This is a genomic window from Massilia litorea, assembly GCF_015101885.1.
In the GTDB taxonomy this organism is placed as follows: domain Bacteria; phylum Pseudomonadota; class Gammaproteobacteria; order Burkholderiales; family Burkholderiaceae_D; genus Telluria; species Telluria litorea.
On sequence record NZ_CP062941.1, the window covers coordinates 2677330 to 2734219 of the forward strand.

Annotated in this window: 51 protein-coding genes (1 of these 51 cut by a window edge); 34 read left to right on the plus strand and 17 right to left on the minus strand. The window is 64.9% G+C overall.

The window, feature by feature from the left end:
• Positions 1-29: 29 nt before the first annotated feature.
• Positions 30-335 (plus strand): hypothetical protein, encoded by a 306-nt coding sequence (locus LPB04_RS11930; protein ID WP_227496381.1) that lies wholly within the window; start codon positions 30-32, stop codon positions 333-335.
• Here LPB04_RS11930 and LPB04_RS11935 read toward each other — a convergent pair.
• Genes LPB04_RS11935 through LPB04_RS11945 form a run of 3 tightly spaced genes read right to left on the minus strand, consistent with a single transcriptional unit; the run spans position 332 to position 2256 of the window.
• A complete protein-coding gene (locus tag LPB04_RS11935) occupies positions 332-757 on the minus strand; it encodes an acyl-CoA thioesterase (protein ID WP_227496382.1) in 426 nt (141 codons plus the stop codon). The genes LPB04_RS11930 and LPB04_RS11935 overlap by 4 nt on opposite strands.
• Positions 758-771: 14 nt before the next feature.
• Positions 772-1728 (minus strand): Hsp33 family molecular chaperone HslO, encoded by a 957-nt coding sequence (hslO, locus tag LPB04_RS11940; protein WP_193684805.1) that lies wholly within the window; start codon positions 1726-1728, stop codon positions 772-774.
• Between the two features lie 3 nt (positions 1729-1731).
• Positions 1732-2256: a gamma carbonic anhydrase family protein gene (locus LPB04_RS11945; protein WP_193684806.1), complete on the minus strand. Its 525-nt coding sequence runs from the start codon at positions 2254-2256 to the stop codon at positions 1732-1734.
• 164 nt (positions 2257-2420) lie between these two features.
• Between LPB04_RS11945 and LPB04_RS11950 the strand changes: the two genes are divergently transcribed.
• Positions 2421-3299: an alpha/beta fold hydrolase gene (locus LPB04_RS11950; RefSeq protein ID WP_193684807.1), complete on the plus strand. Its 879-nt coding sequence runs from the start codon at positions 2421-2423 to the stop codon at positions 3297-3299.
• A 22-nt stretch (positions 3300-3321) separates the two neighbouring features.
• Here the strand turns inward: LPB04_RS11950 and LPB04_RS11955 are convergent, their stop codons facing one another.
• A complete protein-coding gene (locus LPB04_RS11955) occupies positions 3322-3840 on the minus strand; it encodes a GFA family protein (RefSeq protein WP_307727145.1) in 519 nt (172 codons plus the stop codon).
• Between LPB04_RS11955 and LPB04_RS11960 the strand changes: the two genes are divergently transcribed.
• The 7 genes from LPB04_RS11960 to bamC all read left to right on the plus strand — a co-directional run bounded on the left by LPB04_RS11960 (position 3839) and on the right by bamC (position 9876).
• The gene (locus tag LPB04_RS11960) at positions 3839-4672 is read left to right on the plus strand and encodes a 3',5'-nucleoside bisphosphate phosphatase (protein ID WP_193684808.1); all 834 of its coding nucleotides are present in this window, start codon (positions 3839-3841) and stop codon (positions 4670-4672) included. The genes LPB04_RS11955 and LPB04_RS11960 overlap by 2 nt on opposite strands.
• A gap of 217 nt (positions 4673-4889) precedes the next feature.
• Positions 4890-5783 carry a protease HtpX gene (gene htpX / locus LPB04_RS11965; RefSeq protein WP_193684809.1) on the plus strand — a complete coding sequence of 298 codons (894 nt, stop codon included), beginning with the start codon at positions 4890-4892 and terminating at the stop codon, positions 5781-5783.
• Positions 5780-6403: an L-threonylcarbamoyladenylate synthase gene (locus tag LPB04_RS11970; protein WP_193684810.1), complete on the plus strand. Its 624-nt coding sequence runs from the start codon at positions 5780-5782 to the stop codon at positions 6401-6403. Before htpX ends, LPB04_RS11970 begins: the two co-directional genes overlap by 4 nt.
• 68 nt (positions 6404-6471) lie before the next feature.
• Positions 6472-7125, plus strand: coding sequence for a site-2 protease family protein (locus LPB04_RS11975; RefSeq protein ID WP_193684811.1), 654 nt, complete (start codon positions 6472-6474; stop codon positions 7123-7125).
• The gene (locus LPB04_RS11980; protein WP_193684812.1) at positions 7125-7694 is read left to right on the plus strand and encodes a class I SAM-dependent methyltransferase; all 570 of its coding nucleotides are present in this window, start codon (positions 7125-7127) and stop codon (positions 7692-7694) included. The genes LPB04_RS11975 and LPB04_RS11980 overlap by 1 nt, the downstream gene beginning before the upstream one ends.
• A 60-nt stretch (positions 7695-7754) precedes the next feature.
• The gene (gene dapA / locus LPB04_RS11985; RefSeq protein WP_193684813.1) at positions 7755-8648 is read left to right on the plus strand and encodes a 4-hydroxy-tetrahydrodipicolinate synthase; all 894 of its coding nucleotides are present in this window, start codon (positions 7755-7757) and stop codon (positions 8646-8648) included.
• A 43-nt stretch (positions 8649-8691) separates the two neighbouring features.
• Entirely contained in the window at positions 8692-9876 is a 1185-nt protein-coding gene (gene bamC, locus LPB04_RS11990; protein ID WP_193684814.1) for an outer membrane protein assembly factor BamC, read from the plus strand.
• 319 nt (positions 9877-10195) lie between these two features.
• On the opposite strand, the gene LPB04_RS11995 is transcribed toward bamC, so the two are convergent.
• From LPB04_RS11995 to LPB04_RS12005, 3 genes are all read right to left on the minus strand, one after another.
• On the minus strand, positions 10196-10498 hold the full coding sequence (locus LPB04_RS11995; protein ID WP_193684815.1) for a hypothetical protein: 303 nt from the start codon (positions 10496-10498) through the stop codon (positions 10196-10198).
• Positions 10499-10764: 266 nt separating this feature from the next.
• Positions 10765-11244 (minus strand): DUF7931 domain-containing protein, encoded by a 480-nt coding sequence (locus LPB04_RS12000; protein ID WP_193684816.1) that lies wholly within the window; start codon positions 11242-11244, stop codon positions 10765-10767.
• A 3-nt stretch (positions 11245-11247) separates the two neighbouring features.
• A complete protein-coding gene (locus LPB04_RS12005) occupies positions 11248-12369 on the minus strand; it encodes a ribosomal protein uL16 3-hydroxylase (protein WP_193684817.1) in 1122 nt (373 codons plus the stop codon).
• A gap of 92 nt (positions 12370-12461) precedes the next feature.
• On the opposite strand from LPB04_RS12005, the gene LPB04_RS12010 reads away from it, so the two are divergent.
• Entirely contained in the window at positions 12462-13001 is a 540-nt protein-coding gene (locus LPB04_RS12010; RefSeq protein WP_193684818.1) for an FKBP-type peptidyl-prolyl cis-trans isomerase, read from the plus strand.
• Positions 13002-13060: 59 nt separating this feature from the next.
• On the opposite strand, the gene LPB04_RS12015 is transcribed toward LPB04_RS12010, so the two are convergent.
• From LPB04_RS12015 to LPB04_RS12025, 3 genes are all read right to left on the minus strand, one after another.
• On the minus strand, positions 13061-14014 hold the full coding sequence (locus LPB04_RS12015) for a hypothetical protein (RefSeq protein WP_193684819.1): 954 nt from the start codon (positions 14012-14014) through the stop codon (positions 13061-13063).
• A complete protein-coding gene (gene mutS / locus LPB04_RS12020) occupies positions 14014-16671 on the minus strand; it encodes a DNA mismatch repair protein MutS (protein WP_193684820.1) in 2658 nt (885 codons plus the stop codon). The genes LPB04_RS12015 and mutS overlap by 1 nt, the downstream gene beginning before the upstream one ends.
• A gap of 151 nt (positions 16672-16822) precedes the next feature.
• A complete protein-coding gene (locus LPB04_RS12025; protein ID WP_227496383.1) occupies positions 16823-17275 on the minus strand; it encodes a response regulator in 453 nt (150 codons plus the stop codon).
• A 382-nt stretch (positions 17276-17657) separates the two neighbouring features.
• Between LPB04_RS12025 and LPB04_RS12030 the strand changes: the two genes are divergently transcribed.
• From LPB04_RS12030 to LPB04_RS12040, 3 genes are all read left to right on the plus strand, one after another.
• Positions 17658-18038, plus strand: a complete 381-nt coding sequence (locus tag LPB04_RS12030; RefSeq protein WP_193684821.1) for a DNA-binding transcriptional response regulator — start codon at positions 17658-17660, stop codon at positions 18036-18038.
• Positions 18039-18210: 172 nt separating this feature from the next.
• Positions 18211-18555, plus strand: a complete 345-nt coding sequence (locus tag LPB04_RS12035) for a hypothetical protein (RefSeq protein ID WP_193684822.1) — start codon at positions 18211-18213, stop codon at positions 18553-18555.
• Between the two features lie 67 nt (positions 18556-18622).
• Positions 18623-19255, plus strand: a complete 633-nt coding sequence (locus LPB04_RS12040) for a PEP-CTERM sorting domain-containing protein (protein WP_193684823.1) — start codon at positions 18623-18625, stop codon at positions 19253-19255.
• A gap of 13 nt (positions 19256-19268) precedes the next feature.
• Here LPB04_RS12040 and LPB04_RS12045 read toward each other — a convergent pair whose 3' ends face one another.
• From LPB04_RS12045 to LPB04_RS12055, 3 genes are all read right to left on the minus strand, one after another.
• The gene (locus LPB04_RS12045) at positions 19269-19892 is read right to left on the minus strand and encodes a LysE family translocator (RefSeq protein ID WP_193684824.1); all 624 of its coding nucleotides are present in this window, start codon (positions 19890-19892) and stop codon (positions 19269-19271) included.
• Positions 19893-20029: 137 nt separating this feature from the next.
• On the minus strand, positions 20030-22615 hold the full coding sequence (gene cphA / locus LPB04_RS12050; RefSeq protein WP_193684825.1) for a cyanophycin synthetase: 2586 nt from the start codon (positions 22613-22615) through the stop codon (positions 20030-20032).
• Positions 22616-22704: 89 nt separating this feature from the next.
• The gene (locus tag LPB04_RS12055) at positions 22705-24876 is read right to left on the minus strand and encodes a cyanophycin synthetase (protein ID WP_193684826.1); all 2172 of its coding nucleotides are present in this window, start codon (positions 24874-24876) and stop codon (positions 22705-22707) included.
• Positions 24877-25160: 284 nt separating this feature from the next.
• Between LPB04_RS12055 and LPB04_RS12060 the strand changes: the two genes are divergently transcribed.
• From LPB04_RS12060 to LPB04_RS12120, 13 genes are all read left to right on the plus strand, one after another.
• The gene (locus LPB04_RS12060; protein ID WP_227496384.1) at positions 25161-27446 is read left to right on the plus strand and encodes a cyanophycin metabolism-associated ABC transporter; all 2286 of its coding nucleotides are present in this window, start codon (positions 25161-25163) and stop codon (positions 27444-27446) included.
• Position 27447: 1 nt separating this feature from the next.
• Entirely contained in the window at positions 27448-27915 is a 468-nt protein-coding gene (locus LPB04_RS12065; RefSeq protein WP_193684827.1) for a cyanophycin metabolism-associated DUF1854 family protein, read from the plus strand.
• A gap of 201 nt (positions 27916-28116) precedes the next feature.
• Positions 28117-28518: a GFA family protein gene (locus tag LPB04_RS12070; protein ID WP_193684828.1), complete on the plus strand. Its 402-nt coding sequence runs from the start codon at positions 28117-28119 to the stop codon at positions 28516-28518.
• Between the two features lie 105 nt (positions 28519-28623).
• On the plus strand, positions 28624-29160 hold the full coding sequence (locus LPB04_RS12075; RefSeq protein WP_193684829.1) for a pyridoxamine 5'-phosphate oxidase family protein: 537 nt from the start codon (positions 28624-28626) through the stop codon (positions 29158-29160).
• Positions 29161-29181: 21 nt separating this feature from the next.
• Entirely contained in the window at positions 29182-29568 is a 387-nt protein-coding gene (locus LPB04_RS12080; RefSeq protein ID WP_193684830.1) for a VOC family protein, read from the plus strand.
• Between the two features lie 99 nt (positions 29569-29667).
• Positions 29668-30735 (plus strand): SDR family oxidoreductase, encoded by a 1068-nt coding sequence (locus LPB04_RS12085; RefSeq protein ID WP_193684831.1) that lies wholly within the window; start codon positions 29668-29670, stop codon positions 30733-30735.
• Between the two features lie 11 nt (positions 30736-30746).
• On the plus strand, positions 30747-32021 hold the full coding sequence (locus LPB04_RS12090; protein WP_193684832.1) for a glycosyltransferase: 1275 nt from the start codon (positions 30747-30749) through the stop codon (positions 32019-32021).
• A gap of 216 nt (positions 32022-32237) precedes the next feature.
• Positions 32238-34814 carry an excinuclease ABC subunit UvrA gene (gene uvrA / locus LPB04_RS12095; RefSeq protein ID WP_193684833.1) on the plus strand — a complete coding sequence of 859 codons (2577 nt, stop codon included), beginning with the start codon at positions 32238-32240 and terminating at the stop codon, positions 34812-34814.
• 89 nt (positions 34815-34903) lie between these two features.
• Positions 34904-38380, plus strand: a complete 3477-nt coding sequence (locus tag LPB04_RS12100) for a response regulator (RefSeq protein WP_193684834.1) — start codon at positions 34904-34906, stop codon at positions 38378-38380.
• Positions 38380-39210: a CheR family methyltransferase gene (locus LPB04_RS12105; protein WP_193684835.1), complete on the plus strand. Its 831-nt coding sequence runs from the start codon at positions 38380-38382 to the stop codon at positions 39208-39210. The genes LPB04_RS12100 and LPB04_RS12105 overlap by 1 nt, the downstream gene beginning before the upstream one ends.
• Positions 39207-39815, plus strand: coding sequence for a chemotaxis protein CheB (locus LPB04_RS12110; RefSeq protein ID WP_193684836.1), 609 nt, complete (start codon positions 39207-39209; stop codon positions 39813-39815). The genes LPB04_RS12105 and LPB04_RS12110 overlap by 4 nt, the downstream gene beginning before the upstream one ends.
• On the plus strand, positions 39812-41026 hold the full coding sequence (locus tag LPB04_RS12115) for a hybrid sensor histidine kinase/response regulator (RefSeq protein WP_193684837.1): 1215 nt from the start codon (positions 39812-39814) through the stop codon (positions 41024-41026). Before LPB04_RS12110 ends, LPB04_RS12115 begins: the two co-directional genes overlap by 4 nt.
• Before the next feature lie 27 nt (positions 41027-41053).
• A complete protein-coding gene (locus LPB04_RS12120; protein WP_193684838.1) occupies positions 41054-43561 on the plus strand; it encodes a hybrid sensor histidine kinase/response regulator in 2508 nt (835 codons plus the stop codon).
• Between the two features lie 18 nt (positions 43562-43579).
• Here the strand turns inward: LPB04_RS12120 and LPB04_RS12125 are convergent, their stop codons facing one another.
• A complete protein-coding gene (locus tag LPB04_RS12125) occupies positions 43580-44008 on the minus strand; it encodes a response regulator (protein WP_227496385.1) in 429 nt (142 codons plus the stop codon).
• 295 nt (positions 44009-44303) lie between these two features.
• Between LPB04_RS12125 and ahpC the strand changes: the two genes are divergently transcribed.
• The 5 genes from ahpC (at position 44304) to LPB04_RS12150 (ending at position 51505) form a co-directional block, all read left to right on the plus strand.
• Complete coding sequence (ahpC, locus tag LPB04_RS12130; protein ID WP_193684839.1) at positions 44304-44867, plus strand: alkyl hydroperoxide reductase subunit C; 564 nt, start codon at positions 44304-44306, stop codon at positions 44865-44867.
• Between the two features lie 81 nt (positions 44868-44948).
• The gene (ahpF, locus tag LPB04_RS12135; protein ID WP_193684840.1) at positions 44949-46538 is read left to right on the plus strand and encodes an alkyl hydroperoxide reductase subunit F; all 1590 of its coding nucleotides are present in this window, start codon (positions 44949-44951) and stop codon (positions 46536-46538) included.
• Between the two features lie 551 nt (positions 46539-47089).
• Positions 47090-48796, plus strand: coding sequence for a RecQ family ATP-dependent DNA helicase (locus tag LPB04_RS12140; protein ID WP_193684841.1), 1707 nt, complete (start codon positions 47090-47092; stop codon positions 48794-48796).
• Positions 48797-48813: 17 nt separating this feature from the next.
• Positions 48814-49872, plus strand: a complete 1059-nt coding sequence (locus LPB04_RS12145; RefSeq protein ID WP_193684842.1) for a ligase-associated DNA damage response exonuclease — start codon at positions 48814-48816, stop codon at positions 49870-49872.
• On the plus strand, positions 49865-51505 hold the full coding sequence (locus LPB04_RS12150) for an ATP-dependent DNA ligase (protein WP_193684843.1): 1641 nt from the start codon (positions 49865-49867) through the stop codon (positions 51503-51505). Before LPB04_RS12145 ends, LPB04_RS12150 begins: the two co-directional genes overlap by 8 nt.
• Positions 51506-51512: 7 nt before the next feature.
• Here the strand turns inward: LPB04_RS12150 and LPB04_RS12155 are convergent, their stop codons facing one another.
• The 3 genes from LPB04_RS12155 to LPB04_RS12165 all read right to left on the minus strand — a co-directional run bounded on the left by LPB04_RS12155 (position 51513) and on the right by LPB04_RS12165 (position 53288).
• Complete coding sequence (locus LPB04_RS12155) at positions 51513-52586, minus strand: GGDEF domain-containing protein (protein ID WP_193684844.1); 1074 nt, start codon at positions 52584-52586, stop codon at positions 51513-51515.
• The gene (locus LPB04_RS12160) at positions 52583-52945 is read right to left on the minus strand and encodes a hypothetical protein (protein WP_193684845.1); all 363 of its coding nucleotides are present in this window, start codon (positions 52943-52945) and stop codon (positions 52583-52585) included. The genes LPB04_RS12155 and LPB04_RS12160 overlap by 4 nt, the downstream gene beginning before the upstream one ends.
• Positions 52946-53051: 106 nt before the next feature.
• A complete protein-coding gene (locus tag LPB04_RS12165; protein ID WP_193684846.1) occupies positions 53052-53288 on the minus strand; it encodes a hypothetical protein in 237 nt (78 codons plus the stop codon).
• Positions 53289-53650: 362 nt separating this feature from the next.
• Between LPB04_RS12165 and LPB04_RS12170 the strand changes: the two genes are divergently transcribed.
• The 3 genes from LPB04_RS12170 to LPB04_RS12180 all read left to right on the plus strand — a co-directional run.
• Entirely contained in the window at positions 53651-56119 is a 2469-nt protein-coding gene (locus LPB04_RS12170) for a ligase-associated DNA damage response DEXH box helicase (protein ID WP_193684847.1), read from the plus strand.
• The gene (pdeM, locus tag LPB04_RS12175) at positions 56116-56778 is read left to right on the plus strand and encodes a ligase-associated DNA damage response endonuclease PdeM (RefSeq protein ID WP_193684848.1); all 663 of its coding nucleotides are present in this window, start codon (positions 56116-56118) and stop codon (positions 56776-56778) included. Before LPB04_RS12170 ends, pdeM begins: the two co-directional genes overlap by 4 nt.
• A 77-nt stretch (positions 56779-56855) precedes the next feature.
• Positions 56856-56890 carry the start of an outer membrane lipoprotein gene (locus LPB04_RS12180; RefSeq protein WP_193684849.1) on the plus strand. It continues 1084 nt past the right edge of the window, so the window shows 35 of its 1119 coding nt (coding positions 1-35); it begins with the start codon at positions 56856-56858; its stop codon lies beyond the right edge, outside the window.

The following is a 56890-nucleotide window of genomic DNA, read 5'->3' on the forward strand; positions in this document are numbered from 1 at the left end:
GCACACTACTGGAGCGCAGAGGAGACGGCATGGACAGATTTCTGATCGTGTTTCGAGGGGCGACCATCGGGGAAGCGGAAGGGCCGCAGCACGTGCCCGCACGCTGGGATGCCTGGTTCAGCGAGCTGGGTCCGGCCCTGGTCGACCGGGGCGCGCTCAGCCATGGCAGTGTGGAGGTGGCGACCCGGCTGGTCGGCCCCAAGCTGAGCAGCAGCGCCTTGTCCGGCTATTGCATCATCGCGGCCGCTGACTTCGACGCGGCGGTCCGGCTGGCGCAGTCTTCTCCGATTTTCGACGAGAAGGGCTCAGTGGAAATCGCGCACCTGCGAACTTAGGCAGCCAGGCTCGCCAGCACCTCGCGCACCCGTGGCGGAATCGGCACCGATTGATTGCTGCGCCGGTCCACATACACGTGCACGAAATGCCCGGCCGCCGAGGGCAAGGCCTCGTCGTTGCGGAACAGGGCCAGTTCGTAGCGCACGCTCGAATTGCCGAGCTTGGCCACGCGCACGCCGACGTGGATCAGGTCGGGGAAGGAGATCGAACTGAAGTAGGAGCAGCTTGTTTCGACCACGAAGCCGACGATGTCGTCGCTGTGGATGTCGAGAACGCCGCGGTCGATCAGGTAACGATTGACCGCGGTGTCGAAGAAGCTGTAGTAGTTGACGTTGTTGACATGCCCGTAGCTGTCGTTGTCCATCCAGCGCGTCGGTAGCGCGAGCAGGTGGGGGAAGGCGGAGCGGGGCGTGTCGCGCATCGTCAGGGATCCTCTTAGTGCTTGATTTCACCAGGCGGCACCAGGGCGTCGGCCGTGGTGGCAGTAGCGAACAGCTGGGCGCAATCGACCTTGTCGAAGGCGTAGTGCTTGCCGCAGAAATCGCAGTTGATACCGAGCTCGCCCAGGTCGGCCAGGGCCGATTCGACTTCCGGCTGGCCCAGCATTTTCAGCATGTTGCCGACCTTCTCGCGGGTGCAGCTGCAGTGGAACTGCGGGTGCTGCGGATCGAAGACGCGAATCGTCTCTTCCCAGAACAGGCGGTTGAGCAGGGTCTCGATATCGGTGCTCAGCAGTTCTTCCTGCTTCAGCGTGCTGCCCAGTACCACGGCGCGGTTCCAGGTCTCGAGGTCTTCCTCTTCGGTGGCCTGTTTCGTCTGGTCGTCCTTGCCGCTGTGGCGCGGCAGCTTCTGCAGCAGCAGGCCGCGCGAGACCTTGTCGTCGGCCGCCAGCCACAATTTCGTGTCCATCTGTTCCGAGCGCAGCATGTAGTTTTCGATGACGGTCGCGACGCTCTCGCCGTCGAGCGGCACGATGCCCTGGTAGGGCTGCTGGCCCGGCATCTTCTCGAGCGGGTCGAGGGTGATGACGAAACGGCCGCGGCGGTTCACGTTGAGCAGGTCGCTCAAGGTGGCTTCGTCGGCGATGTCCGCGTCCGGCGCCAGCTTGGCCGTGGCGCGGATACGCAGGTCGGCATCGCACTCGACCACCAGCAGGCGCACCGGACCGTCGCCGTGGATCTGCATCACGATCGAGCCGTTGAATTTCAGGTTGGCCGACAGCAGGGCAGCGGCGGCCACCATCTCGCCCAGCATCGAGCGCACGGCTTTCGGGTAGCCGTGGCGCGCCTGGATCTCGCGCCAGGTGTCGGAAATCTCGACCAGCTCGCCGCGCACGGCGGCGTTGTCGAAGATGAATTTCTGCAGGGTGTCCTTGGTGTCCGTTGTCGTCATTGTCTATCCGATGTGCTTGAGCTGCGCCTTGAACAACTGGCCGCGCGCCACGTAACTGGCGGCGTTGGCTTGCAGGCGCAGCAGGTCTTCTTCCGTGAGCGTCCGCACCACTTTCGCAGGCGAACCCAATATCAGCGAGTTATCCGGGAACTCTTTTCCTTCGGTAACCAGGGCACCGGCGCCGACCAGGCAGCCTTTGCCGATCTTCGCGCCGTTCAGGATCACGGCCTGGATGCCGATGAGCGAACCGTCGCCCACCGTGCAGCCATGCAGCATCGCCTGGTGGCCGATGGTGACGCCCTTGCCGATCACGAGCGGGTAGCCCATGTCGGTGTGCATCACCGTGCCTTCCTGGACATTGCTGTTTTCACCGATCGTGATGCGCTCGTTGTCGCCGCGAATCGTGACGCCGAACCATACCGAGGCATTCGCCTCCAGGGTCACTTTGCCGATCAGGTTGGCCGAATCGGCCACGAAGGCCGACGCATCGATCTCGGGCGACTGCTCGCCCAGCTGGTAAATCGCCATGGATGTGCTCGCGGAAGGGTTGAAATGACGCTATTTTACGCCCTCCTGTCCGCTTCACGCTGCCGCGTTTTTCGCCGATCACGGGCAAATGGGGATGACGGGCAGGAATTCAACGGCATGCGTATAATCTGCACGACCGTACTTTTTTCTTCCGAGAATTTCCAATGCAGCCATCCCGTTCCGAATTCCTGACCATCCGCGGCCTGCGCACCCATGTGCGCCACTGGGGCCGCGAGGGCGCGCCGAAACTGTTCATGTCGCATGGCTGGATGGATATGTCGGCCTCCTTCCAGTTCGTGGTCGACCATTTGAAAGAAGACTGGCACGTGATTGCCAACGACTGGCGCGGCTTCGGCCTGTCCGAGCGTTCGCATTCGGACACCTACTGGTTCCCCGATTACGTGGCCGACCTCGATGCCCTGCTCGAGCACTACTCGCCAGACGAGCCGGTCAACCTGCTGGGACACAGCATGGGCGGCAATGTCGTCAGCATGTATGCCGGCGTGCGGCCCGAGCGCGTGAAGAAGCTGATCAACCTGGAAGGCATCGGCCTGATGGGCGCGAAGCCGGAACAGGCGCCCAAGCGAATGGCGAAATGGCTGGACGAATTGCGCAATCCGCCCGTGATGCGCGCGTATGCCAGCCTGGCCGAGGTGGCGGGGCGCCTGCAGAAGACCAATCCGCGCCTGCCGCATGAGCGCGCCGCTTTCCTGGCCGAACACTGGTCGGCGCCGAACGATGCGGGGGAGTACGCCATCCTGGGCGACCCGGCGCACAAGATGAGCGGGCCGCTGCTGTATCATCTCGACGAAATGATCGCGATGTGGAAGCGGATCGCGGCGCCGGTGCTGTGGATCGAGGCGGCGCAGACGGAGATGTGGCGCTGGATGGGGCCGGAGCACGAGATGCGCGCCGAAGTGGACCGGCGCCTGGCCCATATGGCCTCGGTCGAGCCGCATATCGTGGCCGATGCCGGGCATATGGTGCACCACGATCAGCCGGCGGTATTGGCGGAGCTGATCGAGGCGTTTTTGAACAAGTGACGCAGGGTGGGCGGGCGTTCGCTTACAAATGGCGGATTTCTTTTGGCGGACTCTCCCACTCGTCATTGCGCCCGTCGACATACCGCACCGGCGCAGCGAGCAACTCCTCCACCGGCACATCGTCCAGGCTCGCCACCGTCACCGCGTGGAAGGCGCCCAGCCGTGGCGAGTGCCCGGTCGAGAACACGTTGATCCCGCAGTGCCGGCAAAAACAGTGGCCGTCCCGTTTCAAATGAAAACGGTATTCGCTCAGGGCATCGGCCCCTGCCAGCAGCCTGAACGCCGCGCTCGGCACCTGCACCCCCCAGAAGCGCATCTTCGTGCAGATCGAGCAATTGCATTTGATGGTGCCGGCTTTGATGTCGAGATCGGCTTCGTAACGTACCGCGCCGCAGTGGCAGCTGCCGTGGACAGTCTTCATTTTTTCGTCTCCTGAACAAACGCCAACTCTACCATTGCCGGCCCTGCAAACGGACCGCGCCGCCCGGTCGCGCAATGCGGCGTACAATGTTTGCTCGTCCAGAAAAGCGGTCCGCATCATGTTGAAAGTCGATCTCCACTGCCATTCGAATGTCTCCGACGGCGTCCTCGCCCCTGGCGCCGTGGCCGCCTATGCACGCAAGGGCGGGGTCGATGCCTGGGCGCTGACCGACCACGATGAGGTCGGCGGCATCAAGCTCGCGCGCGCCGCCGCAGGCGAGCAGGGCATGCGCTTCGTGCCGGGCGTCGAAATTTCCGTGACCTGGGCCAACCAGACCATCCACGTGGTCGGCCTGCAGATCGACGAGGACAATCCGGACCTGCTGGCGGGCCTCGTGAAGACCCGCAGCGGGCGCGACGCGCGCGGACGAGAAATTGCCGCCCAGCTGGAGGAGGCCGGCATTCCCGATGCCTGGGAAGGCGCCCTGAAATTCGTCGGCAACCCGGACCTGCTCTCGCGCACCCATTTCGCGCGCTACCTGGTCGAATGCGGCAAGTGCGCGACGACGACCGAGGTGTTCAAGCGTTTCCTCACCGAAGGCAAGCCCGGCTATGTGCCGCACCGCTGGGCTTCCTTGCCCGAGGCGATGGGCTGGATTCGCAGCGCGGGCGGCATTCCCGTGATTGCGCATCCCGGGCGCTACAAGTTCACGCAGACGGGCGAGGACGCGCTGTTCGACGAATTCCGTCAGCTCGGCGGGAATGCGATCGAGGTGGTCACCGGCAGCCATACGCCGGACCAGTATGCGACCTATGCCGAAGTGGCGCGGCGGTATGGTTTTCTCGCATCGCGCGGGACAGATTTTCATGCGCCGGGCGAGGCGCGGGTGGAGTTCGATGCGCTGCCGCCGCTGCCGTCCAGCGTGACACCCGTGTGGCACGACTGGTTCTGAATGTGCGTAGGGTGGGCGGGTCTTCCGCCCACGCGGTGATTGTTGGCAGCGAGATCATCGCGCCCGAAATCGGAGCCGATGACGATCAGCGCGTGGGCGGCACAGCCGCCCACCCTACGGCCTTTAAGCCAGCCATAAGCCTCTGCCCTTGAATTTTCCCTGGCGCAGCCTTATCTTGGCAGCCTGTTAATGTATTCCTGCCCGGGAGGCACCCCCAATGAAGCGCATTGTTTTATTCCTCGCCACCAACCTCGCGGTTGTGCTGGTGCTGACGGTCGTCCTGAACCTGCTGGGGGTTGGACGTGCGGTGAGCGCGGAAGGAATCAATGTCGGCGCGCTCGCCGTGTTCTCGCTGGTCGTGGGCTTTACCGGCTCGATCATCTCGCTCCTGATGAGCAAGCCGATGGCCAAGTGGTCGACCGGCGCGCGCGTCATCGACCAGCCGGCCAATTCGACCGAGCTCTGGCTCGTGAACACCGTGCGCCAGCTGGCCGAGCGCGCAGGCATCGGCATGCCGGAGGTGGCCGTGTATGAGGGCGAGCCGAACGCGTTTGCCACGGGCGCCTTCAAGAATTCGGCTTTGGTGGCTGTCTCCACCGGCCTGCTGCAAGGCATGAACCGCGACGAAGTCGAAGCGGTGCTCGGCCATGAGGTGGCGCACATCGCCAACGGCGACATGGTGACACTCACCCTGATCCAGGGCGTGGTGAACACCTTCGTCGTGTTCCTGGCGCGCGTGGTCGGCTTCTTCGTTGACAAGGTGCTGCTGCGCGGGAACGACGACCGCGGTCCCGGCATCGGCTACATGGTCACCGTCTTCGTCTGCGAAATCGTGTTCGGCCTGGTGGCGTCCATCATCGTGGCCTGGTTCTCGCGCCAGCGCGAATTCCGCGCCGACGCGGGTTCGGCGAACCTGCTGGGCAGCGCGGTGCCGATGCAGAACGCGCTGGCCCGCCTGGGCGGCCTGCATCCGGGGGCCTTGCCTTCGTCGATGAGCGCTTCCGGCATTTCCGGCGGCGGTGGCGGCTGGGGTGCGCTGTTCTCGACCCACCCGCCGATGGAAGAACGGATCGCGGCCCTGCAGGCGCTGCGCCAGGGCGGTGCGCGATGAGCCAGTTCTTTCAGATCCATCCCGAGAATCCCCAGAAGCGCCTGATCGCACAGGCGGCGCAGATCATCCGTTCCGGCGGCGTGGTCGCGCTGCCGACCGATTCGGCCTATGCGCTGGTCTGCCAGCTCGACGACAAGGCGGCCGTCGAAAAGCTGCGCCGCGTGCGCGGCATCGACGACAAGCACCACCTGACGATGCTCTGCCGCGACCTGTCGGAAATCGCCCAGTACGCGCGCGTCGACAATGTCCAGTACCGGCTGCTGAAGGCCACCATGCCCGGCCCCTACACCGTCATCCTGGAAGCGACGCGCGAAGTGCCGCGCCGCCTGTCTCACCCTTCGCGCAAGACGATCGGCCTGCGCGTGCCGGAAAACCTGATTACGCTGGCCCTGCTCGAGGAACTGGGCGAGCCGCTGATCGGCACCACCTTGCAACTGCCGGGCGACGAGCACATGCTGTCCGATCCGGACGAGGTGCGCGAGCGCCTGGAAAAGCAGATCGACCTGGTGATCGACGGCGGGGCCGGTACGCTGGAACCGACGACGATCATCGACCTCACCGGTTCCGAACCCGAACTCGTACGCCAGGGCAGGGGCGACCCCGCCGCTTTCGGCCTATAAACAAATCAAAGCAGGCCCGTCCCGCGGAGCCGGCCCGTCGCGCCCGGCTCTGCTAGAATCCTTCCCCTATGGATGAAATCATTCGCAACATCGCAGTCTTTGCGCTGCCCGTTCTTTTCGCGATTACCCTGCACGAAGCCGCCCACGCCTATGCCGCCCGCTATTTCGGCGACAACACGGCCTATGCGCAGGGCCGCATGACCCTCAATCCCCTGTCGCACGTCGACCTGTTCGGCACCATCATCATCCCGATTGCGCTGTATCTGACCTCGGGCTTCGTGTTCGGCTATGCCAAGCCGGTGCCGGTCCAGTTCGGCAACCTGCGCAATCCGAAGCGCGACATGGCCTGGGTGGCGCTGGCCGGTCCCCTGGCCAATTTCATCATGGCGCTGTTGTGGCTGATCCTGGCCGTCGTGCTGGTGGCGACCAACGTGGGCGAGGAATTCCCGCACAAGGTGGCGCAGGCCGGCATCGTGACGAATCTGCTGATCTTCGCCTTCAACCTGTTCCCGCTGCCCCCGCTCGACGGCGGCCGCGTGCTCACCAGCATGCTGCCGCACCGCCTCGCCTTCAAATTCGCGAAGCTCGAGCCCTATGGCTTCTTCATCCTGCTGGCGCTGCTGTACTTCAACGTGCTGTCCTTCTGGGTGCAGCCGGTGATGTGGCTCGGCGGCCAGGCCGTGAAGCTGATCGCTTCGCCCATCACCATGCTGCTGACCTGATGCACGCGCCGACCGACAAGCCGTCCACCTGGGTGCGCCGCTTCGCAGGGAGTGTGCCGGCCGGCGAGGTGCTCGACCTGGCCTGCGGCAGCGGCCGCCACGCGCGCCTGTTCGCGTCGCTGGGGCACCCGGTTATCGCGGTCGACCGCGACCCGCAGGCGCTGGCGGCCAGCGCCGGTCCCGGCATCGCGACGCTGCAGGTCGATCTGGAACAGGAGGGCGCGCAGTGGCCTTTCGAAGCCGGGCGTTTCGCCGGCATCGTCGTCACGAATTACCTGCACCGGCCTTTGATGGCGGACCTGGTGAACAGCCTCGCGCCGGGCGGCGTGCTGATCTATGAAACCTTCGCGCTCGGCAATGAGGCCTTCGGCAAGCCGTCGAATCCGGCCTTCCTGCTGCGTCCGGGCGAATTGCTCGCGCTGGCGCAGGAAAACGGCCTGGCGGTGCTGGCCTTCGAGGACGGCGTCGTCAACGAACCCAAGCCGGCGCGCGTTCAGAGACTCTGCGCGGCTGGGCTCGCCTTCCCGCAAACCGAGGTAAAGCTCGACCATTTAGTTGGTCGGGAATAACCATATTGGCGGACGATCCGCTACAATCAGATTTTTATTTTTCGGCACGTTCCACTGATTATGATTAAGGGCAGCATTGTAGCAATCGTCACGCCGATGTTCGAAGACGGCAGCCTCGACAAGGATGGCCTGCGCAAATTGATCGACTGGCACGTGGACGAAGGCACCGACGGCATCGTGATCGTCGGCACCACAGGCGAATCCGCCACCGTCACCCCGGAAGAGCACGTCGAACTGATCAAGCTGACCGTCGACCACGTCGGCGGCCGCATCCCCGTGATTGCCGGCAGCGGCGGCAACTCGACCGCGGAAGCGATTTCGCTGACGCGCGCCGCCAAGGAAGTCGGCGCCGACGCCTCGCTGCAGGTGGTGCCGTACTACAACCGTCCGACGCAAGAGGGCATGTACCGCCACTTCAAGGCGATCGCCGAAGCGGTCGACCTGCCGGTCATCCTCTACAACGTGCCGGGCCGTACGGTTGCCGACATGAGCAACGAAACCATCGCCCGCCTCTCGACGATCGACAACATCGTCGGCGTGAAGGATGCGACCGGCAATATCGGCCGCGGCATCGAACTGCTGCGCATGGTCGACAAATCGTTCGCCGTGTACTCGGGCGACGATCCGACCGCGATGACCCTGATGTTCTGCGGCGGCGCCGGCAATATCTCGGTGACGGCCAATGTGGCGCCGCGCGCCATGCACGAACTGTGCGTCGCCGCCATGGCAGGCGACGTCAAGCGTGCCATCGAGATCAACAACGGCGTGCTCGACCTGCACGCCAAGCTGTTCGTCGAGCCGAACCCGGTGCCGGTCAAGTGGGCCCTGGCCGAGATGGGCAAGATGCCGTCCGGCCTGCGCCTGCCGCTCGCGCCTCTCTCGGACTCTTTCCACGATACCGTCCGCGCCGCCTTGCGCGCCGCCGGACTCGTTCCGCAATCCTCGCAATCCTGAGGCCCGCAAGGGTCCCGGTTCACCGATCTGACATCGTAACGATATGACTAAAAGCAACAAGAAGACTCGCCCGCTTGCGGACCTTTCCACGCCTGTACGCGTGCTGGCCGTAGGCGCGATGGCGCTCTCGATGGCGGCATGCACCACCGTGTTCGAATCCGACAAGGTGGACTACAAGTCGTCCAAGAAAGCGGCGCCGCTGGACGTGCCGCCGGACCTGACCCAGCTTCAAAAGGACAATCGTTACGCCGTGCCGGACGGCCGCGGCATCGCCACCGCATCCGGCATGCAGCAGGGCACTGCGGGCAGCGCCGGAACCCCGGCGCAAGCGGCCATGCCGGTCGCCGGCGGCGCCACCGTCGGCCCGATCGCGACCGATGCCGTGCGCGTCGAGCGCGCCGGCAACCAGCGCTGGCTGGTGGTCAAGCAGACCCCCGAGCAGCTGTGGCCGCAGGTGGAGCAGTTCTGGCAGGATGCCGGCTTCACGCTGGCGACCGAGTCGCAGGCGACCGGCGTCATGGAAACGGACTGGAACGAGAATCGCTCGAAGATCCCGCAGGACTTCCTGCGCAACACCCTCGGCCGCGTGTTCGACCGCGCCTACTCGACCGGCGAGCGCGACAAGTTCCGCACCCGCCTCGAGCGCCTGCCGGACGGCTCGACCGAGATTTACATCAGCCACCGCGGCGCCGAAGAAGTGCTGACCGGCGCCCAGAAGGAAACGACGACCTGGACCGTGCGTCCGAACGATCCGGCCCTCGAAGCCCAGTTCCTGGCGCGCCTGGTCGCACGCCTGACCGGCGCCACCGAGCCGGCCGCGGTGAAGGCTGCCGAGACGACGGTTGCGAACGCGGCTGTCGCGCCGCAGCACGCCAGGCTGGTTGGCGACCGCGTCGAAGTCGACGAAGGCTTCGACCGCGCCTGGCGCCGCGTCGGCCTGGCGCTCGACCGCGTCGGCTTCACGGTCGAAGACCGCGACCGCGTGCAGGGCATCTATTTCGTGCGCTATGTCGATCCGGATGGTTCGAACAAGGATGGTTTCTTCAAGCGCCTGTTCACCTTCGGCGAGTCGGACAAGGCCAAGGAAGCACAGCGCTACCGCGTGAGCGTCAAGGCCGAGCCGAACGCGAGCGTCTCCACCGTGACGGTGCAGGACAATACCGGCAAGGCGGATACGTCAGCGACGGGGACGAAGATCCTGACGCTGCTGAATAACGAGCTGAAGTAATCGTTTTCAGCTTCAGAAAAGCCGGCCCATGTGGCCGGCTTTTTTACGCCAGTGCAGCCGGGAGGTGGCCGGGGACGGTATTGGGTGTGTACCGTAGGGTGGGCGCCCGAGCCCACGCGTGGTAGCGTCGCGCAACGCACAATTCGCAGCAGCGGTAAGCACGCGTCATGGGCTGTCGCACACGTCACGTTATGCATATGCCGGAACGCGTGGGCTCGAGAGCCCACCCTACGGTGCGCCAGCTTCGTCAGGTTTCAGCAAATTTATGGGCGAAAAAAAACCGGCCCGCAGGCCGGTTTTCAAAATCAGAGAAAGCTGATTACTTCTTGGCAGCGTCAGCAGCGACGTCAGCAGCGGTCGAAGCGGCCGAAGCGGCTTGCGAAGCAGCAGCCGAAGCGTTGGCGGCAGCAGCAGCAGCGTCAGCGGCTGGGGTGGTAGCAGCAGCGTCGGTGGTGGTGGTGGTGCCGGCGGCTGGAGCAGCTGCGTCGGTGGTGGTGGTGGTGGTGGTCGTTGCAGCAGGTGCTTCAACAGCAGCTGGGGTGGTGGTTGCAGCTTCTTCTTTCTTCGAGCAAGCAGCCAGGGCAACAGCCATCAGGGAAACGATCAGCAGGGATTTTTTCATGGTTTTTCCTTAATTAAGTGAGTACTTTTGTTGCGATGAATAATTACCGGTAATTATCGCTCGTTGGAATTCTCGTGGCTTTCATACTGGTAACAGTGCTTGATAGACAACGGAACCTTCCTAACCCGATATTATAGCCAAATTTACTGCTTCGCAATAGAAAACACATGCCAAAATGGAAGTATTTTGTGAATTAATAAGCTTCATTTTGTTACAAGATGCTACAAACTTCAAGAAAAGACTTGAGGTGTTGATTTAAGCATAATTCACAGTCCGGTGACGTTCGGTGCGAGGGTCGAACGCGATTCGTCCCATAGGGCGTCGAAGCGCTGCGCGGGCAGCTCCACGGAAACCGGCGCATCGAAGGCAGCCTCGCCGCGCATGTGGTCGCAGTGGAAGCGGCGCACCACATGCAGGCCGTCGGCCAGTGCGAACGAATCGCTCAGGTGGCGCAGCGAGCGCGGGCTTTGGCGGCATTCGACCTGATGGCCGTAATCGCGCAGCACGCGCAGGAAACGCGGGCAGGAACGTTCGACATGCGCCGGGTCGTGCAAGGCCAGGCGCAGCATGCCGCCGGCCTGGAGAAAAGCGCGCAGCCTTGTCTCCACATCCGGCGCACCCAGCGGATAGACCGCGAAATCGGGATCGAACAGGTCGAGCCGGCCCTGCGCCCGCTCCAGCAGGGCGCGCCACTGCGCCTCGAGCTCGCGGCGCGTGTCGAAGCGGGCAATCAGCGGCGCGTCCATCGTTTATCCGAGTTCGACCCAGCCGTCGCCGTACCAGGTATAGAGCGCCTCGAGTACGTCGTCCGACGCCTGCGCCAGCTGCTCGCCCGTCAGGCGCCGTTCGTTGGCCAGCACGTCGAGGACAATCTTGTCCGCACGGCTCACGGCGAACGACTCGCCGTTGATGAAGACGTGCTTGCCGCGGTAGAGCATCAGCGATTTCGCCGACAGTTTCAGGCCGCGTTTTACCGCCGTCTCCATGAAGCGGCCGACGGTAAGCGGCTTCGCGGGTGGGGTGAAGAACACGTTGTGCTTCGGCTCGGACATGTATTCGCCGAAGAAGACCGTCACGTCTTCCTCGTCCCAGCGCACCTTGTTCAGTTCCTCGGTCACCGAGGCCAGCATCTCGCGCGGGATCTCGGCCGGGTTCTTCGCCGGCTGCAGCTCCGGGTCGGCATAGCGGCCGGGCAGGTCGATCGAGTCGGCCATGAACTGCAGGAAGGCTTCGCCCAGTTCCTGGAAGGAGGGCGAGCGGAAGCCGATCGAATAGGTCATGCATTCGCCTTCGGCGATGCCGTCGTGGGCGTAGTGTGGGGGCAGGTACAGCATGTCGCCCGGTTCCAGCACAAATTCTTCTTCCGGGGTAAAGTTCGACAGGATCTTCAGCGGCATGCCCTCGACCAGCGACAGGTCCTGCTGGGCACTGATCTTCCAGCGCCGCTTGCCCTGGGCCTGCAGCAGGAATACGTCGTAGGAATCGAAGTGCGGACCGACGCCGCCGCCGTCCGTCGCGTAGCTGACCATCAGGTCGTCCAGGCGCGCATCGGGCAGGAAGCGGAATTCGCGCAGGAGGGCGTCGGCACGTTCGTCGAGCAGGTTCACGCCCTGCACCAGCATGGTCCATTCGCGCTGGGTGCGTGGCGGCAGTTCGGTGAGCGGGCCGTGCTGCATGTCCCACTGGCCGTCGACCATGGTGACCAGGCGCGACTCGACGTGGTTTCTGGCGGCGGCCTCGACGAGCTTGTCGAATTTGAGCAGGGGCTTGAAGCCGGGGATGGCGTTGCGGATCAGGAGGGGCTTCTTCTGCCAGTAATCGCGCAGGAACTGGGCGGGTGTAATGTTCCCTAATAGCTGTAGTTTTTTCATGTATTCATTATAACCAGCCCAGGACGGAGCAACAGCACGGGCGGCAGCGGAGGGAGGGTATAATCCGCTCCTTACAACGAAAGGATAGTGCGATGAAGATTGCCAAGAATACGGTCGTGACGGTCAACTACAAACTGTCGGATGCACAGAACAACCTGATCGAAGAAGGCGCGCAGCCGATGGTCTACCTGCACGGCGGTTACGAGAACACCCTGCCGAAGATCGAAGAAGAACTCGACGGCAAGGAAGCCGGCTACAACGCGACCCTGCAGGTCGAACCGGAAGACGCGTTCGGCGACTACGATGCCGAGCTGGTCAAGGTCGAAGAGCGTTCGCGCCTGCCGGAGCCGCTGGAAGTGGGCATGCAGTTCGAAGGCATGGCCGATGGCGGCGACGACGAGCCGATGATCTTCACCGTCACCGAAATCGCCGACGACAAGGTCGTCCTCGACGGTAACCACCCGCTGGCCGGCATGGCCCTGCGCTTCGAGCTGTCGGTCATCGACGTGCGCGCCGCGACCGAAGAAGAAATCGCCCACGGCCATGTGCACGGCGCCCACGGCCATCACCATGGTGAAGACGAAGGCGACAGCGAAGAGGGCGACCACTTCCGTAGCCAGCCGCTGCATTAATCGTTAGGACGTCCGCGTGGGCACTCCGTGCCCACGCGGAATGCATCGCAATGTTGGCCTTATTCCCCCGCATCCTGCAGGGTGAACAAGGTCTTCTCCCCCGGCGTCACCTTCACTTCGACCGCCTCCGTACCGACCGACACGTGCCCGACATTGTCGCGCCACTCGATCGCCGGCTTGCCTTTCTTCGGCAGCGCCGCGCTGTCCACCAGCAGCACCTTGCCGTCGAATTTCTGCGCCAGCGCCTGCACCTGTTTGCGCGCGGCCGCGAAGCCGTCCTGCCCCACCGGCGCGCGCCGCAGCAGCGAACGCAGCCCGGTCGGCTCGGCCAGCGGTTTTAAATCGCCCTCGGTAAACAGGACGATCGCATCGACCTTGTCGCCGCGCGCCAGCGTGAACAGGCGGTTGAGCCAGAATCGGGTCGCGACCAGCCGGTCTTCATATTCGCTGTTGCGGCCGGCCGCAGCCAGGTAGTGGTTGTTGTTGGCCGGGAGATTGACGGTGGCGTACAGGACCGAGTCCACGGTCCAGTGGGCGTTCTCGGCATAGCTGCGAAAGCGCGGGCTGCTCGACAGGCGGGCGAGCGGCAGCTTTTTCGCGCCCAGCGAGGCCGGCTCGCCGTGGAACAGCTCGCGCATCCGGTTCAAGCGCTCGATCGCATTCGTGCGTCCGGCCGAGTTGCGGCAATCGGTCCAGTCGCTGCCAGCCGGCAGCACGATGACCGGACGTTTTGCCTTGTCGACCAGGTCGCGCCGCTCCTGGTACAGCTTGTCGCCGCAAGGTTCGCTGGCGGCCTTGATGCCGGTGACGACGACGAAGGCGAGCGATTTCTCGCTCGTCTGCGCCAGCGCTTTCTTCAGGCGCTCGTCGCCCGGCTTGTCAAAGCTGTGGCCGATGACGCCGAAGCGGTGCGCCTCGCGCCCCTCGTGTCCGCCGTCGCGCGCCGCGTGCACGGGCGCGACCAGGACCGACAGGAGCGCGGCAGCGAGGAGAACGGGACCAGGGCGCGGCATCAGGCAGCCAGGCGCTTCAACTCGTACAGCCGCTCGAGCGCTTCGCGTGGCGTGAGGGCGTCCGGATCGAGTTCCTCGAGCGCGGCCAGCAGCGCCGGCGGCATGGCCGGTGCGTCCGCGACCGGCGCCGCCTCCTCAGGGTCGTCGCAGGGCAGCGCGAACAGGTCGAGCTGAGGCGTCGTGTCGAGCGCCTGCGATTCGAGGCGCGCCAGGTGCTTGCGTGCGGCCTTGATCACGGCCGGCGGCACGCCCGCCAGCTGGGCGACCTGCAAGCCGTAGCTTTGCGAGGCCGGCCCGTCCTGCACCGCGTGCAGGAACACGATCGTGTCCTTGTGTTCGACCGCCGACAGGTGCACGTTGGCCGCGCTCGGGTGGCTTTCGGGCAGCTGGGTCAGTTCGAAATAATGGGTCGCGAACAGGGTGAAGCTGCGGCTGTTGTCGATCAGGTGGCGCGCGATCGCCCAGGCCAGCGCCAGGCCGTCGAAGGTCGACGTGCCGCGCCCGACTTCGTCCATCAGCACCAGCGAGTGCTCGGTGGCGCCGTTCAGGATCGCGGCCGATTCGGTCATCTCGACCATGAAGGTCGAGCGTCCGCCGGCCAGGTCGTCGTTGGCGCCGATGCGGGTGAAGATGCGGTCGATCGGGCCGATCGTCGCGCTCGTCGCCGGCACATAGCTGCCGACATAGGCCAGCAGCACGATCAGGGCGGTCTGGCGCATGAAGGTCGATTTACCGCCCATGTTCGGGCCCGTGATCAGCAGCAGGCGCCGTTCGTTCGAGAGCTTGCAGTCGTTGGCGATGAAGCGCTCGATCTGGCGCTCGACGACCGGGTGGCGGCCCTCGACGATGCTCAGGCAGGGCGCATCGACCAGGGTTGGTGCGCACCAGTTGTGGCGCAGCGCGTGGCTGGTGAGCGCGACCAGCGTGTCGATCTGGGCCAGGCCCTGCGCGACCCGCTGCAGGTCGCCGATGTGCGGCGCCAGGCAGGTGAGCAGTTCTTCGTAGAGCGCCTTTTCGCGCACCAGGGCCTTGTCCTGGGCCGACAGCGCCTTGTCCTCGAAGGCCTTCAGTTCCGGCGTGATGTAGCGCTCGCAGTTCTTCAGGGTCTGGCGGCGGCGGTAATCGTCCGGCACTTTATCGGCCTGGCCGTTGGTGACCTCGATATAGAAACCGTGCACCTTGTTGTACTCGACGCGCAGGTTGGCGATCCCCGTGCGGGCGCGCTCGCGGGTTTCGAGGTCGACCAGGAACTGGCCGGCGTTCTGCGACAGCGCGCGCAGTTCGTCGAGTTCCGAATCGAAGCCGGTGGCGAAGACGCCGCCGTCGCGCACCATCGCGGCCGGCTCCTCGGCCACCGCGCGCGTGAGCAGGTCGAGGCAGGGAATCGGGGTGTCGATGGCGTCGTGCAGGGCGCGCAGCAGGCAGGAGTCGCCCGGGATGAAGCAGCGCGCAATCTGCTGGCGTAGTGCCGGCAGTTGTTTCAAGCCGTCGCGCAGGCTGGCCAGGTCGCGCGGACGCACTGACAGCAGGGCGATGCGGGTCGTGATGCGCTCGATGTCGGGCACTTCGTTGAGCGTGGCGGACAGTGTGGCGGCCGCATCGGCCTCGGCCAGCGCCGCGATCGCTTCATGGCGCGCGCGGGCCACCGACTGGTCGCGCCGTGCATGGTGCAGCCAGTGGCGCAGCAGGCGCGAACCCATCGCGGTGCGGCAGCCGTCCAGCAGCGAGAACAGCGTCGGCGCTTCCTGGCCGCGGATGGTTTCCGTCAGCTCCAGGTTGCGGCGCGTGGCGGCGTCCAGCCCGATGAATTCGTTTTCGCTCTCGACGGCCAGGCTCTTCACGTGCTGCAGCCCGCGGCCCTGGGTCGACTGGGCATAGCGCAGCAGCGCGCCGGCCGCGCCAAATGCCGCGCCCAGGCCATCGGCACCGAAGCCGGTGAGGGTGGCCACGCCCAGTTGCTCGACCAGTGCCTTGTGGCCCTTGACCACGTCGAAATGCCATTCCGGGACGCGCTGGGTGTGCGCGAAAGGGTTCTCTTCAAACATGTCGCCGTCGTCGGCGCGCAGGATCTCGGCCGGTGCGATGCGTTCCAGTTCCTGCGCCAGCCGCGCTGCAACCGTGCGTTCATCGCCCGAAAACTCCATCAGGCGCAGCGCGCCGCTCGCCAGGGACAGCCAGGCCAGGCCGACGGTGGTCGACTTGCGTGCGCTCAGCGTGCAGAGCGCCAGCAGCGAGCGCTCGGCCTTTTCCGGCAGCAGGTCGGAATCCGTCAGCGTGCCGGGCGTGACGACGCGCACCACCTTGCGCTCGACCGGGCCCTTGCTGGTGGCCGGGTCGCCGATCTGCTCGCAGATCGCGCAGGATTCGCCGAGTTTGACGAGCTTGGCGAGATAGCCGTCGAGCGAGTGGAAGGGCACGCCGCACATCTTGATCGGATTGCCGCCGGACGAGCCGCGTGCGGTCAGCGTGATGCCGAGGATGCGCGCGGCCTTCTCGGCGTCTTCATGGAACAGCTCGTAGAAGTCGCCCATGCGGTAGAAGACCAGCATGGTCGGGTAATCGGCCTTGATGCCCAGGTACTGGGCCATCATCGGGGTTACTTTTTCCGAGGTTGCGCGGGCCGCGGCGGCGTTGATTTCAGTGGGAACGGTGGTCATTTCTCAGGTATTCGGTAAGGCAGGGCTGTTGCCGAGCCAGGACCGACATTTTACAACCATCGGCTGGGCACGAGGATGCGGGTGTGGCAATGCGCTGCCGATGCCGGCGCCGGCTGCCTGCATGCGAGGAGAGGCCGCAGGTTCGAATCGTTCAGCTGCGCAGCAGCTTCATGATCGTATCGATCCGATAGGGCTTGGTCGTGAACAGATAGCGGCGCTCCCGGTCTTCCAGCATCGAGGGCACGGTATAGCCGGAGGTGAGGATGATTTTCAGGCGCGGGTAGAACTCGGAGAGGGCATCGGCCAGTTGCAGTCCGTTCATGCCGGGCATCATGACATCGGAAAAGACGGCATCGATGTCGCCGTCGCGCGCCAGGATTTGCAGCGCTTCCATGGCCGAGTTGGCGACCACGACGTCGAGCCCGCGGCTGCGGAGCAATGCCTCGGCCAGGTCGGCCAGGTCGGCTTCATCGTCGACTACCAGCACCTTGCGGACCAGGCCGCCCGGGTGCGGGAACTCCTCCTGCGCGGGCTCGCTCCGGCCTCCCGCACCGGGCGGGACATACTTCGAAGACAGCCAGCGGAGATTCGACGTGCCGTACACAATCACTCCTCAGAAAAATCGTGCGCTACGAGCGTGTGAAAAAATCGCCATGGCGGCGTTGCATCGTCTTGCCGTACACGCGTACTGTCTTCGACGATGCGCCTTGCCCTGACGATTTTTTTAAATCGCTCTACCCATGGCAGAAAGTATGCAGGAATTCGAAAAGGCGGCGCGAACGATTGCATACCGTTCACGATCGACATCCTGCACTCCATAAGTTGCTATCAATAAAATAACGATTATAAAGCAGTTCCTTGAGCCACCAATACTAAATGTATGCTGCGTGCATTGGCATTTTCCACGGCCGTGCCCTGCGGCACGTTACGAAAATAAAGCGCGTGCTCACCCTTGAATTCGGTGAAACAGGCATAGCCCCTTAAGTATGCCAAGCCCTCGCAAAACGATTCTCGTCATTCACCCCTCGGCCCCCGATCCGGCAGCCATCCGCCGTCTGCTCGGCACCATGGGGCATATCGCCATTACCGCCGAAGGGCCGCGCGCCGCCCTGAAAGCGCTCGGTGCCATGCGCTTCGACGTCATCTTCACCAGCATCGGCGGCGTGCAGTCGGACAGTGGGCAAAGCTTCCTGCAGGACTTGCGCGCGGTGGCGCCGGGCAGCGCCGTGGTCGGCATCCACGGGCAGGGCCTGGACGCGGCCAACGAGGCCTGGATGGGCGAATGCGACGCGACCATCCAGGCGCCGCTGTCGTCCTCGCGGGTGCAGTGGGCGCTCGATTTCGAATTGCGCTATTTCGGCAACTGAAATAGCGTAGCGGCACCGCCGAAACCGTCGGCTGGTGGTTGGCAAAGGCCATTGTGCCGACTGAGGGGACAGGGAAACGGTTGACTACGTGTACGTCGTCCGCTGATTCCACGCCGCCGGCCGGTTGGCCCCGGCCGGCGGCGGCGTCCCTCGCGTACAAAGCGGAGGTGAGATGCTATCGTTCGAGCTGCGCAACATTTTCGCTGCACATATCACCGAAACGATTCCATCTCGGACCTGCCCGCGTTTCTCCTCCCCTGCATCCTGCGGCGCGGCCGGCGCGGTGCCTGCCGCCGTCGCGACGACGCGCGCGCTGCGCGTGCCGGTGGCCGACGACAAGGTTGACACCGGCCAGAGCCTGTGCGTGCTGCTGCCCCTGGCGGACCCAGCTCGAGCACAAAACGCGCTGAGATTCGGGACAGGACGGCATGCGTCCGGCATGCTTTATCCAAGGCGGATGTCGGCTGGATTTACAGTGAGGAGCCGCAGCGGCCAGCCGTTTTCGGTAAGCGCCTGATATCGCGCCAGTTTTAGTGGCTGGAATGAAACTTGCTTTTGTGTACGCACCACCATAAGGAGAATTCATGCGCCACATGCACCGTCTTGCCGGTTTCGTTTTCAGCCTCCTCCTGTCCGCCGGCGCCAGCGCGGCGGTCCTGAACACCACCAACACCACCTACGGCGTCTTCGACGGTTCGGAAGGGACACGCGCACTGCGGGTCGACGCGCGCGGCACGGTCAGGGACGTGAACATCACGGTCGAATTCTCGAAATGCGACGATCCGCCGATCGGCCCGAACGGCACCCGCTGCCTGGGCTCCGGCGATCCGTTCGAGGAAGAATTCATGCTGAGGCTGATCGGGCCGAACGGCACCGCTGTCGACCTGGTCCAGGCGTATTCGACCTACGACGGCAGCGGACGCGGTGCAGGACGCGTCATCGTGACCTTCGACGATGAAGCATTGCAAGCCGCAGGCCCACGCATCGCGGGTGGCAGCTTCCGTCCGGCGCAGGCCCTGTCGGCCTTCGACGGCATGAACACCTTCGGCAGCTGGACCCTGTATTTGCAGGATTTCGCTCCCGGCGATCCGCTCGAATTTTTCTCCGCGCGGCTGGGCATCACCTACGATCCCGCACCCGTACCGGAGCCGGCCACGCTGGCAATGCTGGGCCTCGGCCTAGGCTTGATCGGAATGCGGTCGGCGCGCAAGCGTTGAATCGGGGTCGCAGTCAGCGCGACAGGATCAGCTTCGCGCCCAGGGCGATGAACACGGTCCCTGCAAGCCGGTCGAGCCATTTGCCGGCGCCCGGCTTGCGTTCCAGCCAGGCGCCGACGGCGCCGGCGAAATAACCCAGCAGCCCGAACAGGATCGCCGCCTGCACCGTAAAGGTCACGCCGAGCGCCAGCATCTGGCCCGGCACATTGCCATGCGCCGCGATCACGAACTGCGGCAGCAGCGACAGGAAGAACAGCACCACCTTCGGGTTGATGGCGTTCGCGAATAAACCCTTCATGAACAGGCTGCGCAGCGACTGCGGCGCGCTCGTCTTGCTGGCGGCCTGGCCACCCTGGCTGCGCAAGGCACCGATTCCCAGCCACACCAGGTACAGGCCGCCGCCGATGCGCAGCGCCGTAAATGCCGTGGGCGAGGCCGCGATGATGGCGCTGACGCCGATCACGGCGAGAAAAGTGTGGCTCAGGCAGCCGAGCGCGCAGCCCAGGCCGAAGACCATGCCCTGTTTTCTTCCCTTCGACATGCCCAGGCCAAGGACCATCAGGTTGTCGGGGCCGGGGGAGGCGGTGAGGAGGAGGGCGGCGAGCAGGAAGCCGAAGAATTGTTCGGGTGCGAGCATGGCTGATTGATTGTCAGGTAAACGTAGGGTGGGCGGTCTCCCGCCCACGCGTTCGGCAGCAGGATGATGGACCCGTTCGGATGACATCGCCGCCGGTTGAACGCGTGGGCGGCAAAGCCGCCCACCCTGGGTACGAATTATTTTGCTTCGGCGACCCGCTTGCCGATATGCGCCAGTGCCGCATCGACCTGGTCGATCAGGATCAGGCACAAATCACCCTCGGACACGCGTTCCAGCGCGCGGTCGATCGCAACGAACTCGCCGTTGATCTCTTCCACGTGCCCGGTGCGCGTGGCGCCGTTCAGCCCCTCGCGCAGCAGGCGTACGACTTCGCCGTCTGCGCGGCCGCGCTGGCACTGGTCCTGGTACAGCAGCACCTCATCGAATGCGCTGCCCAGGATTTGCGTCTGCTGGGTGATGTCCTGGTCGCGGCGGTCGCCGGCGCCGCTGATCACGACCGAACGGCGCCTGGCCGGCATGTTCTCGACCGCCGACACCAGGGCCGCGATCGCGTCCGGGTTGTGGCCGTAGTCGGCGATCAGGGTCGCGCCTTTGTAGTCGAAGACGTTGAAACGGCCCGGCGCATTGTCGCTCTCGCCGACAAAGGTCTTCAGGCCGAGGCGGATCTTGTCCCAGTCCAGGTTCACGGCCCATGCCGCCGCCACCGAGGCCATCACGTTCTCGACCTGGAAGCCGATGACGCCGCCGCGGGTGATCGGCACTTCGGCCAGCGCGATGCGGGTCTCGTTCCTGCCCTGGGCGCAGACGAGGAAGCCGGTGTCGACATAGACGACGCGCTTGCCCTGGGCACGGTGCATCGCCATCAGCGGGTGGCTGCCGTCCTGGGCGAAGAAGGTGACGTCGCCCTTCGTGTGCTCGGCCATCTCGGCCACCACCGGATCGGCCGCGTTCAGCACCGCCATGCCGCCTGGCTTCACGTTCTGGACGATCACGCGCTTCAGCACGGCCAGGTCTTCCAGCGTGGTGATGTAGTTCAGGCCGAGGTGGTCGCCGGCGCCGATGTTGGTCACCACCGCCACTTCGCAGCGGTCGAAAGCGAGGCCTTCGCGCAGCAGGCCGCCGCGCGCGGTCTCGAACACGGCCGCGTCGACGTCCGGGTGCAGCAGCACGTTGCGCGCGCTGCGCGGACCGCTGCAGTCGCCGCTGTCGATGCGGCGGCCTTCGATGTAGACGCCGTCGGTATTGGTCATGCCGGTACGCAGTCCGGAGGCGGTGAGCAGGTGCGCGATCAGGCGCACCGTGGTCGTCTTGCCGTTGGTGCCGGTGACGGCGACCACCGGGATGCGGCCGTCGTCGCCATCCTTGAAGATGGTGTCGATGATCGCTTCGCCGACGTCGCGGCCCTTGCCGAACGAGGGCGACAGGTGCATGCGCAGGCCCGGCGCGGCATTGACTTCGACGATGCCGCCGTGCTGTTCCTCGATCGGTTTCAGGACCGAATCGCAGACCAGGTCGACGCCGCAGATGTCGAGGCCCACCATGTGCGCTGCCGCGATGGCGCGCGCCGCGACTTCCGGATGGACGTCGTCGGTGACGTCGGTGGCGGTGCCGCCGGTCGACAGGTTCGCGTTATTGCGCAGGACGACGCGCTGGCCTTTTTTCGGCACGGACTCGGCGTCCATGCCCTGTTTCGCCAGGCTGCCCAGGGCGATGTCGTCGAAGCGGATCTTGGTCAGCGAAGTCGAGTGGCCGTTGCCGCGGCGCGGGTCGAGGTTGACCTGGTCGACCAGCTGGCGCACCGTGTGCACGCCGTCGCCGACCACGATCGGCGGCTCGCGGCGCGCGGCGGCGACCAGCTTGTCGCCGATGACGAGCAGGCGGTAGTCGTGGCCCGGCAGGTAGCGCTCGACCATGACGTCGTCGCGGAACTCCGCGGCCGCATGGAAGCCGGCGGTGATCTGTTCCTTGGTCGTGATGTTGACCGTCACGCCCTTGCCCTGGTTGCCGTCCTTCGGCTTGACCACGACCGGCAGGCCGATCTCCTGGGCCGCGGCCCAGGCGTCATCGGGATCGACCACCACGCGGCCCAGCGGCACCGGCACGCCGGCGGCGTCGAGCAGCTTCTTGGTCAGTTCCTTGTCCTGGGCGATGGTCTCGGCGATCGCGCCGGTGGCGTCGATCTCGGCGGCCTGGATGCGGCGCTGCTTGCTGCCCCAGCCGAACATCACGAGGCTGCCCTCGGTCAGGCGGCGGAAGGGGATGTTGCGATTGATCGCGGCCTGCACGATCGAACCGGTCGAGGGACCGAGGCGCACGTCTTCGTCGAGGTCGCGCAGCTGGGTGAGGGCCGCTTCGAGGTCGAAGGGCTGGTCTTCACGGGCCGCGGCGATCAGCTGCTCGGCCAGCACCATCGCCAGGCGGCCGACGTCTTCCTCGGTGTATTCGACCACGACCTGGTAGATGCCCGTTTCGACGGTGGCGGTGGTGCGGCTGAAGGTCACGGGGCAGCCGGCTTCGGCCTGCAGGGTGAGGGCGACGATTTCCAGTACTTCGGCCATCGGCACCGGGTCAAGGACGTCTTCTTCGTGGCCGAAGGGCTGCAGCTGGCCGAGCTGGGGAAAGCGCGAACGCAGGCGCGTCTCGAAGCCGGGCAGGGTGGCGATCGATTCTTCCTCCGGGGTGCAGGCGACGATCGCCTCGACCGAGGTGTGGTGGCTCCAGAGGTTAGGGCCGCGCAAGGCCCGTACGCGAGATACTTCCATAAACCTTCATTCCTTTAAGTTGGGACTGGCCCGCCTGCTTGATGGAAGCGCGGCGGACTCCCTGGCTCCGGCGAACCGGATACTGCTGCTCAATAAGTCGTTTTTTTCGTGGCGTCGAACGCGCGCAAGCCGCCGCAGATCAGGTCGTGCGGCAGGCCCAGCGCCCAGGCGGCGGCGGTCGCCGCCAGCACGCTGGCCGGATGCTTGACGGTCGCCGGCTGGATCTTGCCGAGGTCGAGCAGCTTGGTCTCGACCCCGCCCTCGACCAGCACGATGTGGTTGTCGCGCGCAAAGACGATGCGCTCGCCGCTCGCGCGGTGCTGGACCATCACCGGATTGTGCTCGTCCATCGCATAGAAGATCACGCGCCCGTCCGACAGTTCGGCCAGTTTCACCACTTCGGGGTCGGCGGCGTTCAGCACGGCCGCGCCATCGGACAGGATCACGTCGACCTGGCTGCGCACCACGTTGGCCAGCGCTTCCCCGTCGGCGATATGGTATTCGGCGACCGAGTCGAGCTTGCCCATGTCGGTGACGACGCCGACCGTGCAGCGGTCGTAGGGCAGGCCCTCGGCCAGGATGCTGCGCGCGTTCGATTCGAACACGGCCGCTTCGATATTCCGGTTGATGAGCAGGCGCTCACCAAGCGCGAAGCCGGTGCAATCGCCTTTCTGGACCTGGCGGCCGTCGAGATACAGGCCTTCGCCGTTGGCCACGCCCGCATGCTTGCCGCCGGCATGCAGCAGGCAGCCGAGCAGGCGCGTGATCAGGCTGGTGCCGAGGGTGCCGGTGACGCCGACCAGCGGGATGCGGCCGCTCTCGCCGTCCGCGAACAGGTGCGCGACGATGGCCTTGCCGACATTGCGCGGCGTGCCCGAGGCCGGCTTGATGTGGGCCAGCAGGCCCGGGCTGGAATTGACTTCGATGATGGCGCCGCGCTGCGCGTCGAGCGGGCGCGAGATGTCTTCGCAGACCAGGTCGATGCCGGCGATGTCGAGGCCGACGACACGCGCCGCCAGCGCCGCCATGTGCGCCACTTCCGGGTGGATCAGGTCGGTGACATCGTCGGAGACGTTGCCGTTCGGCTGGATCAGGACTTTCTGGCCGGCCTGCGGAATCGAGTCGGGGCTCAAGCCCTGGCGCTTCAGGTCGAGCAGGATTTCGCCGTCCTGCGGATTGACGAGGCCGAGCGGATGTTCTTCGCTGTTGCCGCGGCGCGGGTCGGTGTTGATCTGGCTCGCCACGAGCGCGCTGACGGTGGATTTGCCGTCGCCGGTCACCCACAGCGACTCGCCGCGCGCCACGGCCACGACCTGGCGGCCGACGACCAGCAGGCGGTGCTCGTTGCCGGGAATGAAGCGCTCGACCAGCACGGCCGAGCTGTCGCCCGCTTCGGAGGCGATCGCGTAGGCGGTGCGCACTTCCGATTCGCTCATCAGGTTCAGCGTCACGCCGCGGCCATGGTTGCCGTCGACGGGTTTCACGACCACCGGCAGGCCGATGTCCTGGGCTTCGTCCCAGGCGGCATCGGCGCTCCTCACCAGCGCGCCTTCCGGCACCGGCACGCCGCACGAGGCGAGCAGGGTTTTCGTCAGGTCCTTGTCGCTGGCGATGGATTCGCCGATGGCGCTGGTGCGGTCGGTTTCGGCGGTCCAGATGCGGCGCTGGGCGGCGCCATGGCCGAGCTGCACGAGGTTGCCTTCGGTCAGGCGGATCGAGGGAATGCGGCGGTCGGTGGCGGCATCGACGATGTTCGCGGTCGACGGGCCCAGGCAGTAGCGGTCGACCAGTTCGGTCAGCGCGGCAACGGTGCCGGCCATGTCGAAGGATTCATCGTTGACGGCGGCCATCAGCAGGCGGTGTCCGGCTTCGAGGGCGGCGCGGCCGACGACGACGTCGCGCGTGCGGAACGCCATTTTGTACACACCGGTGTCGCCGGTCGAGCGAGTCTTGCCGAAGCCGGTCTTCATGCCGGCCATGTTCTGCAGCTCGAGCACGATGTGTTCGAGGATGTGGCCGGCCCAGGTGCCGATTTCCAGGCGTTCCAGGAAGCCGCCGCGCTCGCCGACGCCGCAACGGTGCTCGATCAGGCCAGGCAACCAGCCGGTGAGTCGCTCGTTAAATCCGGGCAGTTTGTTCGAAGGGAAGTCTTCCAGCTCGCCAATGTCGAGCCAGACCTCGATCACCGGACGGTAAGTCCAGATGTTCGGGCCGCGCAGGTGAGTTACACGGAGAAACTTGATGTCTTTCTTCTTTGTCATGTAATGATGTCTTGCCCACGGTGTCCGCTTGTCACCATGATGGCGTTGCCTATGTTTGCCTGCCTGTGCGCTACCGCACCCAAACGCGGTCATGCAGCGCACATGTGATGTATACTTGCCGGACCGAAGCTTACAGTGCCCTACCGATTTATGCCAAATAGGCGGTTCCGGTCTGGCCACTTCGCCCAGCATTGGAATTTTTTCCTTTGCTCCATGTAAACCGCCGAGCCGGTCACCGCGTTACCCCTCTATCCAGAACATGCCTGTCACGGGCGGCACCACTAATGACAACTCAACAACTCGTCTCTCCGACATCGCTGGCGGCCGCCGCCGGCTTCCTGCCTGACGGTTGGGACAATGACGTTCGGAAACAGCTTGCACCAGGGGAAAACGTTTTAACTGGCGTGGAGGTTGACCTCGACACGAAATTACGTTTCACGAAGGGTATCCTCGTGGTCACTACCCGCCGCCTGCTGTCGCGCGCGCCGGGTGAAACCGCCTGGCGCGACTGGGGCTTCCGCCCGGGACTGGCCCTGCGCCACCATGACCACGCCGGCGTCGGCCATCTGGAACTGGTCGACCAGCAGGGCCGCCTGGCCGCCTGGCGGTTTACGCTGGGCCAGAATCTGCACGCGATCCGCGTCGCCGACGCCTTTGCCGAGCAGGTGACCAGTGTCGAGACCGGCAAACCGGTGCTGGCGCCCGAGCAGCACACCTGCCCGAGCTGCAAGGCGCCGCTCGAGCCGGACCAGGAAGAGTGCCCGATCTGCGCCAAGGTCGTGCACACGCCGCCCTCGACCTGGACCCTGTTCCGCCTGTGGCGCTTCGCCGTGCCCTACCGCGGCCAGCTGCTGCTCGGTTTCCTGCTGATGCTGGCGAGCACCGCCGCGCACATGATCCCGCCTTACCTGACCATGCCGCTGATGGACAATGTCCTGATTCCGTATCAGAACGGCCAGAAGATCGACGAAAGTCTTGTGTACATGTACATGGGCGGCTTGCTGGCCTCGGCCGTACTGGCCTGGGCCCTGGGCTGGGGCAAGACCTATGTGCTGGCGCTGGTGTCCGAACGGATGGGCGCCGACCTGCGCTCGACCACCTACGAACACCTGCTGAAACTGTCGCTGGAATTCTTCGGCGGCAAGCGCACCGGTGACCTGATGTCGCGTATCGGCAGCGGCTCGGACCGCATCTGCGTCTTCCTGTCGCTGCACCTGCTCGACTTCCTGTCCGACGTGCTCATGATCATCATGACCGGCGTGATCCTGTTCTCGATTAACCCGTGGCTGGCCTTCATCACCCTGGTGCCGCTGCCTTTCATCGCCTGGATGATCCACGTCGTGCGCGACAAGCTGCGCACCGGCTTCGAGAAGATCGACCGCGTCTGGGGCGAGGTCACCAACGTGCTGGCCGATACCATTCCCGGCATCCGCGTGGTCAAGGCCTTTGCTCAGGAAAAGAGGGAGGCCGTGCGCTTCCGCGAAGCGAACAAGCACAACCTGGCCGTCAACGACAAATTGAACAAGGTCTGGTCGCTGTTCTCGCCGACGGTCTCCTTCCTGACCGAACTGGGCTTGCTCGTGATCTGGTGCTTCGGCATCTGGCAGGTGTCGCGCGGCGACATCACGGTCGGTACCTTGTCGGCCTTCATCGCCTACAGCGGCCGTTTCTATGTGCGCCTCGATTCGATGAGCCGCATCGTCTCGGTCACGCAAAAGTCGGCCTCGGCCGCCAAGCGCATCTTCGACATCCTCGACCACGTCTCGAGCGTGCCGGACCCGGTCAATCCAGTCAAAGTGCCGACAGTAGCCGGCAATATCGAACTGCGCGAAGTCGGTTTCCGCTACGGTAACCGCGCCGTGAACCGCGGCATTTCCCTGAACATCAAGGCCGGCGAGATGGTCGGCCTGGTGGGCCACAGCGGCTCGGGTAAAAGCACGCTGGTCAACCTGATCTGCCGCTTCTACGACGTGGCCGAAGGCGCGATTTTGCTCGACGGCGTCGACATCCGTACCTTCGCGGTCGCCGACTACCGCCGCAACATCGGCCTCGTGTTGCAAGAGCCTTTCCTGTTCTTCGGCACGATCGCCGAGAACATCGCCTACGGCAAGCCCGACGCGACGCGCGAAGAAATCATCGCCGCCGCCCGCGCCGCGCACGCCCACGAATTCATCCTGCGCCTGCCGCAGGGCTACGATTCGATGGTCGGCGAGCGCGGCCAGGGCCTGTCGGGCGGCGAGCGCCAGCGTATTTCGATTGCGCGCGCGCTGCTGATCGACCCGCCGATCCTGATCATGGACGAAGCGACTTCGTCGGTGGACTCGGAAACCGAAAAGGAAATCCAGAAGGCGCTCGACAACCTGGTGCAGGGCCGTACCACGATCGCGATCGCGCACCGCCTGTCGACGCTGCACCGCGCCGACCGCCTGGTGGTGCTCGACCGCGGCGTGGTGGTGGAAGAGGGCAGCCACGACGAGCTGATGGCGCGCGAAGGCGCCTACCACCGCCTCTACGAAGCGCAGGCGCGCAACGTGGACCAGGATATGGACGATACGGACAAGGACGACTGATATGAGCACTCCCTTCACCCTGCGCCGCGACAGCTTCGGTAAACTCGTGTTCACCGGCGAGGACGGCGTCGACATCCAGGGCGTGATTCCCGTGCGCGCCTTTCCGATCCAGGCGCCGACGCGCGGCATCTCGCTGGTGCGCGACGGCGGCAAGGAAGTCGCCTGGATCGACGATCTCGCCAGCGCGCCCGAGCAGGTGCGCGAGCTCGTCACCGAAGAGCTGGAAGGCCGCGAATTCATTCCCGAGATCCAGCACATCGCGAGTGTTTCGAGTTTCGCCACGCCCTGCACCTGGACCGTCAAAACCGACCGCGGCGAGACCTCGTTCGTATTGAAAGTCGACGAAGACATCCGCCGCGTGGGCGAGGCCTCGCTGCTGATTGCGGATAACCACGGGATCAATTTCCTGGTGCGGGACATGTTTAAAATCGATAAGCACAGCCGGAAGATCCTGGACCGGTTCCTGTAATCTGATTTTCGTGGGGTGGGCTTCGCCCACGCGGTACCACGGTTGCGTGTCGAAACATCGTTATCGGCCGCTCAAGCGCTGTACCGCGTGGGCACAAGTGCCCACCCTACAAAGGCCGGACAATTCCTGGTTCGCGCTGCGCTTGAAGCCCCATCCGGCCTGGCTTATGCTGGTGACAGTCCATCGTCCTCGGAGGCCAACATGCTGCTGGGTGGCTGCTATTGCGGCGCAATCCGCTACGTCGTCGACGGCGACGTCTTCCACGCCACGCTCTGCCATTGCGTCGACTGCCGCCGCATTGCCGGCGCGCCCGCCGTGGCCTGGTTCAGCACACGCGTGGAACACATGCGCTTTTCGCAGGGCAATCCGGCCACCGTCCGCTCGAGCGAACACGTGCTGCGCGGCTTTTGCGCCATTTGCAGCACGACGCTGACCTACCAGGACGACCGCACCCCCGACGAGATCGACATCGCCACGGCCAGCCTCGACGACCCGGAAGCCGTACCGCCGCGCGACCATACCTTTGCCGCGCAACGGCTGAGCTGGATGCGCATCGACGACGGCTTGCCGGCCTATCCCGGCACTCGCAAGGAGGGCGCCTGAACCGGCTTTGACCCGGTCTCGACAGGACGAGCGTGAAACCGTTCACAGACGGGTGATCGCTGCATCCCTATTGTCGTTCTATCGCCACCTACGAGGAGTACCGACATGGATTCGATCAACCGTAACCAGCCTGAAATGAACCACCGCGACCTGAGCGGCGACGAAGCCCGCAAGCGCATCCGCGAGATGGCCAAGGATGCCGAGACCTGCTTCTTCTGCACCAGCGGCGGCACGGGCCCGAACCGGGGGGCGCGCCCGATGAGCGTATTGCAAGCCGACGAGGCCGGCAACCTGTGGTTCCTGAGCGCCATCGACAGCCACACGGATGCGGAAATCGCCGCCGATCCGGAAGTGAAACTCTATTTCCAGCGCAGTAAGCATGCCGGCTTCATGGAACTCGACGGCATCGCCACCGTCTCGCAGGACCGCGCCAAAATCAAGGAATTGTGGAGCTTCGTCCTCAAGACCTGGTTCACCGAAGGCGAGGACGACCCGCGCATCACGGTCATCCAGGTCGTGCCGAAAGGCGGCTATTACTGGGACAACAAGCACGGACAGGCCGTGGCCGGCGCCAAGATGCTGGTCGGCGCGGCAATCGGCAAGACGCTCGACGATTCGATCGAGGGCAAGCTGATGCCCTGAGCTGAGGGCGAAGGAGGGGCAATGATCGAGCTCGACCATGTAATCGTCAACGCGCGCGACCGGGTGGCGTCGGCCCGGCTGCTCGCTTCCCTGCTCGACGTGCCCTGGGACGAGACGGCGCTCGGCATTTTTTCGGCCGTCTACGTCAACCCGGGACTGACGCTCGACTTCATCACGACCGACGAGGACTTTCCGGTCGAGCACTTCTGTTTTCGCGTCAGCGATGCCGAGTTCGATGCCATCCTGAAACGCCTCGAGGATGCCGGCATCGGCTGGCGCGGCGACGTGCGCGGCCGCAACGACGGCAAGGTCGGCACGGCCCACGGCGGGCGCAATATCTACTGGGACGAGCCGGACAAGCACCGCTGGGAGATCCTGACGAAGAGCTACGCCCGCCGGCCCGGCTGAACCTGCACCCCGCGCACGATTGACCGTTTTTCAACCCTCGTGCACGCCGTTTTTGACCCACAGTTAAAATGGGTTTCATCGACCATGCAGGGGAAACACATGCAAAGAACGGCTTTGGTAGTGGGCATCACGGGGATCGGCGGCAACCACGTCGCGCGCGAATTGCTGGCCAATGGGTGGAATGTCGTCGGCCTGTCGCGCCGCGCGCCGAAGGACTTGCCGGGCGTGCGCCACGTGGCGGCCGACCTGATGGATCCGGCGGGACTCAAGAGCGCGCTTGCCGACACGGCACCGACCCACGTCTTCATCACCACCTGGATGCGCCAGGACACCGAACAGGAAAACATTCGCGTCAATGCCGCGCTGGTGCGCAACCTGCTCGACGCGCTGTCGTTGAAAAAGAGCGTGCGCCACGTTGCGCTGGTGACGGGCCTGAAGCATTACCTCGGCCCCTTCGAGGCCTATGCCAGCTCGGGCACGCTGCCCGACACGCCGCTGCGCGAAAGCCAGCCGCGCCTGCCTCTGGACAATTTTTATTACGCCCAGGAAGACGAAGTCTATGCCGCCGCCGAGCGCGACCGTTTTACGTGGAGCGTGCACCGTCCGCATACCATCATCGGCCTGGCCGTCGGCAATGCGATGAACCTGGGCACGACGCTGGCCGTCTACGCCACCATCTGCAAGGAAACCGGGCGCCCGTTCCAGTTCCCCGGCTCGGAAGCGCAGTGGAAGGGTTTATCCGACGTGACCGACGCGCGCATGCTGGCCAAACAGCTGGTCTGGGCCGCGGACACCGACGCGGCGAAGAATGAAGCCTTCAATATCGTCAATGGCGACGTGTTCCGCTGGAGCTGGCTGTGGCCGAAACTGGCAAGCTGGTTCGGCGTCGAGGCGGCCGGCTACAGCGGGCAAATCCAGCCGCTGGAAGCGGCGATGGCGCAGGACGCACCGCTCTGGCGCGAGATTGCAACGCGCCACGGCCTGGTCGAACCGGACCTGGACCGCCTGGCTTCGGCCTGGCACACGGACCTCGACCTCGGCCGTCCGCTGGAGGTGATGACCGACATGGCCAACAGCCGCCGCCTCGGCTTTGCCGCTTACCAGGCCACCGACGCCTCGTTCTTCGACCTGTTCGAACGCCTGCGCGCCGAGCGCCTGATTCCCTGAGCGGCTGAGCCATGGAGGTGGAACGCAAGCCGCTCCACGTCGTGCTGGTCACGATCGGCTCGGCGGGCGACCTGTTTCCCTTCCTGCGCATCGGGCTGGCGCTGCGCGACGCGGGCCACCGCGTCAGCTTCCTTGGCCCGGTCCAGCATGAACCCTTCGTACACGCCGCGGAGCTGCCCTTCCACGGTTTGCCGGCCGACCCGGCCGTGCTCGACCATCCCGACCTGTGGCATCCGACCCGGGGATTCAGCGTCGTCTGGGAGGCGACGCGGCCGGCGATGGCCGCCGTGCCGGCCTTCATGGCGGCGCTGCCGGCCGACGCCCATTACGTCATGCTGGTACATCCGCTGGCCTTGCCGGAAGCCGACCTGTGCCGCGCGGCGCGTCCCGAACTGCGCATCGCCGCTGCCTTCCTGGCACCATCGAATTTACCGACCGTCCACGATCCGCTGATGCTGGGACCCTGGCGCGTGCCGCGCTGGGTGCCGCACGGGGTGCGCCGGCGCCTGTGGCGTTCGCTTGCTGCGCGCTTCGTCGATCCGGTGGCCTTGCCCGACCTGAACGCCGCGCGCAGGCGCGCCGGGCTGGTACCGGTAAGGTCCCTGATCGATACGGTTACGTCGGTCGCCGACCTGTCGATCGCCCTGTTTCCCACATGGTTCGCGCCGACGCCGCCCGACTGGCCGCGCCCGCTCGTACGGTCCGGATTTCCCTTGTTCGACCCGAATCCGCAGGCGGCCCTGTCGAGCGAACTGCAGCATTTCCTCGGGCAGGGCGGGCGCCCGTTGGTCTTTACTCCCGGTACCGGCAACCGCCAGGCGCGGGCGTATTTCGAGCACGCCATCGAAGCGGCGCGCCTGCTGGGCGAGCGGGCCGTGTTCCTGACACCGCACCGCGACCAGCTGCCCGCCGAGTTGCCGCATCACGTGTTCTGGCAGGAATACGTGCCGCTGCGCGCGCTGCTGCCGCGGGTAGCGGTGCTGGTGCACCACGGCGGCATCGGCACCACGGCCGAGGCCCTGCACGCCGGCACGGCCCAGCTGGTGGTGCCGCTCGCGCACGACCAGTTCGACAACGGCGCGCGGGTGGAAGCGCTCAGCGTCGGGCTGTCGCTGCCGGCCACGCGGCTGAATACCCGGCGCCTGGTGGCGGGGCTGGAAGCGCTGCTCGACGACGATGGCTTGCGTGGGCGTTGCCGGGCGGTGGCGGGCAATTTCCGCGGCGATGCCGGGGTGGGGGCGGTAGTTAAAGCGCTCGAAGAAATGGTGCACACGACGTATCGATGACCCCTGCGCTGCATCTGACGTAGGGTGGAGTCCCGACTCCACGCGTTGACGGCGTTTGCCCTGTCGAGGCTGTTCTTCCGCTGGTTGAACGCGTGGAGTCAGGAGGCTCGGCGCCCCCCTCCACCCTACGTGGCAACGCCGCCTCGGTGTGTCACCGCACCGTCAGCCTTTCCTGAGCACGATTAAATGGAAGCATCAACAGGACGGAACACGACGATGCGACGCAAAGCGGACGGGAACGTGACTGCAGGCAAGGAAACAGGCACGCCAACAGGAGGCCAGGGCCGCCCCGGCTATGTGCGTGTGCGCGGCGCGCGCGAGCACAACCTGAAAAACGTCAGCCTCGACATCCCGCGGGACGCGCTGGTCGTGTTCACGGGCGTGTCCGGCTCGGGCAAGTCCTCGCTCGCCTTCGGCACCCTGTACGCGGAAGCGCAGCGGCGCTATCTGGAATCGGTCTCGCCCTATGCGCGCCGCCTGTTCCACCAGATGCCGGTGCCGGAAGTCGACGAGATCGACGGCTTGCCGCCGGCGGTCGCCCTGCAGCAGCAGCGCGGCTCGCCCACCACGCGCTCCTCGGTCGGCAGCGTCAGTACCTTGTCGAATTCCCTGCGCATGCTGTATTCGCGCGCCGGCGACTATCCGCCCGGGCAGGAACTGCTGTATGCCGAATCGTTTTCGCCGAATACCCCGGAAGGCGCCTGTCCACAATGCTCGGGCCTGGGCCGCGTGTATGAAGTGACCGAACAGTCGATGGTGCCGGACGATACGCTCACCATCCGTGAGCGCGCGGTGGCGGCCTGGCCGCCCGCCTGGCACGGCCAGAACCTGCGCGACATCCTGGTAACGATGGGCTACGACGTCGACACGCCCTGGCGCGACTTGCCGAAGAAGGACCGCGACTGGATTTTATATACCGACGAGACGCCGACCGTGCCCGTCTACGCCGGCCTGACGCCCGCGGAAACGAAGGTCGCCCTGAAGCGCAAGGAAACGCCGAGCTACCAGGGCACCTTCACGGGCGCGCGGCGCTATGTGCTGCAGACCTTCGCCACGACGGAGAGCGCCTCGATGAAAAAGCGCGTGGCGCGCTACATGGTCAGCACCGAATGCCCGCTCTGCCGCGGCAAGCGCCTGCGCCAGGAAGCGCTGTCCGTCACCTTCGGCGGCGTCGACATCGCCGACATTTCGCGCATGCCGCTGGCGCGCTTGCACGCCATGCTGCTCCCCTTTGCGAACGGCAAGGGAATCGCGGACAAGCGCCGCGCCAGACTGCACCCCGAGCAGCTGATCGTCACCCAGCGCATCGCCGAAGACCTGGTCGCGCGCCTCGACGTGCTGCTGGCGCTGGGCCTCGGCTATCTCGCGCTCGAGCGCAGCACGCCGACCTTGTCGCCTGGCGAACTCCAGCGCCTGCGCCTGGCGACCCAGGTGCGCTCGAACCTGTTCGGCGTCGTGTATGTGCTGGACGAACCCTCGGCCGGGCTGCACCCGGCCGATACCGAAGCCCTGCTCACCGCGCTCGACCAATTGAAAGCCTCGGGCAATTCGCTGTTCGTGGTCGAGCACGCGCTGGACGTGATCCGCTGCGCCGACTGGATCGTCGACGTCGGCCCGGCCGCCGGAGAAAAGGGCGGCGAGGTGCTCTACAGCGGCGCGCCCGAGGGCCTGAAACAGGTCGAGGCGTCGCAGACCCGGCGCTACTTGTTCGACGAGGCGCCCTTGCAGGCACGCGAACGGCGCGAGCCCGCCGGCTGGCTGCGCCTGGAAGGCGTCACCCGCAACAACCTGAACAAGCTGAAAGTCCAGTTCCCGCTCGGCGTGCTGACCGCCGTCTGCGGCGTGTCCGGCTCCGGCAAGTCGAGCCTGGTCAGCCAGGTGCTGGTCGACCTGGTCGCGCGCGAGCTGGGGCAGGGCACGACGGCGCTCGAGATGGAGGAAACCGACGAGCTCGAACAGGAAGCCGCGCTGCCCCTGGAGGGACATATCGTCGGCGGCATGGAATCGATCCGGCGCATGGTGCGGGTCGACCAGAAGCCGATCGGACGCACGCCGCGCTCGAACCTCGCTACCTATACCGGCCTGTTCGACCAGGTGCGCAAACTGTTCGCCACGACGAAAATGGCAAAGGCGCGCCGGTATGACGCCGGCCGCTTTTCCTTCAATGTCGCCAAGGGCCGCTGCGAGAACTGCGCCGGCGAGGGTTCCGTCATGGTCGAGCTGCTGTTCCTGCCGAGCGTGTACGCGCCATGCCCGGTCTGCGAGGGCGCGCGCTACAACGCCCAGACGCTGGAAGTGAAGTACAAGGACAGGAACATCGCCGAGGTGCTCGGCATGACGGTCGATGCCGCCGCCGAATTTTTTAAAGGCGAAGCCCTCGTCGAGCGTTCGCTGGAAGTCCTGCGCGAAGTCGGCCTCGGTTACCTGCGCCTGGGCCAACCGGCGACCGAGCTGTCCGGTGGCGAGGCCCAGCGCATCAAGCTGGCGACCGAACTCCAGCGCACCGGCCGCGGCAATACTTTATATGTGCTGGACGAGCCGACCACCGGCCTGCACCCGTCCGACGTCGACCGCCTGATCCTGCAGCTCGAACGGCTGGTCGATGCCGGCAACACGGTCGTCGTGGTCGAACACACGATGCGCGTGGTCGCCGCCTGCGACTGGGTGATCGACATCGGCCCGGGCGCCGGCGACGAAGGCGGCACGGTGGTGGTGGCCGGTCCGCCGGAAACCGTGGCGGGCGCTGCGAAAAGCCGTACCGCGCCCTATTTACGGCCCTGCCTGCCCTCGTAGATAGTCGAGGGGCAGCGCACGGTTGAACCGCCGGAATCGTGTCATTTGCGTTACACTTAAGAACTTTTTTCTTAAAATAAACGCAAGACATGACCGGCACCTCGCTCGATAACACCCAGTTCCGCCGCATACTGGCGCGCAATGTCGCTCTCCCGCTCGGCCTGTCCGTGCTGAGCGCCATCGTTTTCGTGGCCGTCATTGCTTATCTGGTGAGCGTCCTGAACTGGGTCGAACATTCCCAGGAGGTCATCGGCAAGGCCAACGAGGTGAATAAACTCGTCTCCGACATGGAAGCGGGCTTGCGCGGCTACGCGATCACCGGCGACGAAAGTTTCCTGGCGCCTTATACGGTGGCCAAGCCGAAGGTCGATGTCGAGATGGACGGCTTGCTGCGCCTGGTGGGCGACAACCGGGCCCAGGCCGACCGCCTGCAGCGCGTGCTTGGCGCCCACGCCGAGTGGCTCAAGTTTGCCAACGAGATCATCAACAAGCGCCGCGCCAGCCAGGACGTGGTGCAGTCGATCATGAGCGGCCGCGGCAAGAGCCTGACCGACGACATGCGCAGCCAGTTCGCCGCCTTCGTCAACAGCGAGAACGCGCTGCTGGTGTCGCGCGGCCAGGATGCGCGCTCGACCATCGCCTGGTCGGTCGGCTCGTTCCTGCTGTTTACGCTGATCGTCGGCGGCCTGCTGGCCGGCTTCGGCCGGCGCGAACTGGTGCGCCTGTCGAGCACCTACGACGAGGTGCTCAAGCACGAGAACGAACACAATGCCGAATTGCGCCACCTGAGCTGGCTGCGCAGCGGCCAGACCGAACTGGCGGCGAAAAGCATCGGCTTGAATTCCCTGGAAGCCCTGGCCGACGCCGTGCTGCATCACGTGGTGCGCTACCTCGGCGGCTCGGTGGCGGCCATGTATTTCCGTAACGAAGACGGCGTGCTGCGCCGCATCGGCGCCTATGGCTTCTCGAACGAGGACGAACGCGCGAAAATCATCGAGCCCGGCGCCTCGCTGGCCAGCCAGGCCGCCAACGAGAACCGCCTGGTGCGCGTCAAGGAATTGCCGGAAGATTACATCAAGGTCGCCTCGAGCCTGGGCGAAACGGCGCCGCGCGAAATCGTGATCGCGCCCTTCAACAACTTCGGCAAAGTCAAAGGCGTGATCGAGATCGGCTTCCTGCACCCGGTGCGCGAGCGCGACATCGAATTCCTGAAGCTGGTCGGCGACGCCGTCGGCGCCTCGGTCGGCGCGGTGGTCTACCGCCAGCGCCTGCAGGATGCGCTGTCGGAAAGCCAGGCCCTGAACGAGGAACTGCAGGTGCAGCAGGAAGAACTGCGCACGGCGAACGAGGAACTCGAAGAACAGTCGCGCGCGCTGGAAGAGTCGCAGAGCAGCCTGGAAAACCAGCAGGCCGAACTGGAGCAGACCAACGACCAGCTGGCCGAGCAGGCGCTGAACCTGGACATGAAGAACGCGGCCCTGACCGAAGCCCAGGAACAGCTGCGCGCACGCGCACTCGACCTGGAGCGTGCCAGCCGCTACAAATCCGAATTCCTGGCGAACATGTCGCACGAACTGCGCACGCCGCTGAACAGCTCGCTGATCCTGGCGAAGCTGCTGGCGGACAATGTGCCGGGCAACCTGAACGAGGAGCAGGTACGTTTTGCCCAGACGATTTATTCGGCCGGTAACGACCTGCTGCACCTGATCAACGACATCCTCGACATCTCCAAGGTCGAGGCCGGCAAACTCGAACTGCTGCCGGAAGACCTGCCGATCCGCCGCACCGTCGAGGGCCTGGGCCGCACCTTCGAACCGCTGGCCAAGCAGAAGGCCCTGCGCTTCTCCGTCACGGTCGAGCCGAACGTGCCGCCGACCCTGCACACCGACCGCCAGCGCCTGGAACAGGTATTGAAGAACCTGCTGTCGAACGCCGTGAAGTTTACGGAGCAGGGCGAAGTCAGCATGACGGTCAGCGCGACAAGCGAGGGCTGGATCCAGTTCACGGTCGTCGATTCCGGCATCGGCATCGCGCAAGACCAGCACGAACGCATCTTCGAGGCCTTCCACCAGGCCGATGGCACGGCCAACCGCCGTTTCGGCGGCACCGGTCTCGGCCTGTCGATCTCGCGCGACCTGACGGGCCTGCTGGGCGGCACCCTGGTCGTCTCCAGCACGCCTGGGCAGGGCAGCACCTTTACCCTGAGCATGCCGCGCAACGGCATGGTCTCGGCCGCACCGCCGGCCCCGCGCGCGGCAGCGCCGGCGCCGCGTCCGGCGCGTCCGCTGCCGCCGCCTGCGCCGGAGCCGGTGGAGGCCGTCGAGGAAGCGCCGGCCAGGGCGTCCTTCCCCGACGACCGCGCCAAGCCGGCGCAGGGAACCCGCACCGTGCTCGTGATCGAGGATGAACCCGACTTCGCGCGCATCCTGTTCGACCTGGCGCACGACCTCGACTACCGCTGCCTGGTGGGGCTCACCGCCGGCGAAGGCCTGGAACTGGCCGCCAGCGAAAGTCCGGACGCGATCCTGCTCGACATCCGCCTGCCGGACAGCTCGGGCCTGTCGGTGCTGCAGCAGCTGAAGGACAACCCGGCCACGCGCCACATCCCGGTCCACGTCGTCTCGAGCATGGAAAACGGCGGCGAAGCCCTGCATCTGGGCGCGATCGGCTACGCCCTGAAACCGACCAGCCGCGAACAGCTCGAAGCCGTGTTCCGCAAGCTGCAGGAAAAGAGTTCGCAACAGATCAAGCGCGTGCTGCTGGTCGAGGACGACGAGCGCCAGCGCGACAGCGTGGTGCAGCTGATCGCCGACGAGGACGTCAGGATCGACGCCGTCGGTTCCGGCGAAGAAGCGCTGGCCCTGTTGCGCAGCGAGATTTTCGATTGCATGATCATCGACCTGAAGCTGCCGGACATGCAGGGCAAGGAGTTGCTCGAGAACATGTCGCACGAAGACCTGGTGTCCTTCCCGCCGGTCATCGTCTACACGGGCCGCAACCTGACGCGCGACGAAGAAGCCGAACTGATGAAGTATTCGCGCTCGATCATCATCAAGGGCGCACGCTCGCCCGAGCGCCTGCTTGACGAGGTGACGCTGTTCCTGCATAAAGTGGAATCGCAGCTGTCGACCGAGCGCCAGCACATGCTCAAAACCGTGCGTGGCCGCGACCGCGTGTTCGAAGGCCGCACCATCCTGCTGGTCGACGACGACGTGCGCAATGTGTTCGCCCTGACGGCGGCGCTCGAACAGCGCGGCGCGAACGTCGAAGTCGGCAGGAACGGCTTCGAAGCGCTGGCCAAGCTGGACGAAGTGCCGGGCGTCGACCTGGTGCTGATGGACATCATGATGCCGGGCATGGACGGCCTGGAAGCGACGCGCCGCATCCGCGCCGACGGCCGCTTCAACCGGCTGCCGATCATCGCGATCACGGCGAAAGCGATGAAGGACGACCAGGAACAGTGCCTGGCCTCCGGCGCCAACGACTACCTGGCGAAACCGATCGACCTGGGCCGCCTGTATTCGCTGCTGCGGGTCTGGATGCCGACGATGGAGCGAATCGCCTGATGAAGCACCCTCCGGACGACATCGACATCGAATTGCGGATGCTGGTCGAGGCGGTCTACCTGAAGTACAACTACGACTTCCGCGACTACACCGGCGCTTCGCAGAAGCGGCGGGTGCTGGTCGCCCTGCGCGAGATGGAGTGCGCGACCGTCTCCGAACTGCAGGCGAAAGTGCTGCACCAGCCGGAAGCGTTTGCGCGGCTGCTGCAATACCTGACCATTCCCGTCACCGAAATGTTCCGCGACCCGGAATATCACGCGGCGCTGCGCAGCCAGGTCGTGCCGCACCTGAGCACCTACCCGTCGCTGAAACTGTGGGTGGCCGGCTGCTCGACGGGCGAGGAAGTGTATTCGCTGGCGATCCTGCTGCACGAGGAAGGCCTGCTCGAGCGCAGCATCATCTACGCGACCGACATCAATCCGGAATCGCTGGAGGCGGCGCGGCGCGGCGTGTTTCCGCTCGACCGCATGCGCCTGTACACCGAGAACTACCAGAAGGCGGGCGGCAAGCGCGCGTTTTCGGACTATTACACGGCGGCCTATGGCGGGGCGCTGTTCGAGCGGTACCTGGTGGAGAACGTGACCTTCGCCGACCACAGCCTGGCGACCGACACCGTGTTCTCGGAGACGCATTTCATCAGCTGCCGCAACGTGATGATCTACTTTAACCGGCGCCTGCAGAACCGCGTGCTGGGACTGTTCCACGATTCGCTCTGCCACCGCGGCTTCATGGCGCTGGGCAGCAAGGAAAGCATCGACTTTTCGACCTACGCCAACCGCTTCGAATCCGTGGCGCGGCGCGAACGCATCTTCCGCAAGGCGGGGCAATGACGGCGACCCGGGAAGCCGTCGGCGCTGCGCTTGCCGGCCGCAGGATCGAGGCCGTCGTGATCGGCGCCTCGGCAGGCGGCGTGGACGCACTGGTCGAGCTGCTGCCGGCGCTGCCGCCCGACTTCGGCCCGGCCACGGTCTGCATCCTGCATGTGCCGGCCGACCGCGAAAGCCGCCTGGCCGAGCTGTTCGCGGCGCGCCTGGCGCTGCCGGTGCGCGAAGCGGTCGATAAAGCGCCGGTGGAGCCGGGCACTGTCTATTTTGCCGGCGCGGGGTACCATCTGTCGATCGAACAGGATCGCGTTTTTTCCCTCAGCTGCGAGCCGCCGGTGCATTATGCACGTCCGGCCATCGATGTGCTGATGGAGTCGGCCGCCGACGCCTATGGGGCGGCTTTGGCCGGCATACTGCTTACCGGCGCCAACATCGACGGCGCCGAGGGCATGCAGAGGATCAGGCAGCGCGGCGGCCTGACCATCGTCCAGGACCCGGCGGGCGCGCAGGCCTCGGCCATGCCGGAAGGGGCCATCCGGCTGTGCGCCCCGCACCTGGTCCTGCCGCTGTCCGAGATCCGGGCATTGCTGCCACAGCTGGAGACAACATGAGCCTACAAGAACCAAGCAAATTACTCATCGTCGACGACCTTCCCGACAACCTGCGCGCCCTCGACGCCCTGATCCGCGACGAGCAGCGGCTCGTGTTCCATGCCCATTCCGGCGACGAAGCGCTCGCGCTCCTGCTCGAACACGAGTTCGCCCTCGCCATCCTCGACGTCCAGATGCCGGGCATGGACGGCTTCGAATTGGCCGAGCTGATGCGCGGCACCGAGCGCACCCGCAACATCCCGATCGTCTTCGTCTCGGCCGCCGGGCGCGAACTGAACTACGCCTTCAAGGGTTACGAGACCGGCGCGGTCGACTTTCTCTACAAGCCGCTCGACCCGGACGCGGTGCGCGGCAAGGTCAACGTGTTCGTCGCGCTCGACCAGCAGCGGCGCGAGACGCGGCGCCAGATGGATGCGCTGGAAAAGAGCCGGCGCGAGCAGGAAGTCCTGCTGCAGGAGCTGAATGCGACCCAGGCCGAGCTGCAGCGCTCGCTGCGCATGCGCGACGATTTCATGTCCCTCGTCGCCCACGAGCTGCGCACGCCCCTGAACACGCTGTTTTTAGAGACCCAGATGCGCACGCTGCACCTCAAACGCGGCAATCTGCAGGCCTTTTCCGGCGAACAGATGGGCGCCATGATCAAGCGCGACGAGCGCCAGATCAAGGCCATGATCCGCCTGATCGACGACATGCTCGACGTTACCCGCATGCGCAACGGCACGCTGTCGGTGCGCCCAGCCCAGGTTGAACTGATGGGCATGCTCGAGCGCGTGGTGAGCGACCTGTCGCTGCAGGCCGCCGCCAGCGGCTGCGCGATCAGCCTCGCGCCGCACCCGCCGGTCACCGGTTGCTGGGACGAGTTCCGCATCGAGCAGGTGGTGGTGAACCTGTTGACGAATGCGCTGCGCTACGGCGGCGGCTGCAATGTCGAGGTGCGGGTCGAAGTCGAGGGCAAGTGCGCCCGCATCGACGTCATCGACAAGGGGAAAGGAATTTCGCCGGAAGACGTCGAGCGCATCTTCCAGCCCTTCGAACGCGGTGCCCGCAACGGCGAGCCCAAAGGCCTGGGCCTGGGCCTGTACATTTCGCGCCAGCTGGCGACGGCGCACGGGGGCGAACTGGGCGTGACCAGTACGCCGGGGCAGGGCTCGACCTTCAGCCTGGCGCTGCCTTGCGACGTGCTGGTTCCGTGCGCGGCGGTGTCCGCCTGAGCTGGCGACACCGGACGCTTGCCTGCCATGCCCATGGAACCGACCTTCGATCCGGCATCCCGCTACCCGCTGGATTTCAGCGCATTGTTCGACGCTGCGCCATCGCCCTACCTGGTGCTGTCGCACGACCTGCATATCGTTTCGGTCAATCAGGCGTACCTGAACGCGACCAGTACGCGGCGCGAGGATATCGTCGGCCGCGGCATGTTCGAGGTGTTTCCGGATAACCCCGACGATGCATCTGCAAGCGGCGTGGCCAATCTGCATGCCTCGCTGCAGCGCGCCTTGTCCACCGGGCGCCCCGACACGATGGCGATCCAGAAATACGACATACGGATTCCAACTGCGGATGGGATCCGTTTCGAGGAGCGCTTCTGGAGTCCGGTGAATACGCCGGTACTGAATGCCGAAGGCACCGTCACGCACATCATCCATCGCGTGGAAGACGTGACCGAGTTTGTCAGGACGAAGGACCATACGGCCCGGATGGCGTCGACCATCGACGACCAGGCGATCGAGATCGAAATTGCAAACAGGCGGCTGCGCGAAGCGAACGAGACGCTCGAGCAACGGGTGGCCGCGCGCACCGAAGCACAACGGCAGACGGAAGAAAAACTGCGTGCCAGCGAACTTCGCTTCCGCCTGATGGCCGACTCGATTCCGCAAATCGTCTGGATCATCGACGACAGCGGCCGCGGCGTGTACTTCAACAAGCAGTGGTCCGCGTATACCGGTGTCGACCTGGACCCGACCTCGCCCTACGAAGTCTCGGAAAAATTCGTGCATCCCGACGATCACGCAGCCACGATGCAGGCATGGGAAGCTGCCCGCAAGAGTGGGGGGCATTTCAGCGTCGAGCACCGGATCCGGTCCGCCGCCGGCTGCTATCGCTGGTTCCTCGTGCGCGCGGAGTCCTGGCGCGACCCTCAGTCGGGGCAGATCCTGATGTGGTTCGGCACCTCCACCGACGTCCATGACCGGAAGATGGCCGAGGCTGCGCTCGGCGCGCGCGAAGAACAGCTGCGGCTTGCCATCGATGCCGCCGACGTCGGCGAATGGGATGTCGATGTGGTGAGCCAGACCATGTACTGGCCGCGGCGGGTAAAAGCCATGTTCGGCATATCGCCCGACCGTCCTGTCGTGCTGGCGGATTTTTATGAGGGCGTGCATCCCGAGGACCGGGAACACACCTTTGCCTCGTTCGAGGCGGCCGCCAATCCGCAGCTGCGCCTCCAGTACGCCGCCGAATACCGGACGGTCGGCAAGGAAGACGGGCGCATACGCTGGGTCGCCGCCAAAGGCCGGGGTCTGTTCAACGACGCGGGAGAATGCGTACGCGTCATCGGCACGGCCATCGATATTACCGAACGCAAGGCGAACGACGAGGCCTTGCGCGAAAGCGAAGACCGCCTGCGCCAGGCCGACCGCCGGAAGGACGAGTTCCTCGCCATGCTGGCCCATGAATTGCGCAATCCCCTTGCGCCCATCAGCGCGGCCGCCGAACTGCTGCAAACGGGCCGGCTGGACGAGGAACGCGTGCAGCGCACCAGCCGGATCATCGGCCGCCAGGTCAGGCACATGACGGGTCTGGTGGACGACCTGCTGGACGTATCGCGCGTGACCCGTGGCCTGGTGGAGCTCGAGAAGCTGCCGGTGGACGTCAACCACGTCATTGCCGACGCCGTGGAGCAGGTCACGCCGGCGATCCGGGCACGCCGCCATCAGCTGGAACTGCGCCTGACGCCGCACGCGACACTGGTGCAGGGAGACAGCAAACGGCTGGTGCAGGTGCTGGCCAACCTCCTCAACAACGCCGCCAAGTACACGCATGAAGGCGGCAACATCCGGGTGCGCACCGATGTGCGCGATGCGCATGTCCTCATCGAAGTATCGGATGACGGCATCGGCATGGCGCCGGAACTGGTGGCGCGCGCCTTCGACCTGTTCGCGCAGGCCGAGCGCTCGCCGGATCGCTCCTCGGGCGGGCTGGGCCTTGGGCTGGCGCTGGTGCGCAGCCTGGTCGAGCTGCATCACGGCACGGCGCGCTGCGAAAGCGCAGGGCTCGGCCAGGGCAGCACTTTTACCATCTGCCTGCCGCGCCTGCCGGCAGGGGAGGACAGTGACGCGGCCCATGCATCCGCCGGCGGCGATTCAGCCACGCAGGCGGGCGGCCTGCGCATCCTGGTCGTGGACGACAACGCGGATGCCGCGGCGCTGCTGGCCATGCTGCTGGAAGCATCGGGGCACCAGGTAACGGTGGAACACGATGCGCGCCTGGCGCTGGCACGGGCGAAGAAGGAAGCGTTCCAGGTCTGCCTGCTCGATATCGGCTTGCCTGAAATGGATGGCAACGAGCTGGCGCGGCGCTTGCGCACCTGCCCGGGAACCGCCGCATCGGTCATGGTCGCGGTGACCGGTTATGGACAGGAAAAGGATCGCGAACAGACGGCGGCGGCCGGGTTCGACCATCACCTCGTCAAGCCGATCGATACAGGCGTGCTCGCTTCGATACTGGCGACGGTGCCGCCTGCCTGAGCCGGATCGGGCGTCCAGTCAACACTTGCCGCCCGCTATGTCGAGCAGTTCGACGATGTTTGCAGGCTTGGTGAGATGCATGTCGAAGCCGGCGGCACGCGCCTTGTTGCGCGACGCTTCATCGCCCCATGCCGTCAGCGCGACCAGCATGACCTTGCTCAGCGTAGCATCGGCACGGACTGCCTGCGCTACCTGGTAACCATCCATCAGCGGCATGCCGATGTCGAGGAAAATCAGGTCCGGACGGTTGGCGCGCGCAAGGGCCAGGCCTTCCGGGCCGCCGTAGGCGACCTGCACCTGCAAGCCATACATCTGCAAAATCTGTGCAGTCATATCGGCGGCATCCGCGTTGTCATCGACGACAAGAATCTTTTTTTCGCTCGCTTGCATGCTCGCCTTGCCGCAGTAATAAAAATTCACTTGCTGAATCTGTTCAGCTTGCGTCAATTGTCACATCGATTGCGGGTTTTGTCACAAAATATGTGGCACGAAACACATGGCCCTGACATAAGCCGGTAAAACAGGCAAACGGGCCCGCGGTTGCAAAGACCGCGCCTTTCACGCACACTGACGGGCCTCTTGCGAGATTGACAGCCTTGCCTGCCTGACATGGCAGGCGGTGCTTCCTCCTCGCGATAGTAGAAATCAATCGATCTTATCTGATCAATTAATTTTACAAGCGATCGCAAGCGCTTTACACTTGCATTCATCAACTTTGATTCACAACACAACAGGAGCTTCCATGTCCCTTATCAATACCGAGATCAAGCCATTCAAAGCAACCGCTTACCACGCAGGCAAGTTCATCGACCTGACCGAAGAGCAGTTCAAAGGCACCTGGTCCGTCCTGATGTTCTACCCGGCCGACTTCACCTTCGTCTGCCCGACCGAACTGGAAGACCTGGCTGATTTCCAGCCTGAATTCGAAAAACTGGGCGTCAAGGTCTACGGCGTGTCGACCGACAGCCACTTCGCCCACAAGGCATGGCACGACACCTCGGACGCGATCAAGAAGGTCAACTACCCGCTGATCGGCGACCCGACCGGCGCCCTGGCACGCAACTTCCAGGTCATGATCGAAGAAGAAGGCATGGCGCTGCGCGGCACCTTCGTCATCAATCCAGAAGGCCAGATCAAGATCATGGAAGTGCACGACAACGGCATCGGCCGCGACGCGTCGGAACTGATGCGCAAAGTCAAGGCTGCCCAGTACGTCGCTTCGCACCCAGGCGAAGTCTGCCCGGCCAAGTGGACCGAAGGCGCTGAAACCCTGACCCCGTCCCTCGACCTGGTCGGCAAGATCTAAGTAGTCAGTAGTCAGTAGTACCGGGATGCCGGGCAGGGAAGACCGCCGGCATCCATTCTTCACCGAATACAAGGAAAAACCATGCTCGAAGCAACCCTCAAGAAGCAGTTACAAGCCTATTTGGAAAAAGTGGTGCAGCCGATTGAGATCGTTGCATCGCTGGACGCGTCGCCGAAAGCGCGCGAAATGGAAGAACTGCTCAAGGAAATCACTTCCCTGAGCGCCAAGATTTCTTACCGCGAAGACGGCAATGCGACGCGCAAGCCATCTTTCGCCATCAACCGTGTCGGCACCGACATCGGCATCGAATTCGCCGCGATCCCGCTGGGCCATGAGTTCACCTCGCTGGTGCTGGCCCTGCTGCAAGTGGGCGGCCACCCGATCAAGTTCGACGAGGCCGTGATCGAACAGATTAAAAATCTCGACGGCGACTATGTCTTCGAAGCCTTTATTTCGCTGTCCTGCCATAACTGCCCGGAAGTGGTGCAGTCGCTGAACTCGATGTCGATCATTAATCCGCGCATCAAGGTCACGACCATCGACGGCGGCCTCTTCAAGGATGAAGTCGAGTCGCGCCAGATCCTGGCCGTGCCGATGATGTTCCTGAACGGCGAGCATTTCGGCCAGGGCCGCATGAGCGCCGAGGAAATCCTCGCCAAGCTCGACACCGGCGCCGGCAAGCGCAAAGCCGCTGAACTGAGCAAGAAAGAAGCGTTCGACGTGCTGATCGTCGGCGGCGGTCCTGCCGGCGCGGCCGCGGCGATCTACGCCGCCCGCAAAGGCATCCGTACCGGCGTCGTTGCCGACCGCTTCGGCGGCCAGGTACTCGATACCCTGGCGATCGAGAACTTTGTCTCGGTCAAGGAAACCGAGGGTCCGAAGTTTGCCGTCTCGCTCGAAGAACACGTCAAGCACTACGACGTCGACATCATGAATTTGCAGCGTGCTTCGAAGCTCGAAAAGAGCGGCCAGCTGTTCGAAGTGACGACCGAAGACGGGGCGGTGCTGAAATCGAAATCGGTCATTCTCTCGACCGGTGCCCGCTGGCGCGAAATCAACGTGCCGGGCGAAAAAGAGTACAAGAACCACGGCGTGGCCTACTGCCCGCACTGCGACGGTCCGCTGTTCAAGGGCAAGCGCGTGTCGGTGATCGGCGGCGGTAACTCGGGCGTCGAAGCGGCGATCGACCTGGCCGGTATCGTCGAGCACGTGACGCTGATCGAATTCGGCAACGAACTGCGCGCCGATGCGGTCCTGCAGCGCAAACTGTACAGCCTGAAGAACGTGGATGTGATCAAGGGTGCGCAGACGACCGAAGTCCTGGGCGACGGCAAGAAAGTCACTGGCCTGGTCTACAAGGACCGCGCCAGCGGCGAGCTCCATACCGTGGAACTGGCGGGTGTGTTCGTGCAGATCGGTCTGATTCCGAATGCCGAATGGCTGAAAGGGACGCTCGAGCTGACGCCGCATGGGGAGATCGAAGTGGACGCACGCGGTGAAACCTCGATCCCGGGCGTGTTCGCGGCCGGCGACGTGACCACGGTGCCGTTCAAGCAGATCGTGATCGCGGTGGGCGAGGGCGCCAAGGCCTCGCTGGCAGCCTTCGATTACCTGATGCGCTTGCCGACGGAAGAGACGGACGCGGTGGATATGGAAGCCAAGGCCGCCTGATTTCCCGCGGCCGACGTGAAAACGCCATCCCGATGCGAGTCGGGATGGCGTTTTCATTTGGATAACTGCCGGTACGTACGCTGTACCGGTCTATAACTGTTTGCCGGGCGCTTGCTTGCTTGCCGCTATCGTGCGCCAGATGCGGCAATGTTTTGCGACAATTGATTTCAGCCAGACATCAGTCGGCCGATCCTGCCGCACCTTACAAGAAATCAGTGGAACATCAGCACGGCTGCGCTCTGCAGGGTGTTCGTTTCATATACCAGCCAGGCTGCGGCGCCGGCGAGGGCAAGTTGGAGTGCGGTCAGGGTAGTTGGGATCGAGCGCATCATGATGGGTTCTCCGGGTTTCGTCTGTGTGTTTTCGCTTGGTATGGTGCCATTCTGAGGCCGGGCGATGTTGCGCGGCATCGGCGGGGAATCCGCCGTTCTGTAGGAATCGACCTTGCGACCCTGTCTCAGCAAGGGGAAGGTCCCCAGAGAGCCGCTCCTACGCGGCCTTTGGCTCGCGTCCTATAGCCGTGCTCGCGCGTGCGATTTAAAGTCGGCTCCATGACCCGACACGACCCCCAACTCCTGCATAACGGCCTGCTCGCAGTGCGCCGCCATTCCATCAAAAAACTGCTCCGTTCCGTGTTCGGCATCGAACGCCTGCGCGACGGCCAGCAACGCGTCATCGACAGCGTCCTCGACGGCAAGGACACGCTGGCGATCATGCCTACCGGCGGCGGCAAGTCGCTGTGCTACCAGATCCCGGCCCACCTGTTAACAGGATTGACAGTGGTCGTCTCGCCCCTGATCTCGCTGATGAAGGACCAGCTGGGTAAGCTCGAGGAGCTGGGCGTGCGTGCCTGCCAGGTCAACAGCAGCCTGAACGCCGAGGAAGAACATGCGGCGCTCGACGCGATTGCGAAGGGCCAGTGCGAGATCGTCTTCTGTACCCCGGAGCGCCTGGCCTCGCCGGAATTCCTGGAAGTGCTGAAACAAACGACGGTGGCGCTGGTCGCGATCGACGAAGCCCATTGCATTTCCCAATGGGGGCACGATTTCCGCCCGGCCTATATCGAGATGGCGGCCGCAATTGCCGCGCTCGGACATCCGACCGTGCTGGCGCTCACCGCCACCGCCACCGACGAGGTGATGGAAGACATCGGCCGTCAGCTGAACCGGCCGCGCATGAAGGTCATCAATACCGGTATCTACCGGCCCAACCTGCACTACAGCGTGGTGCAGGTGACCAATCCCGACCAGAAGTTTGCCGAGGCGCGGCGCCTGGTGGCGGAAACCGAAGGCGTCGGCATCGTCTACGCGGCGACCGTCAAGGCGGCCGAGGAAATGCACCGCATCCTGGAAGAAGCCGGCGAATCGGTGACGATCTACCACGGCAAGCTGCCCAACGCCGAGCGCAAAGCCAACCAGGACCTGTTCATGAACGACGAGCGGCGCATCATGGTCGCGACCAATGCCTTCGGCATGGGCATCGACAAGAGCGACACGCGTTTCGTGATCCACCTGCAGATCCCGGCCAACCTGGAGTCCTATTACCAGGAATCGGGACGGGCCGGGCGCGACGGCAAGGATGCGCAGTGCACGCTGCTCTTCCTGCAGGACGACAAGCGCCTGCAGCAATTCTTCCTGGTCAAGCATTACCCGGACGCCGCTGAGATCCGTTCGGTCTACGATGCCGCCTGCGAACTGGCGGAAGATGGCCCGGTCACGACCGAGCGCATCGAGGAAAAGCTCGGCGACCTGAACGAAGCGAAGATCAAGGTCTGCCTCAAGTTATTGAAAGATGGCAAGTTCGTGCGCCAGAACCGCAAGCTCGAGTTCGTCATCACGGCGAACGAGCCGAAGGCGGTCAATTTCGAACAGCTGGCCGAGGTCTATGTACAGAAACAGGACCACGACCGCGAGTCGCTGGAAAAAATGGTGGGGTATGCGGTCAGCGGCTTCTGCCGCTGGAAGCTGATGCTCGACTATTTCGGCGACGAGGTCGAGGGCTTCGAAAAGTGCTGCCGCTGCGACAACTGCAAGAATCCCCCCGCGCTGGCGCTGGAAGACATCGAGATCCGCGACGACGAGTTCGACCATACCCCCGAGCCGGAACCGGCCGGCCCGCATTTCGAAGCGGGCATGCGCGTCAAAGTGCCGAAGTACGGGGAGGGCGTGGTGGTATCGGTGGCGGGAGACCAGATCGGTATCGACTTCCCGGACGGCGAGCACAAATCGTTTATGGCAGACTTCGTGGAACCGGTTTGATTCCAATAAAGGACCGCATGGCAGATATGGTGGTTGTGCGCAAGGAGGGACTGTATTGCGTCCCTGGCGGGTTCTATATCGACCCCTGGCGGCCGGTCGAGCGCGCCGTGATCACGCACGCACACGGCGACCACGCGCGCTACGGCCATGGCAAGTACCTCACCGCCGCCAGCGGCGTCCACGTGCTGCGCTCGCGCCTGGGCGACATCCAGGTCGACGGGCTTCAATATGGCGAGACCGTGGTCCACAACGGCGTCACGGTCTCGCTGCACCCGGCCGGCCACGTGCTGGGCTCGGCCCAGGTGCGCATGGAATACCAGGGCGAAGTCTGGGTGGCGTCGGGCGACTACAAGATCGAGCCGGACAAAACCTGCGCGCCCTTCGAGCCCGTGCGCTGCGACACCTTCATTACCGAATCGACCTTCGGCCTGCCGATCTACCGCTGGGAACCGGAGCAGTCCATTTTCGACGACATCAACCGCTGGTGGAAAAAGAATGCCGACGAGGGGCGCCCCAGCGTGATCTTCGGCTATTCCTTCGGCAAGGCCCAGCGCATCCTGTCCGGGCTCGATCCGTCCATTGGGCCGATCGTTTGCCATGGCGCGGTCGAGCCGCTCAACCGCGTGTACCGCGAAGGCGGCGTCATGCTGCCGCCGACCCTGATGGTGAGCGATGTCGACAAGGCGGCACTCAAGCAATCCATTATCGTCGCGCCGCCGTCGGCCTCCGGTTCGCCCTGGATGAAGCGCTTCGGCGACTACAGCGATGCCTTTGCCAGCGGCTGGATGCAGCTGCGCGGCGCGCGCCGCCGGCGCGGCGTCGACCGCGGCTTCGTGCTCTCGGATCATGCCGACTGGCCGGGCCTGATGAGCGCCATCGCCGCCACCGGCGCCCAGCGCATCATCGTCACGCACGGCTCGATTCCGGTGATGGTGAAATGGCTCTGCCAGCAGGGCCTGGACGCGGCCGGCTTCGACACCGAATACGGCGACGACGACGACGACGTCGGCATCGCGCCGCAGCCGGCCACGGAGGCGGAGCAGGCGGTGGAGAAGCAGGAGACAAACGATGCGTGAATTCGCCGCACTGTTCGCCGAACTCGACGAGACCACCGCCACCAACCGCAAGCTCGAAGCCCTGCAGCAGTATTTCTCGACCGCCGCGCCGGAGAACGCCGCCTGGGCCGTGTACTTCCTGGCCGGCGGCAAGCCGAAACAGGCCGTGCCGACCAAGCTGCTGCGCCAGTTCGCGATCGAATATGCGGTGCTCGACGAGTGGCTGTTCGAGGAGTCGTACCAGGCCGTCGGCGACCTGGCCGAAACCATCGCCCACATCCTGCCGCCGCCGGAAAAACGCAGCGACGTGGGACTCGCGGAATGGATGACGGAACGCATCGGACCCCTGCGCGGCGCCGATCCCGCCGTCATCCGCGAAGCCCTGTTCAGCTACTGGAACGAGCTGAACACCCCCGAGCGCTTCCTGTTCTGCAAACTGATCGGCGGCGGCTTCCGGGTCGGCGTCTCGAAACTGCTGGTCACGCGGGCGCTGGCCGCGATCGCAGCCGTCGACAGCAAACTGATCGCCCAGCGCCTGATGGGCTGGACCGACGGCAGCGTGCGCCCGACGGCCGCCAAGTTCCTGCAACTGATCGCGGCGCAATCGGATGAGGAACACAAGCTGCGCGGAGGCCAACCTTACCCCTTCTTCCTCGCGCATCAGTTGCAGGGTGACCCGGCCGCGCTCGGCGAGCTGACCGATTGGCAGGTCGAGTGGAAATACGACGGCATCCGCGCCCAGCTGGTGCGGCGCGGCGCGCTCAATTACCTGTGGTCGCGCGGCGAAGACCTGATCAGCGAACGCTTCCCGGAACTGTGCAGCCTGCGCCTGCCCGAAGGGACGGTGGTCGATGGCGAGGTGCTGGTCTGGGATCATGCGAACGATGTGCCGGCGCCGTTCGCGGAACTGCAGCGCCGCATCGGGCGTAAAACCTTGTCCGCCAAGCTGCTGGCCGAGCTGCCGGCGGTGCTGGTCTGCTACGATTTATTGGAACTCGACGGCGTCGACCTGCGCGCGCTGCCCCAGCACGAGCGGCGGGCGCTGCTGGAAACGCAGGTGGCCGCCTGCGACCAGCCGCAGCTGAAGATTTCGCCGCTGATTCACGCCGCGAGCTGGGAAGCGCTGGCGACCCTGCGCACGGAGTCGCGCAACCGCGGCGTCGAGGGCATGATGGTCAAGGCGAAAAGCGCCCAGTACGGCGTGGGACGCACGAAGGATGTCGGCACCTGGTGGAAGTGGAAGGTCGACCCGTATTCGATCGACGCGGTGCTGATCTATGCCCAGGCTGGGCATGGGCGGCGCGCTTCGCTGTATACCGACTATACCTTCGCCGTCTGGGACGACGACGAAGGGCATGGCGAGCGCCGCCTGGTGCCCTTTGCGAAAGCCTATTCCGGCCTGACGGACGCCGAGATCGCCCAGGTCGACAATGCGATCCGCAAGACGACCATCGAGAAATTCGGCCCGGTGCGTTCGGTGAAGCCGACCATGGTGTTTGAGATCGGCTTCGAGGGCATTGCGCTGTCCTCGCGCCACAAGGCAGGCATTGCGGTGCGCTTCCCGCGCATCCTGCGCCGGCGCGACGACAAGACCGTCGAGGATGCCGATACGCTCGATACGCTCAAAGGCCTGCTGGCCGCGGCGGGCGCCTGAACGCTACTTAATGTAGTCTGCTGCGCTTGTTAGCATACATCCGCTCGTCCGCCCGCAGCAGGTAGTCCGACAGCGTCTCGTCGCTGGCGGGATCGCACTGCACGATCCCGGCGCTCAGGGACAGGACGTACGGCCGTTCCTCCGTCAGGTTGAAGGCGTCGAGGTTGGCCTGGATGCGCTCGAGGACGACGCCGGGCTGTTCGTCATCGAGGGTATAGGCGACGAATTCGTCGCCGCCCAGGCGCGAGACCACGTCGGCCTGGCGGAAGGACTGGCGAAACACGAAGGCCGCGTCGCGGATTGCGGCATCGCCGCGGTCATGGCCGAGTTCGTCGTTGACGCGTTTCAGGCCATCGATGTCGGCGAAGATGACGGCGCTTTTCGCGCGCCGGCGCCGCGACACCTTGTGCAGGTGTTCGGCCTGGACGAAGAAACCGCGCCGGTTGTACAAGCCGGTCAGCACGTCGGTGAGGGACAGCGTGTTCAGGGCGACCGCCACGTCGTCGCGCCGCGCCAGTTCCGCGGCATGCGAGGCCGAGGTCGTTGCCATCTGTCGGCGCTGGTGATCCACCAGCCGTTCCAGCGAGCTGCGCGCCTCGATCTTGCCCAGTGCGGCGGCGCCCAGTTCCAGAAGAGCGACGATGGTGTTTTCGTAGCGCTCCAGCTCGGCGCTGGCAAGGTCGCGGTTCCAGCTGGCGACGAGAATGGCGACGGCGGCGTAGGCCGGTATGGCGAGGGCGAGGGTGCGCAGCCCGACGCGCTGGCACTGTTGCGGTGCGGGCGGGGCTCTCCTGGCGCCGGCATCGATGTCGGGCAACAGGAGCATGCCCGTCTCAAAGAGCGGATGATCCTTGCCGGCCGCCCGGACGCGCCCCTGGTTGTCGAACTCGACGATATCGAGTCCGCCCGCGCGCAGCAGGAGCAGGCTCGCATCTGGCTGGATGAGTTCGGACAGCGCCTGCCCGATCAGCCCGAGCGAGACGCCGGCTTCATCGGTCTGCAGCAGTTCGCGCGACAGCGTCAGCAGCCTGCGCAGTTGTGCCGCATCGAGCTGGTGCGCGTGGCCGGACTGCGCCTTCATCTTTCATGGTCCCGTGCCGTTGCCTGGCCGCCGGCCCCGAGCCCCGGCTGGCGCTGCGCGTAGGCCACGGCCGCATCGAGCAGTTCGTAGCGATACGGACCATAGCGGTAGTAGCCCTGCTCGTACGCGATGCCGTGGGCCGTCATCCGCAACTGGTCCTGGGCGGTCGGGCCGGTCCATTGGCGCCAGTGGACCGGCGCCGCTTCTTCGCGGATACCGGGGCGGCCGGCCTCCACGCTTGCATAACGGAATGCGTCGTCGAGGTGGTCGTAGGTGAATTGGCGATAGTGCCAGGCGCGGCCATCGAAGGAAACGCCGAGCGCCGACGCGGTGGGCGGCAGTGCGTTGAGAGTGTCCATGATGTCCTCGCAGCAGAGCGGTAACACTGAGCAGTAACACAGAGGAAAGCGCTTCCTCCTCCCTTGCATCGATGACCATCCGGGCCGCCGGCGCAGCCGCGCCACGCTAATCGCGCCTGGTACCAGAGGATGAGGGGACGATGGCTTCCGAAATCAATTGCTCTGCACTAGTAGCGCGCCGTGCGCAGGGGCGGTCGAGCACGCGTTCGATGACGCCTTGCGGAACATGGTTGATGCGCATGTAATTCTGCGCCAGGAACCGATTCCGTACTGCCAGAATATTAATGCCGCGCGTCACCACCTTTGCGGTATCGATATCGCTTCGTTTTTGACGTTCGCTCATTTCCTTCATCTCGTCCAGGGCAGTGATCGCCTTATCCGGTCGTGCGATCTGCCGATTGACGATACACCCGCGCCGCGACTTCGCCTAACACTTTTCGCGCCGCCTTCGCATGCCGCAGGCAAGCGGCGGCCCCGGCCGGGCGCGGTTGCTGGCCCCGGCAGGGCGCGGTTGCTGGCGCCGGTTGGCGCCGGCCTTTGCTAGACTTGGCAGGCGCAAGACAGGCCGGGGCCGCCCGCAAGGCGCTCCGTTTCGATCCAGCTTAACGACGAGGCATGCATATTGAACTGCGATGAATCCGGCAATATCCCGCTCTTGCTGCGGCTGCTGTGCTGCCGTGCCCCCGGCAAGACGGATGTGGGTGCATGAGCGGGCCGACGCCGGCGATCGTCAAGGACTGGTTCGCGTCGCGCGGCTGGAAGGCCTTCCCGTTCCAGAAAGAGGTGTGGAAGGCGGCGCTCGCGGGCCAGTCCGGGCTGCTGCATGCAAATACGGGCGCCGGTAAAACCTATGCCGTGTGGCTGGCCGCCCTGCAGCGTGGAGCCTTGGGTCAAGGCCGCAAGAGTGGGCCACCACGCGGCCTGCGCGTGCTGTGGATCACGCCGATGCGCGCGCTCGCGGCCGATACCCAGCGCGCGCTCGAGGAATCGGCCGCGGTGCTGGCGCCCGAGTGGACGGTCGGCGCGCGCACCGGCGACACCGGCTCGGCCGAGCGTGCGCGCCAGTCGCGCAAGTGGCCGACCAGCCTGATCACCACACCGGAAAGCCTCTCGCTGCTGCTGAGCCACGCGGCGGCGGAGGAACAGTTCAGGCACCTCGACATGATCATCATCGACGAGTGGCACGAACTGATGGGCAGCAAGCGCGGGGTACAGGTGCAGCTGGCGCTGGCGCGGCTGCGGCACTGGCGGCCGGAACTGGTCATCTGGGGCGTGTCGGCGACGATGGGCGACCTGGACCTGGCCCGGCAGGTGTTGTTAGGGGATATGCCGGGGGTACTGGTCGAAGGCGACACGAAAAAGCAGATCGTCGTCGATTCGCTGATCCCGAAGGACGTGTCGCGCTTTCCGTGGGGCGGGCACCTGGGCCTGCAAATGCTGCAACCCGTGATCGACGAGATCGAGCATTACGATGCGACCCTGGTGTTTACGAACACCCGCTCCCAGTCCGAGATCTGGTACCAGAACATCCTCGAAGCGCGGCCCGACTGGGCCGGCGTGATCGCGCTGCACCACGGTTCGCTGGCGCGCGAGGTGCGCGACTGGGTCGAGATGGGCCTGAAAAAAGGAGAACTGAAGGCGGTGATCTGTACCGCCAGCCTCGACCTGGGCGTGGATTTTCTGCCGGTCGAGCGCGTGCTGCAGATTGGCAGCGCCAAGGGCATCGCGCGCCTGCTGCAGCGCGCCGGGCGCAGCGGCCACGCGCCGGGGCGGGTCTCGCGCGTGACCCTGGTGCCGACCAACAGCATGGAAATCCTGGAAGCGGCCGGCGCCAAAGTCGCGGTGGCCGCGCGCAAGATCGAAGGGCGGTATGTGCCCAACAAGCCTTTCGACGTGCTGGTGCAGCACATGGTGACGGTGGCCCTCGGCGGCGGTTTCCGCTCGGAGCAGTTTTATCAGGAGGTACGGCAGGCCTGGTCCTACCGTCACCTGACCGAGGAAGAATGGCAATGGGCCCTCGATTTCGTCGCGCGCGGCGGACAGAGCCTGACCGTGTATCCGGAATACCGGCGCGTGCTGCCGGACGAGGAGGGCGTCTACCGGGTGCCCGATACCGCGATCGGCAGGCGCCACCGGATGGGCATCGGCACCATCGTCTCGGACGCCACCATCCAGATCAAGTACATGAGCGGCGGCCGGATCGGCAGCATGGAAGAGTCGTTCATTTCGCGCCTGAAGCAGGGCGACCATTTCCTGTTCGGCGGGCGCATCCTCGAATTCGTCCGCTTGCACGAGATGACGGCATTCGTGAAACGCGCCACGGGAAGTCGCGGCGCCATCGCGCGCTGGATGGGCGCGAAGATGCCGATGTCGTCGGAACTCGCCCACGCCGCGCTCGAGCAGCTGCGCCAGGCGGCCGCAGGGCGCTTCGAGGGGCCGGAAATGCAGGCGATCAAGCCGCTATTGGAAATTCAGGAAAAATGGTCGGCCCTGCCGACGCTCGACACCCTGGTACTGGAATCGATGAAGAGCCGCGAAGGTTATCACCTGTTCGTCTATCCGTTCGCGGGACGTTCGGTGCACATGGGACTGGCTTCGCTGTTCGCCTACCGCATCGGGCGGCGCCAACCGATCACCTTTTCGATTGCGGTCAACGATTACGGCTTCGAGCTGATGGCGCCGGAGCCGGTCGACTGGGAGCGGGAATTCGCGGGCGCAACCGGGCGCGAGGTGGGCTTGTTCGACACCGAGCACCTGCTGGAAGACGTGCTCGACAGCCTGAATGCGACGCAATTGTCGCAGCAGCGCTTCCGCGAAGTGGCGCGCATTGCCGGACTGGTGTTCCAGGGCTATCCGGGCCAGCCGAAATCGAACCGGCAGGTGCAGGCTTCGTCTTCGCTGTTCTTCGAGGTCTTCCGCAAGCATGACGCCGGCAACCTGCTGCTGACGCAGGCCCAGCGCGAGGTGCTGGAGCAGGAACTGGAATTGACCCGCCTGCGTGACACGCTGGCCGAACTCCATGCGCGTAAAGTAGCGTATCGTGTCGTGAAACGCGCGACGCCCTTCGGTTTTGCGCTGATGGTCGAGCGCTTCCGCGAAAAGGTCAGTACCGAGAAGCTGAACGATCGCGTGGCGCGCATGTTGCGTGAACTGGAGAAAGCTGCTTCTGTATGACGAGTTCGGTTGTTGAGGTTGCGGGTGAGCGCTTGCTGCTCTTGCCCGAAAAGGCCGTTTACTGGCCTGCGCAGGACATGTTGATCATTGCCGATATCCATTTCGGCAAGGCCGCTTCCTTCCGCGCACAAGGCATCCCGGTGCCGCGCGGCACCACCACTGAAAACCTGATGGCCCTCGACGCCCTGATCGATGCCCATGGCGCGCGCCATGTCGTCTTTCTCGGCGACTTCCTGCATGCGCGCGCCGCCCATGCATCGAGCACCCAGCAGGCGATGCTGGCCTGGCGCCGGCGGCGGCACGCGCTGCGCCTGACTCTGGTGCGCGGCAACCACGACAAGCATGCGGGCGACCCGGCGGCGGCGCTCGGCATCGAACTGGTCGACGAACCGCATGCGGTCGGGCCGTTCGCCTTCTGCCACCATCCGGACCTTGATCTCTGCATGGGCAGCGGCAGCTATGCGCTGGCCGGCCACGTGCACCCGGCCTGGGTGCTGGCGACCCGCTTCGATGCGCTGCGCCTGCCGTGCTTCGTCGTCGGCACCGAGCGGATGATCCTGCCGTCCTTCGGTTCGTTTACGGGCGGCCACGTCGTCACGCGGGAGCCCGGCGACGCGATTTTCGTCACCTCAGGCGAGGCCGTGCACAGCGTTCGTTAGCGCACTGTTTTCTCATGGGCATTGGCGTACCGTGTATGTACGACCGAATAGTCTGACCCATCAAGAGGAGACATACCATGAAACTTCGCCACACCCTGTGTGCCACGCTCAC

Coding starts and splice junctions, on each gene's coding strand:
- LPB04_RS11930 (WP_227496381.1), top strand. CDS start 30: ATGGACAGATTTCTGATCGTGTTTCGAGGGGCGACCATCGGGGAAGCG.
- LPB04_RS11935 (WP_227496382.1), bottom strand. CDS start 757: ATGCGCGACACGCCCCGCTCCGCCTTCCCCCACCTGCTCGCGCTACCG.
- hslO (WP_193684805.1), bottom strand. CDS start 1,728: ATGACGACAACGGACACCAAGGACACCCTGCAGAAATTCATCTTCGAC.
- LPB04_RS11945 (WP_193684806.1), bottom strand. CDS start 2,256: ATGGCGATTTACCAGCTGGGCGAGCAGTCGCCCGAGATCGATGCGTCG.
- LPB04_RS11950 (WP_193684807.1), top strand. CDS start 2,421: ATGCAGCCATCCCGTTCCGAATTCCTGACCATCCGCGGCCTGCGCACC.
- LPB04_RS11960 (WP_193684808.1), top strand. CDS start 3,839: ATGTTGAAAGTCGATCTCCACTGCCATTCGAATGTCTCCGACGGCGTC.
- LPB04_RS11955 (WP_307727145.1), bottom strand. CDS start 3,840: ATGATGCGGACCGCTTTTCTGGACGAGCAAACATTGTACGCCGCATTG.
- htpX (WP_193684809.1), top strand. CDS start 4,890: ATGAAGCGCATTGTTTTATTCCTCGCCACCAACCTCGCGGTTGTGCTG.
- LPB04_RS11970 (WP_193684810.1), top strand. CDS start 5,780: ATGAGCCAGTTCTTTCAGATCCATCCCGAGAATCCCCAGAAGCGCCTG.
- LPB04_RS11975 (WP_193684811.1), top strand. CDS start 6,472: ATGGATGAAATCATTCGCAACATCGCAGTCTTTGCGCTGCCCGTTCTT.
- LPB04_RS11980 (WP_193684812.1), top strand. CDS start 7,125: ATGCACGCGCCGACCGACAAGCCGTCCACCTGGGTGCGCCGCTTCGCA.
- dapA (WP_193684813.1), top strand. CDS start 7,755: ATGATTAAGGGCAGCATTGTAGCAATCGTCACGCCGATGTTCGAAGAC.
- bamC (WP_193684814.1), top strand. CDS start 8,692: ATGACTAAAAGCAACAAGAAGACTCGCCCGCTTGCGGACCTTTCCACG.
- LPB04_RS11995 (WP_193684815.1), bottom strand. CDS start 10,498: ATGAAAAAATCCCTGCTGATCGTTTCCCTGATGGCTGTTGCCCTGGCT.
- LPB04_RS12000 (WP_193684816.1), bottom strand. CDS start 11,244: ATGGACGCGCCGCTGATTGCCCGCTTCGACACGCGCCGCGAGCTCGAG.
- LPB04_RS12005 (WP_193684817.1), bottom strand. CDS start 12,369: ATGAAAAAACTACAGCTATTAGGGAACATTACACCCGCCCAGTTCCTG.
- LPB04_RS12010 (WP_193684818.1), top strand. CDS start 12,462: ATGAAGATTGCCAAGAATACGGTCGTGACGGTCAACTACAAACTGTCG.
- LPB04_RS12015 (WP_193684819.1), bottom strand. CDS start 14,014: ATGCCGCGCCCTGGTCCCGTTCTCCTCGCTGCCGCGCTCCTGTCGGTC.
- mutS (WP_193684820.1), bottom strand. CDS start 16,671: ATGACCACCGTTCCCACTGAAATCAACGCCGCCGCGGCCCGCGCAACC.
- LPB04_RS12030 (WP_193684821.1), top strand. CDS start 17,658: ATGCCAAGCCCTCGCAAAACGATTCTCGTCATTCACCCCTCGGCCCCC.
- LPB04_RS12035 (WP_193684822.1), top strand. CDS start 18,211: ATGCTATCGTTCGAGCTGCGCAACATTTTCGCTGCACATATCACCGAA.
- LPB04_RS12040 (WP_193684823.1), top strand. CDS start 18,623: ATGCGCCACATGCACCGTCTTGCCGGTTTCGTTTTCAGCCTCCTCCTG.
- LPB04_RS12045 (WP_193684824.1), bottom strand. CDS start 19,892: ATGCTCGCACCCGAACAATTCTTCGGCTTCCTGCTCGCCGCCCTCCTC.
- cphA (WP_193684825.1), bottom strand. CDS start 22,615: ATGGAAGTATCTCGCGTACGGGCCTTGCGCGGCCCTAACCTCTGGAGC.
- LPB04_RS12055 (WP_193684826.1), bottom strand. CDS start 24,876: ATGACAAAGAAGAAAGACATCAAGTTTCTCCGTGTAACTCACCTGCGC.
- LPB04_RS12060 (WP_227496384.1), top strand. CDS start 25,161: ATGACAACTCAACAACTCGTCTCTCCGACATCGCTGGCGGCCGCCGCC.
- LPB04_RS12065 (WP_193684827.1), top strand. CDS start 27,448: ATGAGCACTCCCTTCACCCTGCGCCGCGACAGCTTCGGTAAACTCGTG.
- LPB04_RS12070 (WP_193684828.1), top strand. CDS start 28,117: ATGCTGCTGGGTGGCTGCTATTGCGGCGCAATCCGCTACGTCGTCGAC.
- LPB04_RS12075 (WP_193684829.1), top strand. CDS start 28,624: ATGGATTCGATCAACCGTAACCAGCCTGAAATGAACCACCGCGACCTG.
- LPB04_RS12080 (WP_193684830.1), top strand. CDS start 29,182: ATGATCGAGCTCGACCATGTAATCGTCAACGCGCGCGACCGGGTGGCG.
- LPB04_RS12085 (WP_193684831.1), top strand. CDS start 29,668: ATGCAAAGAACGGCTTTGGTAGTGGGCATCACGGGGATCGGCGGCAAC.
- LPB04_RS12090 (WP_193684832.1), top strand. CDS start 30,747: ATGGAGGTGGAACGCAAGCCGCTCCACGTCGTGCTGGTCACGATCGGC.
- uvrA (WP_193684833.1), top strand. CDS start 32,238: ATGCGACGCAAAGCGGACGGGAACGTGACTGCAGGCAAGGAAACAGGC.
- LPB04_RS12100 (WP_193684834.1), top strand. CDS start 34,904: ATGACCGGCACCTCGCTCGATAACACCCAGTTCCGCCGCATACTGGCG.
- LPB04_RS12105 (WP_193684835.1), top strand. CDS start 38,380: ATGAAGCACCCTCCGGACGACATCGACATCGAATTGCGGATGCTGGTC.
- LPB04_RS12110 (WP_193684836.1), top strand. CDS start 39,207: ATGACGGCGACCCGGGAAGCCGTCGGCGCTGCGCTTGCCGGCCGCAGG.
- LPB04_RS12115 (WP_193684837.1), top strand. CDS start 39,812: ATGAGCCTACAAGAACCAAGCAAATTACTCATCGTCGACGACCTTCCC.
- LPB04_RS12120 (WP_193684838.1), top strand. CDS start 41,054: ATGCCCATGGAACCGACCTTCGATCCGGCATCCCGCTACCCGCTGGAT.
- ahpC (WP_193684839.1), top strand. CDS start 44,304: ATGTCCCTTATCAATACCGAGATCAAGCCATTCAAAGCAACCGCTTAC.
- ahpF (WP_193684840.1), top strand. CDS start 44,949: ATGCTCGAAGCAACCCTCAAGAAGCAGTTACAAGCCTATTTGGAAAAA.
- LPB04_RS12140 (WP_193684841.1), top strand. CDS start 47,090: ATGACCCGACACGACCCCCAACTCCTGCATAACGGCCTGCTCGCAGTG.
- LPB04_RS12145 (WP_193684842.1), top strand. CDS start 48,814: ATGGCAGATATGGTGGTTGTGCGCAAGGAGGGACTGTATTGCGTCCCT.
- LPB04_RS12150 (WP_193684843.1), top strand. CDS start 49,865: ATGCGTGAATTCGCCGCACTGTTCGCCGAACTCGACGAGACCACCGCC.
- LPB04_RS12155 (WP_193684844.1), bottom strand. CDS start 52,586: ATGAAGGCGCAGTCCGGCCACGCGCACCAGCTCGATGCGGCACAACTG.
- LPB04_RS12160 (WP_193684845.1), bottom strand. CDS start 52,945: ATGGACACTCTCAACGCACTGCCGCCCACCGCGTCGGCGCTCGGCGTT.
- LPB04_RS12165 (WP_193684846.1), bottom strand. CDS start 53,288: ATGAGCGAACGTCAAAAACGAAGCGATATCGATACCGCAAAGGTGGTG.
- LPB04_RS12170 (WP_193684847.1), top strand. CDS start 53,651: ATGAGCGGGCCGACGCCGGCGATCGTCAAGGACTGGTTCGCGTCGCGC.
- pdeM (WP_193684848.1), top strand. CDS start 56,116: ATGACGAGTTCGGTTGTTGAGGTTGCGGGTGAGCGCTTGCTGCTCTTG.